The following is a 57,671-nucleotide window of genomic DNA, read 5'->3' on the forward strand; positions in this document are numbered from 1 at the left end:
TTACGCTGTCGCAGTGCCTTTCCAGGAGCAGCTTTTGCGACATTGGGCTGGATTATATCCTCCATGGGATTATCCTTATACGTAGAGAACATTGGTAACTATTCGCTAACATACGGTAGTATTGGAGCGATTATCGTGTTAATGATTTGGCTTTACATATCCGCCTTCATCATTATTTTGGGCGGAGAAATTAATGCCTTTTATAGTGAAAAAAATCGTTCGAACTGCTAATACTTTCCTTTATGAAAATGAGTTTTATGTCAAAACTATTAATGGGTATGACCCAACATAAACGGAGGTAAGATTCGATGACAAAGCATACTAAAAAAGATGGCAGTACGAAGCAAAAAGGCAAAGGCAGCAAAGGAAATAAAACTTCAGGATCCGCAAATGGATCTAATGGGTATCACTAATGATATAAAAAAGGCCGGGTGATTTTGATTTCACCCGGTCTTCTTTATGATTTTAAAAGGCGCAGACTATTCAAAATGACTAGTATGGTACTGCCCTCATGACCAATCACTCCATAAGGTAAATCAAGCACCTGAAAGAAATTAGATGAAATCAAAAGCATTATAACCGTAATGGAAAAAACAACATTTTGCTTAATGATTTTGTTCATACGCTTGGAAAGAAGAATGGCTTCAGAGATTCGAGGCAGATCATTTTTCATTAGGACAATATCTGCCGTTTCAAGGGCAACATCTGTTCCTTCCCCCATGGCGATACCGACATTGGCAATGGCAAGAGCGGGGGCATCATTAATGCCGTCACCCACCATTGCGACGGTCTTATATTTGGTTTTCAACTGCTTTAATTGCTCAACCTTTTCTTCTGGTAAGCATTCAGAATAAAATTCATCGACATGGCTTTCAGACGCAATCGCCCGTGCTGTTTTTTCACTATCGCCAGTAAGCATGACGGTGCGAATACCTTGTTTCTTTAAATGTTCTATAGCCAGCTTTGTTTCCTTACGGACAACATCTTTTAAAGCAATCATGGCACTTAGGTCGCCATTAATTTCGATGAACACCAGCGTATTACCAAGGCTAGCAAGCTCTTTTGCTTTTCCATCTGCAAAGTGATGTACCCGTTCTTTCCCAACGAATGCAGCTTTTCCAATTTTCCATTGTTCCCCGTTTATTTCTGCTTTGACACCCCATCCAGGCACATCCTCTAAACTGTTAGGATGGAAGAGATCTATGTTCAAGTTCTGTTTTGCATATTTGACAATGGCTTGAGCAAGCGGGTGGTTCGAATGATTTTCGATAGATGCGGCCTTTAATAGTACTATTTCTGTATCAAGCCCTTCCTTAACAATAACTTCGGTCACTTCAGGTTTTCCTTTAGTCAGTGTTCCGGTTTTATCAAAAGCGATGGCTTCTAAATGACTCAAATTTTCCAGGTGTACACCGCCTTTAACCAATATTCCATGCTTTGCACCATTTGAAATGGCAGAAAGCGTTGCGGGCATGATGGACGCGACTAGGGCACAAGGTGAGGCGACTACTAATAATATCATCGCTCGATAAAAGGATTCATGCCAGCTCCAGCCAAGGGCGAAGTGCGGCAAGAAAAACATCGCAAGTACAACGGCTAGAACGACTTTTACATACGTTCCTTCAAAACGTTCAATGAAAAGCTGTGAAGGCGACTTTTCGCTTTGGGCAGATTGAACGAGCTGAATGATTTTTTGAAAAAGGGTATCATGGCTCGCTTTTGTCACTTGAACCGTAATCGCCCCAGTCATATTAACTGTACCGGCAAATACTTCCTCCTGATTCCCTTTAGAGACAGGCATGGATTCTCCAGTGATTGCTGCTTCATCAATATTGGTTTGTCCGTTAATGATAATCCCGTCTGATGGTACACGTTCACCCGGTTTTATAAGAATGTGGTCACCAACTCGAAGCTGAGAAACGGGAACCCGCTCCTCATCACCGTCTGTAATTAAGAGCGCCTCTTCTGGTTGAAGCTCCATTAATGATGAAATTTCTTTATGGCTTTTATTCATGGTGTAGGTTTCAAGGGCTCCGCTGACGGCAAAGATGAAGATAAGAATAGCTCCTTCAGTCCAGTAGCCAATCATGGCTGAACCAATTGCCGCGAATATCATTAGCATTTCTACATTAAGTTCTTTATTTTCATAAGTAGCCTCTATGCCTTCCTTTGCCTTTGCAAAACCGCCGATTACAAAAGCCAGCAGATAGGCAATTATGGAATCTGATCCCTCTCCATATTTATCAAATAACCACCCTGTGGCTATCAGTAATCCGCTTAATATCGCTGCAATCAGTTCGGCATGTGGTTTAATTTTTTCAATTACTCCTACTTTTTGTATTCCTTTTGTTAGAGATTTTGCTTCAGAACTCATTGATTCTCCCCCCTCAGTCTTTCTAATTGATAAGATTTAATTCTAATTGAGAAAAATAATCAAAATCATTACCCTAAAAAAGCACGAAAGCTGTCATCTTGGTGATGACAGCACTTTCTAGAAAAATTCTTTATTTATATTAAATTTTATTTTATTTTACCATACATTTTATGCTTAAGATATGAAATTGCTCCGAATTAATTTTTTTGTTCAGTGAGAACGGGAGCTTTTTTTCCAAATGTATAAATAATAAAAGAAAGAGCCAGAAGCAGTACACTAATAATATAAAAAAAGCTTATATTTTGGAAAAACTTAATAAACAGACCTCCCAGAATGGGGCCGCTTAGGCTTCCTACACTATAGAAGATGCCGCATAACAAATTGCCTGTCGGTAAAAGATTTCTTGGTACTAGATCAGTCATATAACTAATACCAAGTGAAAAGGTTGAGCCTACTACCATTCCTGCAATGAGAATGGCTATGAAAAGACCAACAAAAGAGTGTTCAAGAAAACTGGCAGCTGTAAAGCTGATAAACCCGATAAATAAAACCGTCATTAAAATGTTTCTTCGACCATATTGATCGCTTAACATCCCTAATGGCAGCTGGGTAATAATACTGCCTATGGCAAAAGCTGATAACACAACCGAGACACTTGAAACATTAATACCCATTCTTAAAGCATAAACTGGGAATATCCCATTAAGAGAAGATTCTAAGAAGCCATAGCATAATGGCGGCAAAAAGGCTACCCAGCCAAATTTAATGGTCTTTCTAAACTGCTTGATGGTTGAAAAAAAGGTATTAATATACACTTCTTGTTCGGGAAGTTCATTTTTTAAACGAAAAACAAATACCCAGCCAATCAAACAAAGTATGGAAGAAACAATAAAGGGGAGAGCTTCATTAACATTCACCAATGGAGTCATTAACGGCCCAGTGGCGAATCCAATTCCAAAAAACAAACCATACAAGGAGATGTTTCGTCCTCTTTTTTCTGCGGGGGAAAAGGAAGTAATCCAGGTCTGGGTGGCGAAATGCAAAGAGTGGTCACCGATTCCAATTAACATGCGTAAAACAAACCAAAACCAAAAGGTTTGCCAGAGCGGGAATAAGGCAAGCGAAATCACAACCAGTCCACCGCCGAAAATAATTACCGGTTTATACCCATATTTTCTTAAAGGCATCTCCATAAACGGCGATACCAGCAATACCCCTATATAAAGAGCGGTGGCATTTAAACCATTTAAAGAAGAGGAAACACCATTTTTTTCAAAAATGACGGCTACGAGCGGAAGAAGCATCCCCTGAGAAAAACCGGAAATGGCAACAATACTCACAAGGATCCAAAAACGGAAATTAAGTTTATTCATCATACTTTCCTCATTTCATAGTCCTTAAATGATGGTACCCCAGAATATTTCACCCTTGCAAGAAAAATGTTGCATTTGTCTTTTGAAAAATGATACTCTTTTTTTGGCTAATTATGGAGAAAATGACAGCAAAAAATGTAGTAGAAAAATTAGTGAGTTAAAAACTAGAATATGGAGGGAATACGGTGACAAATAAAATTTTTATGATATTGACGTTTGCAGGAGTCCCGTTATCTATTATTGGAACTTTAATGCATTGGTCAAATGGTATCCTATTTGTTCTTTATTGCTTAACAATTATTGCTCTAGCCAGCTTTATGGGAAGGGCGACAGAAAGCCTGGCGATTGTTGCCGGCCCAAGGATTGGCGGACTATTAAACGCTACTTTTGGAAATGCAGTTGAATTGATTATTTCGATTTTTGCGTTAAAAGCTGGCCTTGTTGGGGTCGTTTTGGCATCTTTAACCGGTTCTGTATTAGGAAATCTGCTTCTCGTCGCTGGTCTTTCCTTCTTTGTCGGGGGAATAAAATATAAGCGGCAGGAGTTTAATGTGTATGATGCCCGCCATAATTCCGGACTTTTAATGTTTGCAGTCATCATTGCTTTTGTAATTCCAGCGGTTTTTTCCATAGATATGAGTGAGGGAAAAACGCTAACTCTAAGTCTCGGAATTTCCGTTACCCTGGTGATTCTTTATTTAGCAGCATTATTTTTCAAACTGGTGACTCATCGAGGGGTGTACCAGACGACTAATGATATCGATACAAATGATGAAGAGGAACCTGAGTGGGGGAAAGGGAAGGCAATTGCCGTTCTCGCCATTGCAACGATTGCCGTAGCTTATATTTCCGAGCATCTTGTTCACACGTTTGAGTTTGTCGCAGAATCCTTCGGCTGGACGGAGCTGTTCATCGGAGTCATCATTGTCGCCATCGTCGGAAACGCTGCCGAACACGCCTCTGCCGTTTTAATGGCTTATAAGAATAAGATGGATATCGCTGTAGAAATCGCAATCGGATCAACGCTTCAAGTAGCGATGTTCGTCGCACCCGTTCTTGTCATTGTTTCTCTTTTCTTTAATCAGTCCATGCCATTGATCTTCAGCTGGCAGGAACTTATCGCGATGGTTTCATCCGTGCTTTTAATGGTTGTTATCTCCAATGACGGCGAAACGAATTGGTTTGAAGGCTTAACTCTGCTGGCAGCATATGTCATTATAGGCATTGGTTTTTTCCTGCTCTAATGAATGGTAATGCTTTCAAAAATAAAGACTCTAGGCCAATGAGGCTTAGAGTCTCTTTTTTCTAACTACTTTATTAATGTACGGGGTAAAACAAACCGTTGTGCTATAATGTAACAGCACCTAATTTTATAAGGGTAAAAAATCAATCGCTTTTCTTGGGACCATCGATCACCAACCTTCATGTTTAGTTATAAATTGAAAAAACACGAGTGTTGAATGTCATATTATTAGTGAATCCCAACCTCCTTAATGAAAATCAAAAATTCGCCAGCAGATTGATTACAGCCCTCCTTTTTAAAAGGTTAACCCCATTATAATCGAAAATTTGAATTTTGTAAATGTTCAGATTATTACAATTCCATTACTTTTTTCAAGGAGCAAAAGATGAAATTATTAATACGATTTTTATTTTTTATCATCGGTTTGTTTATCATGACCTTCGGTGTATGTATGACCATTGAAGTCGCCGATATCGGCGTTGGCGCATGGGATGCCTTAAATGTTGCTTTAACCGAAAGAGTTGGGCTATCGGTAGGAAAATGGGTTATGATCGATGGGGCCGTTTTAATGATAGTAGTCTCTCTTTTATTAAAAAGAAGACCAGATGTTCTTTCTCTCCTAACGATTATTGTTATTGGTACTTTGGTTGACTTTTGGCTGAATACTTTATTTGATCTGTTTGCCGTGGATGTGCTTTTTGCTAAACTGGCAATGCTGCTGATTGGCATTCTAATTATTGGCTTTGGAGCTTCAATATACTTACAAGCCAAATTTCCGCAGAGTCCGATCGATAATTTCATGCTGGCTATTAAAGAACGCTTTCGTGTGAATTTAATGGTTGCCAAAACCATCGGTGAAATCACCGCCTTAATTCCGGCCTTCTTCCTGAATGGACCAATTTCCTACGGCACAATTATCATTACCTTTGCCGTTGGTCCTGCAATCCAATTGTTTTTTCCATCTTTTGAAAAATTAATGCAGAAGCTCCAAGCGAAAGATTTGAAATTTACTAAAGTGAATGGATAATATTTGGGGACTCCGAAAAAACTATGAGCAGACCTTATTAATGCTACTAGTGAAAGGAGTTCAACACAGTGAGGAAAAATGTTTCAATCCTTATGACACTGTTATTAATGTTAACTATTATTCCGTCTGCTTTTGCTGAAAAAGCCGGTGCGGTGAAAAAAAATCCTGTAAAATACCAGGTCCCAGCTTCAGTTCGAAATATTACGAAGGAAAATACTTATCCGAATTCAACACAGGATTTGCCATTCTTGCAGCCAAGCGATTTAACCAAAAAGTTAATCAAAACTTCTAGGGTTAAAATTGAAAATCCCGATTTAATTCGGATGCTCAATGAGTCTAGTATTAATAGTACTCCTTTTGCGATTGGTTACCGTGCGATTGTTTATTTAGGGCAGTGGCCTTTAAATTATGAGTCATCAGAGACCTCGCCTAACTGGGAGTATCAAAAAATAAATACCAACTATTTTGATAATCGTGGAGGCAAGGTTCCCTACCAGATTAAATATGTTCAAGAGGCACAGAAAATCGTCAGAGGCGGTCTAACTGCGAAAATCCCAAATGCAGAAGACGTTAAAAAGATGATGCTCTTAAAAGCGATGGAGAAGACAAATCTGCCTCTAGCATTTGAAACGATTATTGGTTCTGGAACAAAAAATGATCATATCTATAACATTCCGCCTAACCGCTTAGGTTACTTATATGCGTATGCGCCAGGCGTAAATGAAAAAGGGAAGGTCACTTACGGAGAAGTTTATTTAATGCTAAAAGGAAACCGGAAGTTTATTGTCATCAAAAACGTTACTTCACAAGGCATTGGAGCCTGGATACCTGTTCAGGATTACGTCTCCTTTGGATTTGCAGCGTCTGAACGGCCAAGATAAATTTGTTAGAAAGACTCCTACCTGGTGGGAGTTTTTTTATTGTAATTTAGGGCAATATATTGAAAAAGTATGAAATATTCGATAGGATGAGAACGGTAGTGAAAGGAGAGAAGTTTGTGGGTAGTCCAGTCCAAGATAAAAATTCTCAAGTTGATTTTTTAAAGCACCGCTTAAATATGTTTATTGATGTGCTTGATGCCATTGATCCGGAAGATGCGGATCTAGAGGATATTGACCGCTTAATTTCGATGCTAGATGAAATGGAAAATAAATGCAAAGAGTTCAATAACCGTGAAGCCAGCGAGTCTGTTAAATAGCAGACTCTTTTTTTGTTTGGATGTTAATGTTGATTTTGAAACTCTGTTGATTGGAGCGGAAGGCGCGAGACTCCTGCGGGAGGACGGGGCAGGGGAGACCCCGCAGGCGCTTAAGCGCCGAGGAGGCTCCCCGGACCGCCCGCGGAAAGCGAAGCGCCTGGAGCGCAAATCAACAGCCAAGTTAAAAACAGCCTTTTATTTTTGGAAAAGTTACCATGAATTCGTTTGCAACCTTATCCTTTAATTCTAATGGCTATAGGAGTATAATGAAAAAGTCAAAAAGTTGTAAAATTTATATAGTATATTTTGGGGAATTTCGGGAAAGGGGAAATCGAAGTGAATATCACAAAATTTCAAGAAAGCATGTACAAGCTGATCGTTGAAACATCTACCAAACTTCCAAAGGACGTGCGCCGTGCCGTTAAGTCCGCAAAGGAAAGAGAAAACGCAGGCACAAGTGCTGCAATGAGCCTTGCCACCATCACAAACAACATTAAAATGGCTGACGATCAAGTATCGCCAATCTGCCAAGATACAGGTCTGCCAACCTTTAAAATTAAAACTCCAGTTGGCGTGAATCAATTAGAAATTAAAGAAGCGATTAAGAACGCGATTGTTTTGGCGACAAAAGAAGGTAAATTACGCCCGAATTCCGTTGATTCCTTAACAGGTGAAAACAGCGGCGATAATCTTGGTGCAGGTGTGCCAGTTTTTAAATTTGATCAATGGGAAAAAGATTATATCGACGTCCGCTTGATTTTAAAAGGCGGCGGTTGTGAAAATAAAAACATTCAATACAGCCTTCCATGTGAATTGGACGGACTAGGCCGTGCCGGCCGTGATTTGGATGGTATCCGCAAATGTATCATGCATTCCGTTTATCAGGCACAAGGCCAAGGCTGCAGCGCCGGCTTTATCGGCGTCGGAATCGGCGGCGACCGTTCTTCAGGCTATGATTTAGCGAAAGAGCAATTATTCCGTTCGGTTGAAGACGTGAATCCAAATGAAGATCTTCGCAAGTTAGAAGAATATGTGATGGAAAATGCAAATAAATTAGGGATCGGAACAATGGGCTTTGGCGGCGAAGCAACCTTGCTTGGCTGTAAAATCGGCGTGATGCACCGCATTCCTGCCAGCTTCTATGTTTCTGTTGCCTACAACTGCTGGGCATTCCGCCGCATGGGTGTGAGCGTGGATCCTGTGAGCGGCGAAATTAATGAGTGGGCTTATCAAGAAGGCGAGTTCATTGATTTTGCTCAGGAAGAAGCGGCTGCTACTAATGAATCTGCTGTTTCTTCAGAGAGCGTGATTACGTTAGAAGCTCCTATTAGTGAGGAGCAAATTCGTTCGCTAAAAGTCGGCGATGTGGTTCAAATTAACGGTTTAATGTACACTGGCCGCGATGCGATTCATAAATATCTAAGCGATCACGATGCACCGGTCGATCTGAATGGCCAGGTCATTTACCACTGCGGTCCTGTTATGTTGAAGGACGAAGATGGTGCATGGCATGTCAAGGCTGCGGGACCGACTACAAGTATTCGTGAGGAGCCTTACCAAGGTGACATTATGAAGAAATTCGGTATCCGCGCTGTAATCGGTAAGGGCGGAATGGGCCCTAAGACGCTGGCAGCTCTTCATGAGCACGGCGGTGTGTATTTGAATGCAATCGGCGGTGCAGCACAGTATTACGCTGATTGTATTAAAGGCGTCGAAGGCGTTGATTTGATGCAGTTCGGTATTCCGGAAGCAATGTGGCACCTTCGCGTAGAAGGCTTCACAGCCGTGGTAACGATGGACTCTCACGGAAACAGCTTACATGCTGATGTTGATAAATCTTCATTAGAAAAATTAGCGCAGTTTAAGGAGCCAGTATTTAAATAGGATTGTGGGGATAGGATAGGCGCTGGATTGGCGCCTGTTCTTTTTTTTGTATAAAAAGAAATGTAATTTTAATGTTTTCCAATATATATCCAGTAAATGTCGTATGTTTCGGAAAACAGGTAATAAGTGTTCGAAAATATGTCGTTAGTGGGTAAAAATAGGTAATAAATTTCTGGAGAATGACTAAGTTTCCAAGAGATTTCCAGAAAATGTCGTAAGTCTCGGAAAACAAGTAATAAGTGCCCAAATATATGTCGTAAGAATAAATGGGATAAATGATTATTTTTTTCTGATAAAACCCTCATTACTAATTCCGAAATAAGGACATTTCTTCTCATGCCATCATCAAGAACAACCACTGCAAATCTTCCTAAACTAAACCTTCCCTATACAGGTATAAAAAGAGGACGTATCTACCACCAACCTCACACATTTCCTTAATCTGCTAATCATCTTTTCCCTCCAAAAACAAACAATATAAAAAACAGAATAGGGGGAGCATGGATGAAAAGATTTATTGGCAGCATGATGGTGCTGTTTTTGCTTGTGCCGGCTTCTGCCAGCGCAGCCGTTTCTAATAAGCCCATCCACTGGGGCTTTAAAAAAGCTGTGGATGAGCAACCGGCAGAGGCAGGCCCAGAATATGATGAACTGCTAGAGAAATACGGGGCTTTTTATAAGGGGAGCCCAAACAAAAAGACTTTGTACCTTACCTTTGACAGCGGCTATGAGAATGGATATATGCCAAAAATTCTTGATGTGTTAAAGAAGGAAAAAGTGCCGGCTACCTTTTTTGTGACGGGACATTTTTTAGAATCACAACCTGAGCTTTCAAAACGAATGGTAAAAGAAGGACATATCATCGGCAACCATTCCTACTATCATCCCGATTTTACTGCGGTAAGTGATGAAAGAATCCGCAGAGAGCTTCAAAAGGTTAAGGAAAAAACAAGTGAAATAACGGGGCAAAAAGAAATGAAATATTTACGCCCGCCGCGTGGGGTTTTTAGTGAAAGAACCATGCAGATTGCGAAAGAGGAAGGTTTCACCCATGTATTCTGGTCTTTAGCCTTTGTCGATTGGAATGTAAATAACCAAAGGGGCTGGCAATATGCATATGACAATATCATGAACCGAGTTCATCCCGGTTGCGTAATTCTATTACATTCGATTTCCCAAGACAATGCCGACGCGCTTGAAAAAGCCATTAAAGACCTGAAAAAGAAAGGCTATAAATTTAAAAGCCTCGATAAATTAAAATGACCGAATTTCTCCTGAAATTCGGTTTTTCCCTTTCATTGATTTTTCATGCTATAATACGGGGTAAAATAATAAAGGATGGATTCTCCCGTGTGGCAAGAAGCAATCCAAATTGATGGACCTTATAATTTTGACAGTGTATTACAAAGACATACGCCAGATCCATTAAAACTGCTAGACATAGAAAAACGAACGATTAGAGTTCCAATCGTTATAGCCAAAAAAGCACAGGTAGTGGATATAACGGCAACAGGGACAACGGATCAGCCAGCCTTCGTCCTGAACGGAAAAACTGACAAAGAAGCGGCAATCAAAAAGGTGTCTGAAATTTTTCAATGGAAAGTGCCTTTGGATAAAATTCATAACCATTTTCAACAAACGGACCTCAAGAAAATATTCAACCTGTTCATCGGAACGCCACTTATTCTTGATTTCGACCTGTTTGGGAGTCTCATCAAATGTATTATCCACCAGCAGATTAATATGACCTTTGCCTATACCCTTACTGAACGATTTGTCAAAACCTTCGGCTATGAAATCGATGGTGTATGGTTTTTTCCGGAGCCTGAAACCGTAGCTGGACTGCAAGTGGAACAATTGCGTGAACTGCAGTTTAGCGGAAGGAAGGCAGAATATATCATAGGAATCGCAAAAGAAATCACCGAAAACGGATTGCATCTAGATGTTTTGAAAAATCAACCCGATGAAGAGATTTTTGAACAACTAACAAAAATCCGTGGGGTTGGCAGATGGACAGTCGAAAATTTCCTCTTATTTGCACTTGGGAGGCCGAACCTTTTTCCGCTTGCGGACATTGGAATTCAAAATGGATTGAAAAAGCTCTACCAACTTGAGAAAAAACCAACCTTTGAGGAAATGGAACGTTATAAACAAGATTGGGAGCCCTATTTAAGCTACGCTTCCTTGTATTTATGGAGAAGCATCGAATAATTTGGAGTTGAATTTATGAAAACCGAACAAAGTATTAAAATTGAACCAAAACAGACTTTCCCGTTGACCATCAAAAGGCTTGGTATTAACGGTGAAGGTGTCGGATATTTTAAAAAGCAAGTGGTGTTTGTGCCTGGTGCACTCCCGGGGGAAGAAGTGGTCGTGGAAGCTACTAAGATTCACCCTAAATTTGCCGAGGCAAAGGTTAAAAAAATCCGCATTCAGTCGCCAAACCGGGTAAAACCGATCTGTCCGGTTTATGATCAGTGCGGGGGCTGCCAGCTTCAGCATTTGCACTATGATCAGCAGCTTAAGGAAAAACGCGATATCATTATCCAAGCGCTTGAACGCCATACAAAGCTCAAACCCGAAAGCCTCGATATCCGTGAAACAATTGGCATGGAAAACCCTTGGGGCTACCGTAATAAAAGCAGCTTTCAAGTCGGTGAAAAAGGAGGCAAGGTCCTTGCGGGATTATATGGACTCAATTCCCATCAATTAATCAATATCGAGCAATGTGCGGTCCAGCATTCGCATACAAACGAAGCGACAGCCAAGGTGAAACAAATTTTAGAGGAATTACGGATACCTATTTACAATGAAAAAACAAGAAAAGGAATCGTCCGAACCATTGTTACCCGCATTGGCGTTCAAACAGGTGAAGTTCAAGTTGTATTAATCACTTCGCAAAAAGAGCTGCCAAAAAAAGAACTTATCATTCAAGAAATCCAAAAACGGCTGCCAAACGTCAAATCGATCGTCCAAAATATAAATGGAGAAAAAACCTCACTCATTTTTGGAGAGGAAACTCATAACCTGGCCGGGGAGGAATTTATCCAAGAAACATTAGGCGATTTGCAATTCGAGCTTTCAGCGAGAACATTCTTCCAGCTTAATCCTGTTCAAACAGTAAACCTATATAATGAGGTGAAAAAAGCAGCTGCCTTGACAGGAAAAGAGAAAGTAGTCGATTCCTATTGCGGTGTCGGGACTATCGGATTGTGGCTTGCAGATCAGTCAGCAGAAGTCCGCGGGATGGATATCATTCCTGAATCTATCGAGGATGCTAAGAAAAACGCAAAACGTCATGGATTCACTAATACAAAATATGTCCCGGGGAAAGCGGAAGAGGTCTTGCCAAAATGGGTAAAGAAAGGCTGGAAACCGGATGTTATTGTCGTTGACCCGCCAAGAACAGGTCTGGACAAGCAACTTTTGCAAACCATTTTACAGGTGAAACCGGAAAAGCTAATTTATGTTTCTTGCAATCCGTCAACCTTAGCAAAGGACATTCAAACTTTAAGTTCAAAATATGAAGTGAAATATGTCCAACCGGTGGATATGTTTCCGCATACGGCGCATGTGGAAGCTGTCGTGAAAATAGTACTTAAAGAAGGAAACTGACCGTTTGGGCATTGCCTTTTCATATTTCCACCAGTCCAGTGTAGACACACAAGAAGCAGGGGCATCTTGCTTTTTAATTTTGGGAAAAGAAGTTGGCCTGGTATCCCATAATGAGAGGATTTGAATTTGAATATGACAGATAATTTTTGGCGTGATTTACCACGACCTTTTTTTGTACTCGCGCCAATGGAAGATGTGACGGATGTTGTTTTCCGCCATGTAGTAAGCGCGGCAGCTAGACCTGATGTGTTTTTTACAGAGTTTACAAACAGTGAGAGTTATTGTCACCCACAAGGGATTCAGAGTGTGCGTGGTCGTTTGACTTTTACAGAGGATGAACAGCCAATTGTAGCCCATATATGGGGAGATAAGCCTGAATACTTTCGGCAAATGAGTATTGGTATGGCGAAACTAGGATTTCGGGGTATAGATATCAATATGGGCTGTCCTGTACCTAATGTGGCACAGCATGGAAAGGGAAGCGGCCTTATCCGTCGTCCAGAAGTTGCAGCAGATTTAATACAAGCAGCAAAAGGAGGAGGATTGCCCGTAAGTGTAAAGACAAGGCTTGGTTTCACTGATATAGACGAATGGCACGACTGGCTGACACACATATTGAAACAAGACATTGTAAATCTTTCCATTCATCTGCGTACAAGAGAGGAAATGAGCAAAGTAGATGCTCATTGGGAACTAATCCCGGAGATTAAGAAACTTCGTGACAAGACGGCACCTGATACACTCTTAACGATCAATGGGGATATTCCTGACCGTCAAACTGGCTTGAAGCTCGCCCGTCAATATGGTGTGGATGGGGTTATGATTGGGCGTGGTATTTTCAATAATCCTTTTGCCTTTGAAAAAGAACCGAAAGATCATAGCAGTAAGGAATTGCTTGATCTCTTAAGATTGCATCTAGATCTCCATGATAAATACTCAAAATTAGAGCTGCGTTCGTTCAAGGCTCTTCATCGCTTTTTTAAGATTTATGTCAAAGGATTTCGAGGGGCGAGTGAATTAAGAAATCAATTAATGAGCACAGAGTCAACAGATGAAGTGCGTGCAATACTCGATGACTTTGTTGGGTCATTCAAGTAAAAAGTTTTACGATTTCACCATTTTAAGTAGGTAGTATAAGTAAAGGGTATCATTTTAAAGAAAGACAACTAACCCTTTTTGGGAGTTGTCTTTTTTTGTTTCTTATTACGGCAGAAAAAAATATAAAATTTAGCCCATTCATTAAGGAACGGGCTTTTTATGTTGATAGGATATTAGTCCTGTTTAGACGAAGGTTTAATCTCAATATTACTCGACATAATCCGTTAAACTTCGGGTTGTGACAGGAAACTTTTTCTACATAAAATTACAATTATATTACATTAGCGACAGATTCATTGTTTTTCGGCCCATTGAATTATAAACTAGGAATATATTAGTAATTTGATAAAATGATAGGTTATATAAGGAGATTTTGTGATGATTAAGAAACTATTAAAATATACATTATCGGCTGCCGTCCTTGCCTCTATGATTCAAGTAACACCTACTTTTGCTAGTCCAAATGATTCACCAGTGACACAAGGACAAATCGATGAGACAAAAGGACAAATCGATGATTTTGAAACAAAGATTCAACAATTAGATGATCGAATCAGCCTTTCAATGGAGAAAAGCCAAAAGCTAAACGATGATATTAAATCACAACAAGGAAAAATAGTAGAAACAGAGGCTGACATTGAAGAAGCCAAAAAGTCATTAGATAATCACAAAATGGTCTATTCTGAACGGCTGAAAAGCATACAATTAGAGGGTAAACAATCACTCGCTACATATGCGGAGCTTTTACTTTCGTCTCAAAACCTTTCTGAATTTTTAACCCGTTTCACTGCTATTTCGAAGATTATGGAAAGTGACACAGACCTGCTGAATGGGTTAAATCAAAAAGAACAGGAATTAAAGATTGCAGAGCAAAAATTGCATAACGAATTAGTCAAATTGAAAAATAGTCAAGCTGAATTAGCTTCTGCACAACAAAAGATTGAACAAGATAAACAAGAGATAGCAAAGGAATTGACAGCCGCCAAAAACAAATTGCAAAACCAACAGGATCAATTAGCTGAACAAAAGGCTCAGCAGGAAGCGGCGCGACAGGCGGCTCTATTAGCCCAGCAGCGAGCACAGCAAGCGCAACAAGCACAACAACAGGCTAAACAGCATACTTCGGTAAACAAAGGTTCAAAATCATCAACACCAGCTTCTGTAGCAGCTATCCCAGCTAGCTCAGGGGGTGCAAGTGCTGTTATTGCCTATGCTAAACAATTTTTAGGTGTCCCTTACGTTTGGGGCGGGTCAACACCAAGCGGCTTTGATTGCTCTGGATTCACTTCCTATGTGTTTAGAAATTCAGTCGGCATTAATCTTCCACGAGTATCGCGTGACCAACAGAATGTTGGTACGAGAATTTCCCCGAGTCAAGTACAACCGGGAGATTTAGTGTTCAGGGGTAACCCTGCCTATCATGTCGGCATTTATATTGGTAACGGACAATATATCCATGCCCCGCAAACAGGTGATGTTGTAAAAATTGCAAAATATGATGCATCAAAATTTTCAAGTGCTGCAAGAGTATTGCGATAATAGTATCCCAAAAAGCAAAGGAATCATAATCGATTTCTTTGCTTTTTGCGTTTAAATTTAAACTTTGAACAAATGGATATCCATGAATAAATTTGAAAAAAATAATAGGGAAAAGGAGGCTATTCCTATGGATTTAAATTTTTTTAATAAAAAAAATGAGGAACGAGAATCACTTGAACAAGTTCTAGAACATTCAATCGAAGTGGAAGAAGATCTGATGAGGACCTATTTGATTACGGCAGAGAGGGTTCACGATGATGATGAGTTAAAGGAGCGGTTAGAAAACTTTGCCGAAGGAAATGCGAAAAGGACAAAACAACTCCTTGATGAGTTGAACGATCGAAAAGAGTAATAAAATGAAAGTGGACCCTCCCATCTAAGGAAGGGTCCATTTTTTTTTAACAAAGCTATTTATTTTTGACTGATTAATTCCTTCTTGTCAACGGTTTGCTCTGCCGCAAGATAGTCATGGACAACTTTCGTACGAGGCAGAGAAAGGTCGGTGAGAATATGCGATGCCGACACAATTTCAAGCACTGGCAAATCAGCCATTGGTGCAAGCGCATGGGCAAATAGCTGCAAGCGGGCTGGGGAGGTCCAAGCGCCTTTAATCGTAATATCTGTAATTTCGCCGCGAACCAGCTCACAAATCCTCGGTTTCCCATCCTGGCCTCGAATTAGCTTTAGCATAAAATAGGGTTTGCAAATCTCTTCCCGAGCTTGCTCTAAATCAATTTGCTGGTGCTTATATCCCATAGTAGCGGTAGCCACTCTTAAAGTCCCATAATCCAGCGTTCCGACTAACGTATCTGAATCTATGTAAAGATTTGGTTTTCCAAGTTTTTTCGGGTAAGCTCCAACTTCTCTGCCTGCCGCAATCGCAGGGTGGTTATCCACGTACATCGAGTGAACATAATCCCCTTTTTCGCCGTTGAAACTTACAGGGATGACTTGACCAGACTCCGTATAAGAGCCTAAGCCGGTTACGTCCGGCATGCGGATCAACTCGAACTTAACAAGTGGTTCATCGATTTCTAATGGCTCTGGAACTATTTTTCTCAATGCTTCTTTATCAGTACGATAAAGAATGTTCAAATATTCCCGGTTATTAAACCGATATGGTCCACGGGGAAATGCAGGAGCATCTAATGGTGTTGAGATTTGCTTAGCAACTTGATCTAGTTTCATATTAATTCTCATCCTTCCTTTGATCCCGGGTCAAAACTCGGAGATAATATTATTTATTAATGGTCTAAATGAAAAATAAATTTAGGCTAAAAAAATGCCGAAATGAAGGGGAAACACAATAAGAACAAAGAAGAAATTTGTCGAAACTTTTTTCAAAAATTATTTATTTAATAACAATTGACAGAAAATTTATTATTTTGTTTAATAATAACATACCAACCGGTCAGTATCAATACAAAAAACAACAACAAAGGAGAATGGATGATGAGCGCTACAATTAATCAAATTGAAACACATGTCCAATTTTTATCATCTGAAGAAGCTGTTAAACAAATTCCTGAAGCAGCTAAAATTATGGTGGGTGGTTTTGGCTTTCCTGGGATGCCTAGATACCTATCAAAGGCTCTAATAAATAATACTAACCTACATAACCTTACCCTTATCATGAATAGCCTAGGCAGCGTGTCTGTCCTAAATGATTTATTCGTTCAGAACCGTATCAAAAAAGTGATTGGCAGCTTCTTTTCAACTAATAAGGATTTAGTAAAGGCTTATCGTGAGGGGAATGTAGAGATTGAGCTGTTGCCTCAAGGTACGTTTACTGAAGCCATTCGACTGGGAGGAGCGGGGATCCCGGCTTTTTATACTCCGACTGCCGCGGGTACGGATTTAGCAAAAGGAAAAGAAATTCGTGTCTTTAATGGCCGCGAACATGTTCTTGAACATTCTTTAACCGCTGATGTAGCAATTATCAGGGCACATAAAGCAGATAAGGCTGGTAATCTTGTCTACAAAAAAACGGCTCAGAATTTCAATCCAGTAATGGCGACTGCCGCGAAGCTGACAATTGTAGAAGTAGATGAAATTGTTGAAATTGGAGAACTTGATCCAGATTCAATCGTTACACCATTTATCTTTGTGGATATCGTTGTGAAGAGGGAGGAAATTTAAAATGAGTGATTCAATTAAGCATTACATTGCATGGCGATGCGCACAAGAATTAAAATCAGGTGTTGTGAATCTTGGAATTGGTATCCCTACCTTGGTTGCCGATTATTTACCGAAGGGACGGATCACCCTCCATTCTGAAAATGGCATTCTTGGGGTTGGACCTGAGCCGGGGCCAGATGAAATCGTGCAGAATGTCGATCAAATGGATTTGGTAAATGCTTCAGGTGTACAACCGATTACAGCTTTGCCTCATGCTTCCTACTTTGATAGTTCCCTCTCTTTTGCGATCATGCGAGGAGGACATCTGGATGCTACTGTAATTGGTGCCTTGCAGGTATCTGAAGGTGGGGATATTGCAAGCTGGGCTGTACCAGGGAAGGATGTTCTTGGGGTAGGTGGAGCAATGGATCTGGTTATTGGAGCTAAACGAGTAATCGCGGCCCTGACCCATCTTTCACCTAAAGGAGAACCGAAGATTCTTCAAGAGTGTACCTATCCTCTTACTGCTAAAAAAAGAGTGGATACTATTGTCACCGAATATGCAGTATTTAAATTCCGTGAGGGGCGTTTATGGTTAGTAGAATTGGTAGATGAACTTACCTTAGAACAATTGAAGGAAATGACACCTGCTTCATATGAAATTGCAGACGATTTTCAATGGGTTCAAAGAAAAGAATTAATAGAAAAAGAGCTAGTCCTAAAATAAACAAAAGGCTGTTGATTCGCTCAACAGCCTTTTAACTTTAATTAACGTACACCTTTCATGAAGCTTTGAATCTTTGGTGAAAGAATAAATAGGATAATACCAAGGACGATCGAAGCTCCACCGATTACACCGAAGTATGTCATTTCGGTTTCTGGTGTATAGAATTTAACAATTTGTGCATTAAGAGCTTGTGCAGCCGCACTTGCTAAGAACCATAAACTCATCGTTTGTGCTGAGAAGGCAGCTGGTGCTAATTTTGTAGTTGCTGATAATCCAACAGGTGATAAGAGTAATTCGCCAAATACGCAAATTAAGTAACTTAAAACAAGCCATAATGGATTAACTAATGAATCTGAACCACCAAGGTAAGCAGGTAAAAGGATAACAAGGAAAGATACGCCTGCGAACAATAATGATAACGAGAATTTCTGCGGAATCGTCGGCTGGCGTTTTCCTAATTTTACCCAAATTGCTGCAAAGATAGGTGCAAAAATGATAATAAATAATGGGTTTAAAGATTGGAACCATGCAGGAGAAATGTGGATTCCCGCAAAGTCTAACTGTGTGCGTGTATCTGCATAACTAGCAAGGATGGTTGAGCCTTGCTCTTGAATTGACCAGAACATTACAGCTGCAATAAATAACGGAATATAGGCAATGACCCGTGAACGTTCTACTGCTGTTGTTTTAGGGCTGCGGTACATGACAATGAAATACATGGTAGGAATCAAAATACCAAGGATAGTTACTAGATTGATAAAGCTCTCAAATGTTAACATTCCCATTGAAACTAAAACAATACATAAAACCGCAATAATGACTGCACCTAATCCAATAATTGTGAAAACTTTTTTCTTTTCAGCAGGGGACAATGGATTATGAACCACTGTACCAGCAAGGCCGAGATTCTTTTTCTTTGTTAAAATAAATACGATTAATCCTAAGAACATCCCGACAGCAGCAATACCAAATCCTAAATGGAAGCTGTAATCCATAACAGATCCAACGATTAACGGTGATAAAAATGCCCCTGCGTTAATCCCCATATAGAAAATAGTAAAACCTGCATCACGGCGATTGTCTTCTTCACTGTACATTTCTCCTACAACAGTCGAAACGTTTGGCTTCAGAAGTCCTGTACCAAGGACGATTAATACCATCGATAAGAAGAACATTGAAACGCTTCCTGGTATGGCAAGAACGATATGACCAAACATGATCAAAATTCCACCGTAAAAAACGGCTTTTGACGTACCAAAAATTCTGTCAGCTAACCAACCGCCGATAATTCCGGACATATAAACGAGTGATCCGTAAATGGACATAATGGAGAGAGCGAGGGTTTTATCAATGCCCAATCCACCTTTGGAAACTTCGTAGTACATATAGAATACAAGGATAGCTCTCATTCCATAATACGAAAAACGCTCCCAAAATTCCGTAAAGAACAGTGTAAATAATCCTTTAGGATGTCCAAAAAATCCCTTTTGAGGTACACTGTCCACAATTTTCTGTCTATTCAAGTCTGACATCTTACTACCTCCCTTTTTTACTATTTTATAATACTTTTTTTGTTTAGAATCGTCAAAAACTTTTTTTGGAAATCAAGAATGTAAGCGATTTAAATCCTTGATAATAGTGGGTTTTCAAGAATAATGAGGTTAAAAGAAAGTTTTTTTAAAATAATAATTTTATTCGGAAAAATAGAATTTTCACTTAAAACAACTCTTAGGAAAATTGATTATGTTTCGAGGATTCTGAAATAATAAAAGCCCTTGGTTTTTTAATTGCTAAACCAAGGGCTCATTTATAATGAAAAATTAGTTCATAAAGGGCTTCATCTATTAAGGCTGTTTTTTTAGATTCAATCCCATTCTCAGGGATAATTTTAAAGCTGCAGTTTTCGCTCTTTATATAACTATAGATGATTTGCGCTTCATCAAGATCCTCTTTGCTTACCTTCGTGGTGGAAGAGGTCGTATTAAAATAGGTTAATATTTTTTCTTTAATGCTCGAAAGAAGTTCAAGCTCATTTGTACTTCCCAAATGATACTTTCCACTAAATAAAACTTTATTACCCTTAATAAAAAACAGTTTAAAAGTGGATTCAGTTAAGGATTCCCTGACAACTAAATTTTTATCTTCTTCAGTAAACTCAATGACTTGCTCCTTATAGATAATAGCGTTTATTGCATCTAGCATGTTTCGATATTTTGACGCAGCCTCAAAATCATATTGTTCGGAAGCATTAATCATGCTTTGATTTAGTTCCTCAAGTATGCTAAAGTCGGTGCCGCTAAGTAAATCAATTATTTTGTTTATAATGTTATCGTAATGATCAAGTGCTTGTCCTCCAAGACACATGCCAATACACAATCCTAAGGAATAGTTTAAGCATGGCCCATTTTTCATAAAAGGATTACTGCAGCTTATTTTAAAAGCTTCTTTTAATCCTTGAATGGCTCTTTCTGCCGTGTATTTGTTAATAAAGGGCCCAAAATATTGATTAGTGTCATTTTCGATAAATTTATCTGTTACTTCTAATATTTGATGGCCTTTTTCCATTTTAATAACGATATAGGTATATGATTTTGGACTTTTCATCTTTCTATTAAAAATAGGCTTGATTTCTTTTATTAATTTACATTCCAGCATAAATGCTTCAAATTCTGTATCTGTAAGGATATAGTCAAAATCATTTAGGTTTGCCACGAGCTTTTTTATTTTTTGTGGATGAGCTTTTAAGTTTTGAAAATAAGATTGCACTCTTTTCTTAAGACTTTTTGCTTTTCCAACATAAATGATGTGGCCTTGGGAATCTTTCATCAGATAAACCCCAGGTGATAGAGGCAGGTTCTTTACCTTTTCTTTAATATTCAAATGCATTCCCTCTCTAAACGATAACTTGATAAATGTTATTTTAACACACTAAAAAACCAAATTGGTTTTAACAATCTGGTTCTACTTGGATTGAATGTTCAATTGCGATACCTCTTATATAGATAGAAGAGTAATAATATCATCACAATATCTAGTCTTGCATTGAAAGCAAATTGAAGCAGACCGGTATTTAATGTTGGCAATTTGGTTAAAAAAAGAGTTGCAATCATAATTCCAATTAAAGGGATCACCGCATTTTTAACCGCTTTATTAACCAATATTAAAAGGCCGCAAACAATTTCTAGTAAAATAACAACCTTTAATATTATATGAGGATAGGGTAGTCCTAAACGGAGAAAACTGCTTGCCAGTTCAGCACTCATTAATTTCATAAGTCCAGATGTAATAAATACATAGGCCACTGCAAGTCGAATTAGATTGCTTGTTGAAAACGAAGTATAAATGAGAATCCCCCCTTATCCATAAATGTATGCAAAAATTGGGACAATCCATTACAAAAAAATAAAAAGACCCTATTTTTATAGGATCTTACCTTCGTTTCTAATCTACTATCGCAATTACAGGCGGCTTATTCAAGAATTGCATAAGATTTAATACATCTCCTTGCACTTCACGACCCTCAGGAGATGCCAATGCCTGCCCTAATGTCTGGGGATCATCAAAATGAAGCTCTGCAATGAGAAATAAATCTTCATTCGTATTTTGAACTTGTAAAACGTGATGAATTTCAGCCCCTTTAAGATTAGGGATTCTTTGCACTAGAGGTATATGTACATTGTAATAATACTTTTCAAATCCCTCTTTATCTTTTGGTTGATTATACATAACAATAACCTTTGCCATAACCCTGCCCCTTTCAAAATTTCGTGGTATTTTTTACCTAATAACATTATAAAGGGGGAAAATTCCTTGTATTATCAAAACTGTTCGACAAATATTTCCTTTAGTGCGCCTTTTGATGCCTCTTTTGGTGCCTGACACCACTCGTGGACATTTGTCCACCGGTGGTGTCAGGCACCATTTTATTAAAACGAAAATTAGGCAAAATACTAATTGACATTGACGCTGCGTTAAGGTGTATCGTTAGCTATGAGGAGATGATCGAATGGAATATACAGTGCAAAAGCTAGCAAGTCTCGCGGGTGTCAGTACCAGAACGCTCAGGTATTATGATGAAATTGGAATTCTTAAGCCGGCAAGAATCAATTCGTCAGGATACAGGATTTATGGGCAAGCAGAAGTGGATAGACTCCAGCAAATTCTATTCTACCGAGAATTAGGAGTAGGCTTGGACAGCATTAAAGAAATCGTTACGGCTCCTTCCTTTAACGGTGCAAAGGCCCTCAGGGAACATCGCGAGAAGCTCCTCGAAAAGCGGATTCAATTAGATTTATTAATTGCTAATGTTGAAAAAACAATAGCACAATCAGAAGGGAGAATGAACATGTCAAATAAAGAAAAGTTTGAAGGCTTTAAGAAAAAAATGATAGATGATAATGAGATAAAGTATGGAAAAGAAATTCGCCAAAAGTACGGAAATGATACGGTCGATAAATCAAATGCGAAACTGCAAAATATGACAGAGGAACAGTATACGGAAGTGTCAAAGCTAGCAGAACAAGTCCAGGAAACCTTGGCGGAAGCTTTTAAAACAGGTGATCCAGCAGGGGAGCTGGCGCAAAAAGCAGCCGATCTTCATAAGCAATGGCTCACTTATTATTGGCACGAATACAGCAAAGAAGCCCACGCAGGACTTGCACAAATGTATGTCGATGATGAAAGATTTACCGCCTATTATGATAAAGAACAGCCAGGGACAGCAGAATTTTTAAGGGATGCCATCCAAATTTATACTGGAATGAAAAAATAGACAATAAAAAGACCCTGTTAATGTCCAATCCCAAGCATTACAGGGTCTTTTGCTTTTTGATTTATCGTAACTTTGCCTTTATAATAAATACTGAAAATTATGAAATTTTAACCAAAAGGGAGTGAGCCATTCCATGAATCTAGCTTCCCAAGAGACTGAAACAAGAGGAAAAAATACGTATGCTTTTGATGAATTCGTAGAAAAACGTGAAAATCTTGACTGGTACCGTGAAGAACCGTTTTTGCAAAAAGCAGTGAGAAAATTTACCGGGTCCCAATTTGAGAAACTCCATGAAAACATTCTTTCTTTCTCACCTACTGTTTCTACAAAATGGAACCAATTAGCTGAACGAATTGCCAGACCAGAGGTTAGGCCATATATGCTTCATTATGATGCATTTAATCATCGAATTGATCGCATTGTCCGGCCTATGGAAGTCCATCAATTAGAACGCGGGGTATTTGGGGAAGGTCTTTTTTCTAGCAAAATGACTCATTGGGAAAGCTTTGTGAAGCGAATGCTGATTCACCAAATTGGCGAAGGCGGAGTTACTTGCCCTCTAACATGTACCCATGGATTAGTAGCTCTGTTAGAGCAATTTCCGAATGAAGAATACCCAGAGCTTCAAGAAATTTTGCAGCATACAAAAGAAGGGATAGACGGCGAATTTGCAATTGGCGCCCAGTTTATGTCAGAAATCCAAGGCGGTTCGGACCTGCCAGCCAATGTTCTTGAGGCCGTCCAGGATGGAAAGAATTATCGCCTATATGGTAATAAGTTCTTTTGTTCTGCGGCCCATGCGGATTATTCTGTAGTTACTGCCAAAATCTCAGGGACAGATAAAGTCTCTACATTCATTGTTCCTGCTTGGCTCCCTGGCGATAAGGAAAAAGAAAAACGCAATGGATACGAGATTAACCGGATAAAATGGAAGCTTGGTACCGCCGAATTACCGACTGCCGAAATTCAATACAATGGGGCATTGGCCTATCCGATCGGTCATAAAGATAAAGGGATTGCTGTCGCGGTCGGCATTGTTTTGACCTTGTCCCGGCTAGAAATCGGTATTGCCTGTGCAGGATTTATGCTGCGGGCATCAAGAGAAGCTAGTCTTTACAGCGATTTCCGAACCGTTTTTGGTAAAAAAGTAAATGAATACCCGCTTGCTGCGAGCAAGCTGAGACGAATCGAAAAAGCTGCAAAGCGTACAACTGCAGGTGCTTTTAAAATCTACGATTTGTTTTTGCGTTTAGAAAAACCTCTTAATCCGGGCATAAAATCAGATCATCCGATCGAAACCCGGAAACAACTATTTAACTTACGCGAACTTATTTTATTGCAGAAAATTTGTGCCACCAATGAAGGTGCTGAAATATTAAGGGATACCATCTCAATGTTTGCCGGGCATGGGGTAATGGAAGAGTTTTCTTCCCTGCCGCGAATTTTTCGTGATGTAGTTGTTAATGAACAATGGGAAGGCCCGCGCAATCTACTATTAACGCAAATTTATCGTGATCTCCAAAGAGTGGCAGACTGGTATTCTCCTAGAGAATTTGTGAGCAGTGTATTAAAGGGGGCACATCAAGATTCAATAAAGAAATTCTCTGAACAGCTGGAGCATTTACTGCAAAGTCCTGTTTTAGGAGAAGTAAGCGAGGCTTCAATCGAAGCAGCGGCTGAATGGGATACATTCTGTGATTCCTTCTTCAAAGCGTATCAGGAAGTGGCACTAACAGAAATCGAACAATAGAATTTTAAAAAAATAAATGAAGCCTGACACCTCTCGAAATGCGATGATGTCAGGCTTTTTTTAAAGCGCTTACAAATATGGAAGAACTGGATAAAAATTTAATCATTGACAAGTTTCAATAAAAAAGCAAAAATAATCATATATTGAATTATTGTAAAATTTATTATTTTAAAATACTTCCGTATAGTCAGAAAATACTATTAGGTAGGTGTCAGTGTGATAAAAGAACCTATTCTTCAAATAAAAGACTTAAAGGTATCATTTCAGTCTGGGAAAAAACTTTTACCAGCAGTGGATGGTATCAGTTTTGAATTAAAAGAAGGAGAAATCCTTGGAATTGTAGGAGAATCAGGGAGCGGTAAGAGTGTTACATCCTTGGCTACGATGGGGCTAATTCCTTCCCCGCCAGGTAAAATCGAAAATGGTGAAATTATATTCGAAGGTAATGACCTAAAAAACATATCCGAAAAAGAGTGGCGAAAAATCCGCGGAAATCAGATTTCGATGATTTTCCAGGAGCCGATGACTTCCTTGAATCCGTTATTTACGGTTGGAAATCAACTGATGGAAGCAATTCGATTACATACAGATCTTTCAAAAAGAGAAGCGATTGTTCGAAGCATCGAACTATTAAAGCTGGTCGGGATTCCAAGGGCAGAAGGAATACTAAAGGAGCACCCGCATCAGCTGTCAGGCGGAATGAGACAAAGGGTCATGATAGCCATGGCGATGGCCTGTAATCCAAGGGTATTGATTGCGGACGAGCCAACAACGGCGCTCGATGTTACGATTCAAGCGCAAATCCTCGCGTTAATGAAGGATTTAAATAAAAAAACAAATACTTCCATTATTCTAATTACCCACGATTTGGGCGTAGTAGCGGAAATTTGTGAACGTGTCATTGTTATGTATGCGGGTCAAATTGTGGAACAGGGTGATGTCAGAAGAATTTTAAAGGATCCACAGCACCCTTACACAAAAGGTTTATTAAAATCAGTTCCTGACTTAAGAGGGAAAAAAGACCGTCTTTACAGTATTCCGGGAACCGTTCCGACACCGGGGACTGTCCATAAAGGCTGCCGATTTGCCGCAAGATGTGCCGAACAATTCGGGAGATGCCATGTGGAATCACCAGATTTATTTCATTTGGAAAAAGGCGGACATGAAGTGCGCTGTTTCCTACATACATTGAAGGAGGGGAGTGACCAGCATGTCAGAGTTACTTCTTGAGGTAAATGGACTTAAAAAATACTTCCCAATCACTGGCGGCGTTTTTGGAAAGAAACAAGGGGAAGTTAAAGCAGTTGATGATGTTTCCTTCTATGTTAAAAAAGGGGAAACGTTGGGCATCGTTGGTGAAAGCGGCTGCGGAAAATCGACAACCGGCCGATTGCTCATGCGCTTGATTGAAGCGAGTGATGGGCGAATTGTTTTTGAAGATAAAGAGATTACAAGAATGTCGAAAACAGATTTAAGGAAAATCCGCAGGGATATTCAAATGGTATTCCAGGATCCCTATGCTTCGTTAAACCCAAGGCATTCGATTGAGCAGATTTTAGAAGAGCCGTTGATTGTCCATTGCATCGGTACAAAGGAAGAACGCAAAAAACAGGTAAAAGAAATGCTCGAGGTAGTAGGTTTAAGCAGTTACCATGCCAAGCGATATCCGCACCAATTCAGCGGCGGGCAGCGTCAGCGGATCGGAATTGCCAAAGCATTAATGACAAAACCAAAGTTGATTATTGCTGATGAGCCTGTATCTGCACTGGATGTTTCCATCCAGGCACAGGTTCTTAACCTAATGAAGGACATACAAGAGGAGTTCCAACTTACATACATATTTATCGCCCATGATTTAGGTGTAGTGCGTCATATTAGTGATCGGGTAGGTGTAATGTATTTAGGCAGATTAATAGAATTAGCTGAAAGTGAAGAGCTTTATGAAAATCCAAGACATCCATACACGAAGGCCCTCCTTTCGGCTGTACCAATACCAGATCCAGATTTGAAGAAAAGAACAATTTTAATTGAAGGTGAACTGCCAAGCCCGGCAAATCCTCCTTCAGGCTGCGCTTTCCATACTCGATGCTCTCAAGTGATGGATATTTGTAAAACGGCAAGACCTGCAGAACAAAATCTCAACGGTCATTATGTTGCCTGTCACTTATATAACAAGTGATAGTCAGCATTCATGATATAAAAAAGAATTAGGGGGTAAGAAATGCTTATGAAGAAAAAGTCTTTTAAACTGCTGTTGATTTCACTTTTAGCCATCAGTATGTTTTTAGTTGGCTGCAGCAGCAAAACGAATAATGAATCAGGCGGCAAGAAGGAGCCTGCTTCTGGCAACAGCTCGAAGAAGGATACACTTGTATACGGTCGCGGTGGAGATTCCACTTCTCTTGACCCTATTACAACTACTGAGGGTGAAGCCTTCAAAGTAACCGAAAATATTTATGAAACATTGTTGCAGTATGGTGATCAAGATACGACTGTTAATCCTGGACTTGCTGAAAAGTGGGAAGTTTCTCCTGATGGATTAACTTACACCTTCCATCTTCGTCAAGGAGTAAAGTTCCATGACGGAACTGATTTTAATGCAGATGCAGTAGTATTTAACTTTGACCGCTGGATGAACGGCGATTCTGACAAATTCCCTTATTACACAATGTTTGGCGGATATAAAAAAGATGAGGGCCACGTTATTAAAGAAGTAAAAGCAGTCGATGCAAATACTGTTCAATTTGTATTAAAGCGTCCACAAGCTCCGTTCTTAAAGAACCTAGCGATGTCTCCATTCGGAATTGCCAGCCCAACAGCTGTGAAAAAATGGGGCGACGATTTCAGAAGCCATCCGGTTGGAACAGGACCATTCAAATTTGTTGAGTGGAAACAAAATGATACCATTACTCTCGAAAAGAACCCTGACTACTGGCAAAAAGGTCTTCCTAAGTTAAACAAAGTCATTTTCCGTGTAATTCCTGAAAACACTGCACGTCTAAATGCTCTTGCCAACGGTGAGATTGACGTAATGGATGGATTAAACAATTCAGATGAAGCAACTGTTAAGGGCAACGACAAGCTTCAAGTAATCGAACGTCCTTCAATGAACGTTGGGTATATTGGTTTAACAACGACTCGCAAACCATTCGATAACAAGCTTGTTCGCCAAGCGATCAACTATGCTATCGATAAGAAAGCGATCATTGATGCATTCTATGGCGGTAAAGCACTTCCAGCCGTTAACCCAATGCCTCCTTCTATTGAAGGATATGACCAAGACATTCAGCCATACCCATATGATTTAGAAAAAGCAAAATCATTATTGAAAGAAGCTGGCTACGAAAAAGGTTTCTCAATTGATTTATGGGCAATGCCTGTAGCACGTCCATATATGCCAGAAGCTCAAAAAGTTGCTGAGGTTATTCAAGAAAGCTTGAGCAAGATTGGTGTTAAAGCAAAAATCCAATCTGTTGAATGGGCAACATACCTAGACAAAGCGGCAAAAGGCGAGTTTGATATGTTCATGCTCGGATGGACAGGCGACAATGGAGATCCTGATAACTTCCTTTATACTTTACTAGATAAAGATAGCATTGGAAGCAATAACTACTCCTATTACAGCAATGATGCCCTTCATGATGTATTGATTAAAGCTCAAACTGAAACTGATCAAGCAAAACGTAACGATCTATACAAGCAAGCTCAAGAAATCATCCATGATGATGCTCCATGGGTACCACTTGTTCACTCAACACCATTGTTAGCCGCCTCTAAGGATGTAGTAAATTATTTACCACACCCAACAGGCTCTGAAGCTCTGACAAAAGTAGATTTTAAATAATAATTAACAAAAGGGGAGGGAGCATTGCCTCCCCTTTTGTTAACGAATCAGTTTTAACAAAGAGGTGATAAAATTGTTTACATACACGGTTCGACGTTTATTTTCATTAATACCGGTTTTGTTCGGGATGACTTTAGTTGTTTTTGGCATTATTCATGCCATCCCGGGAAATCCTGCGCAGGTTATCCTTGGTCAAAGGGCAACAAAAGAAGCCATTGCCGTATTATCGAAACAACTGGGGTTGGACAGGCCTTGGTACATACAATACGTGGACTATATTAATAAACTATTACATGGGGATTTAGGGACTTCACTCCGTACAAGGGGGCCGATAAACCATGAAGTATGGCCATTTTTAGCGGCCACAATCGAACTCACAGTCGTTGCAATGGTAATTGCTATCATCATTGGTGTAAATGCAGGGATTATTAGTGCTTGGTTTTCGAAATCCTGGTTCGATTATGTCGCAATGGTCCTTGCACTAATTGGGGTTTCACTACCGATTTTCTGGCTTGGTTTAATGATGCAATGGGGCTTTGCAAATGAATTAGGCTGGCTCCCGACAACTGGAAGAGAAAATGTCAGGGATCCCGTCTCGGCCATTACCAATCTCTATTTAATAGATACGCTCATACAGGGAAGATTTGACCAATTTGGTACTGTTATCAAGCATTTGATCCTGCCAAGCTTTGCTCTTGCGACCATTCCAATGGCAATTATTGCAAGAATGACACGTGCAACGATGCTTGAGGTTATGAGATCTGATTATGTCCGAACTGCTAGAGCAAAAGGTCTTAGAATGTTTTGGGTTGTTTACAAACACTCTTTAAAAAATGCTGTAATCCCAGTACTTACCGTCATTGGTTTGCAAACAGGACTTCTATTAGGCGGTGCGATTCTGACGGAAACAATCTTTGGCTGGCCGGGAATTGGGCGATATTTATACGATGCAATTGGTTATCGCGATTATCCAGTTATTCAATCCGGGATATTAATTATTGCAGCAATCTTTGTCCTAATAAATTTAATCGTGGATCTATTATATGTTTTTGTTGATCCAAGAATTAAATATACGAAATAGGGGGGATTACTAGTGGCTGAACTTGTAAAAAACACAGCAGATATCACAATAAGAGCTGCCGAAGAAAAGCTGACACCTCCATGGAAGGAGGCTTGGCAATCCTTCTATAAAAATAAATTAGCCGTAATTGGCTTAGGAATTGTCATCTTTTTTATCATATTAGCCATCGCCGCGCCATGGATCGCGCCGTATAGCTTTAAAGGTCAAGTATTGTCCGAGCGGATGCAGGCTCCATCATCCAAGCATTGGTTCGGCACAGATGACTTTGGCCGGGATATTTTTTCGCGGGTTGTATATGGTGCGAGAATTTCTTTATGGGTCGGGTTTTTCTCAGTATTAGGATCTGTAGTAGTCGGAACCTTTCTTGGAATTGTGGCTGGATATTATGGACGCTGGATTGATAATATCATATCTCGTATCTTTGATATTATGCTGGCTTTTCCGAGTATTCTTTTGGCGATTGCGGTTGTGTCTATCCTTGGACCATCCTTGCAAAATGCCCTTATTGCCATTGCGGTTATCAATATTCCTAACTTTGGCCGGCTTGTTAGGTCTAAGGTGTTAAGTGTAAAGCAAGAAGAGTATATAATGTCAGCCCGTGCAGTTGGTATGAAAGATGCACGGATCCTTTTCCGTCATATTTTACCAAATAGTATTTCCCCAGTAATTGTTCAGGCGACCCTGGCTATTGCGACTGCTATTATTGAGGCAGCTGCCCTGGGCTTTCTAGGATTAGGTGCACAGCCTCCTACACCAGAGTGGGGGAAAATGCTGGCGGATTCAAAAAACTACATTACACAAGCACCGTGGACATTGATTTTTCCAGGTCTAGCCATTATGCTGACCGTCCTTGGATTCAACTTAATGGGCGATGGCCTGCGTGATGTGCTAGATCCGAAAATGAAGCAATAAACTTTGAGACTCCGTGTGGGGTCTCTTCTTTTTTGGGATATCGAATCGTTTATAGAATGGGGTATTAAATTTGTAGAATGTATCTTATTAAATTGTAGAATGTACCCGTAAATTTGTAGAATGCATTGGCAATTGTAGAATGCGCCTTCAATATTGTAGAATGTGGGCTTAAATTTGTAGAATGTACCTTAATAATTTGTAGAAAGTATCCAGAAATTTGTAGAATTGTTCAGCTTTAAGGCTTATAATTGAAAAAAATTCAGAAAAATCACTTCAACTTATTGCATAGTCGTAGGGGGATCGAAAAAATTGGATATTGATCGTGAAAAAAGCATTGTGTTTATCGGATTCATGGGTGCTGGGAAAACAACGATAGGTAAACTAGTAGCACAAAAACTGAATCGAGAATTTATCGATATTGATGAAGAGATTGAAAAGGAATTTAATATACCTGTATCGCAGATATTTAAGGAATTTGGAGAAAAGGTATTTAGGGACAAGGAAAAAAGTTTAATTACGAGTTTGAGCCAGCAAAAGAATGTAATAATATCTGTTGGTGGGGGAGCATTCTTACAGGAAGAGATTAAAAAGGTTTGTTTATCTTCCTCCATAGTAATTTTTCTAGATATAGCTTTTGAGAGCTGGAAGGAACGATTAAACTTAATTATTGATAGCCGGCCAGTTTTGCAAGGGAAATCAATTGAGGAAATGCAAGAGCTTTTTTACAATAGGCAAAAAGTTTATGCAGATCATCATTTGAAAATTCAAACCGATAATAAAAATCCAGAGGAAATTGCAAACCAACTCTTAGAGAAAATGAAAAAAACAATAACTATTAAAGGTCTTACAATTGGGGAAGGGACACCAAAAATCTGTACGCCGATGGTGGGGAGGTCAGTATCAGAATTAATAGATGAAGCATTACATATTAAAACAATTGATGCAGATATTGTTGAGTGGCGGGTCGACTTTTTTGAAGAGGTAGAAGATTTTTTGAAGGTAAAAGAAGCTCTTAAGGAAATCCGAGGTATCCTGCCAAAGGTTCCGCTAATCTTTACATTTAGAAGTGAAAGAGAAGGTGGAGAAAAGGAATTAAGTAATCAAACCTACTTAGAATTAAACAAAGCGGCTGCGCAAACCAGATTAGTTGATATCATTGATGTTGAGCTGTTCAATGATGAAGGTATTATAAAATCCTTAATTGAAACAGCACACTCAAATGATGTGTTCGTCATCATTTCTAATCATGATTTTGAAAAAACACCTCCCAAGGATGAAATCGTGTCACGATTACGTAAAGCACAGGAGCTAGGCGGAGATATCCCGAAAATAGCGGTAATGCCAAGAAACACAGGAGACGTGTTAACCCTATTAGATGCAACCAACTCAATGAAAGAACTTTATGCCAATACGCCGATTATTACCATGTCGATGGCTGGTCAGGGTGTTATCAGCCGAATAGCAGGTGAGGTGTTTGGATCTGCAATTACATTTGGAGCTGCTAAAAAGGCATCCGCACCTGGGCAGGTACCGGTGAATGACTTACGCAAGGTCTTGGAAATCCTGCATTCAAATTTATAAATATTAGGATGAAAGAAAGTGCCCTGTCTGGTACTTTCTTTTTTTGTTGGCAATTGCATAAAAGTTGTATAATCTTACAAGAAAAAATGAAAGCGTTTTCAAAATTTTTCTTAATAATTTTCAATAAAAACGGAAAATTGAGCAATTTTTCCGTTGAATAATTATATATATGTATGTATAATAATTCATTATTAGAGGAACTTAGGAGATGAAAAAATTGAAGGTTGGCATAATCGGTGGTACAGGATATGGATCAATTGAACTTATTCGCTTGATACAAAAACATCCCTATTTAGAAATTGGTTCTGTTGTTTCTAACTCGCAGGCGGGCACACCTTTTAGTGAGGTATACCCCCACTTATCTGGTATCGTTGAGCAGCCACTTGATAAATTCGATCCAGATCATTTATGTGAAAATGAATTTGTTTTTTTAGCTACTCCCTCGGGTGTAAGCAGCAGGCAAGTGCCTGCCTTACTTGATAGGGGTATTAAATGTATAGATTTATCAGGAGATTTTCGATTGAGGTCTTCTGAAGAATATGAAACATGGTATAAACATTCACCAGCAGATCCGAACTATTTACAAAAAGCAACTTATGGGTTAAGCGAAATTTATCCGAAAAAAATAAAACATTCCAGCCTCATCGCAAACCCTGGATGCTATCCAACGGCAGCCACCTTAGGACTATTGCCAATAGTAAAAACAAATTTAGCAGATTACGAGTCAATTGTAATTGATGCAAAATCTGGTGTTTCAGGCGCTGGAAGAGGACTTTCGTTAACCTCTCATTTTGCTGAAATCAATGAGAATATAAAAGCTTATAAGCTCGGGGCACATCAACATATTCCTGAAATTGAACAGGTTTTAGAAGATGAATCGGGCAGCCCTATTACCATTACTTTTACAACCCACCTCGTGCCAATGAATCGGGGAATTATGTGTACGATATATGTGAAATTAAAAGAAGACGTATCTATTGAAGATATTCAGCAAATATACGATGAATTTTATAAAAATAAACCTTTTGTAAGAGTAAGGCCACAAGGAAATATTCCTTCGACAAAAGAAGTCCAAGGATCCAATTACTGCGATATTGGTTTACATGTTGATAAAAGAACAAACCGCCTAACCATCATCTCCGTTATTGACAATTTGGTCAAAGGAGCAGCGGGCCAGGCGATTCAGAACGTAAATATAATGAACGGATGGGATGAGCGGACGGGGCTTACTGACATTCCACTATATCCATAATAAGAATGATAAATTGATAGTGATCTAGTTTTGAAGATGGACAAAAGGAAAACTAAGGGGGTAGTTCAATTGACTCAGGCATTAACAAGCAAGAAAATCGTTATTCTTGAAGAAGAAAGTGTTACATTTCCACAGGGGTTTAAAGCAGGCGGCATACATTGCGGGATTAAACGTAAGAGACTCGACCTCGGTTACATAGTTTCCGAAAAACCAGCTGTAGCTGCCGGTGTATATACAACGAACATTTTTCAAGCTGCACCACTTTTAGTAACACAGGAAAGTATCGCAAAAGAAAATAAAATTCAGGCAATCATAGTGAATTCCGGAAATGCCAATGCTTGTACGGGTGAGCAAGGTTTAAAGGACGCATATGAGATGCAAAAAGGATTTGCAGCTGAACTTGGGGTTCAGGAGCACTTAGTTGCAGTAACCTCAACGGGTGTAATTGGTGAACTATTACCGATGGATAAAGTGAATTCGGGAATTAAGCAAATTCTCGATAAAGAAAATGAAAATGAATTATTTTTTAAGCAAGCGATCCTTACAACCGATACTTGCATAAAGCAGATTGCGGTACAACTTCAAATCGATGGAAAAACAATTAGCATTGGAGGAGCCGCCAAAGGGTCAGGGATGATCCACCCGAATATGGCAACCATGCTCGGCTTTGTTACTACAGATGCAAACATTGCCCATGAAGACCTGCTATTTGCATTAAAAGATGTAACGAACCAAACCTTTAATATGATTACCGTAGACGGTGATACCAGCACGAATGATATGGTTTTAGTAATGGCCAATGGCCTAGCGGAAAACAAGCAGCTTACAAAGGACCATCCGGATTGGGAAGTCTTCAAAGAAGGATTAAAAATAGTTTGTGAGTCCCTTGCAAAGAAAATTGCCAGAGACGGTGAAGGCGCAACAAAGCTGGTTGAAGTTCAAGTTAACGGAGCATTCAACGTAGCTGAAGCTTCAGCAGTAGGTAAATCAATTATCTCTTCCAATCTTGTAAAAACCGCAATTTATGGAACGGATCCTAACTGGGGCAGAATCGTAACGGCAGCAGGCTATAGTGGAGTTCCTCTTGAGCCGAATAAACTAAAGGTTTCCATAGGAACCTATACAGTTTTTGAAAATGGATTACCAAGTTCCTTTGTAGAAGAAGATGTGAAGCAATATCTAGAACAAGAAAATGTCAAAATCTATATTGATTTAAATCAAGGTGATTCCAGTGCTACCGCTTGGGGATGCGATTTAACATATGATTATGTGAAAATCAATGCATCCTATCGCACTTAAGGGAGGCAGGCAAAATGAAATACTTAGTCATTAAGTGCGGCGGAAGTGTGTTAGATAATCTGCCAAGATCATTTTATGAAGACGTAGTTAAAATGCATGAAGCTGGTGAGTGGACGCCGATTATTGTACATGGCGGCGGCCCTCTTATTACATCCTTATTGAAATCCCTGAATGTCCAAACCACATTTATTAATGGTTTAAGAGTAACTAATCATGAGGTCCTTGATGTGGTCGAAATGGTTTTAAGCGGATCCGTTAATAAACAGGTCGTCAGAAATTTAATTGAAGTTGGCGGAAATGCTATTGGCGTCAGCGGAGTTGATGGAAGCTTGCTGCAAGCAGTTCCTACCCAAAACGCTGAAACGCTGGGTTTTGTAGGCGAAGTAACGGGGGTTAACAAAAAGGTTCTCGAAGGAATTATTTCTCAGGGAAATATTCCGGTAATATCTCCAATTGGAATAGATGCCAGCGGTCAACGCTATAACATTAACGGTGACATTGCAGCCTCAGCAATTGCTAAGGCACTAGGAGCAAATCTTTGTTTTATCAGTGATATTCCTGGGATATTAGTCGAAAAAGATGGCGCTAAAACAAAACTTGATAAAGTGTCTAAGGCAGTTATAGAAGAAATGATTGATAATCAAACTATTTATGGTGGAATGATTCCAAAGGTAAAAGCTGCGATTGACGGACTTGTTCACAACATTCCCGAAGTTGGAATCATCAACGGATTCGATAAAAATAGTCTTATAGATTATACCGACGGTAAAAAGGTCGGAACAAAAATTGTGTTAGATGAGGAGATTGCGTAATGTCGAATACTACTTCCGTTTCCCAAATCTCGCCTGTGATGGCAACCTACGGACGCTTTCCTGTCACACTTGTAAAAGGGAAGGGAAGCTACGTATGGGATGATCAAGCTAAACAATTCTTAGATTTCACTTCTGGAATTGCTACCTGTAACTTAGGGCATGTTCCCAATGTTGTAAAAGAAAAACTGGAAGAACAGCTGCAAAATCTTTGGCACTGTTCGAATCTATACAACATTCCAAATCAAGAGCAACTGGCAGCACTTCTTACAGCAAACAGCTGTGGCGACCAAGTCTTCTTTTGCAATAGCGGTGCAGAAGCGAACGAAGCAGCGATAAAGCTGGCCAGAAGATACTCCAACAAAGTGAAAGGGAATGAGTCACCTACTATTGTGACTTTCAAGCAATCCTTTCATGGCAGAACGTTAGGAACATTAACAGCTACCGGTCAGGAAAAAATTCAGCACGGCTTCGCACCATTAATCCCTGGATTTAGCTACCTGCCGTTTAATGATATTGATGCACTTGATGAGCTTTACAGCATTAAACCAGGTGCAGTACTTTTAGAACTTGTCCAAGGAGAAGGCGGCGTAATTCCAGCAACCCAAGAATGGGTTGAAAAAATCGCACAGATTTGCAAAGAGAATGATATCCTTCTTATGGTCGACGAAATCCAAACAGGCATCGGCAGAACAGGAACTCTTTTTGCCTATGAGCAATACTCTATTGAGCCAGATGTAATCAGTATTGCCAAAGGTCTTGGCTCTGGATTTCCTATCGGGGCCATTATCGCTAAAGAAGAGGCGGCCAAAGGCTTTGAACCAGGCAGCCATGGCAGCACCTTTGGGGGAAATCCTTTAGCAACGGCAGCCGGTCTGGCAACTCTTACTCATATAATTGAAACGAACCTATTAAATCAAGTTAAAGTAATTTCAGAGTACTTAGATTCACAGCTTCAGAATCTGAAAGAAAAGTACTCTTTTATAAAGGATATTCGCGGAAAAGGCCTCCTAAAAGGCTTGGTGGTCGAAATTAACGCCCTAGAAGTTGTCCAAAAGGCGATCACCAATGATCTGTTGATATTAACAGCAGGCCCAAATGTAGTACGGATTTTACCACCATTAACTGCTTCAATAGAGGAAATAAATGAATTTATTATCAAGTTGGAAAAAACATTCCAAAGTATGGAGAAAGGCGAGTGAGTGTTTTGAAACAAGGATATCTTACTTTGGAAACGGGAGAAGTATTTGAAGGAATATTGATTGGTGCCCAAAAGGATTCTCTCGGAGAAGTCGTTTTTAATACGAGTATGACCGGCTATCAAGAAATCATTACCGATCCTTCCTATGCCGGACAAATCATTACTTTTTGTTACCCGATAATTGGAAATTACGGTGTTAATGCGCTCGATGATGAAAGTATCTCCCCAGCTTTGGCTGGAGTAGTAATTGGGGATTTATGTGAAATGCCGAGCCATTATCAATCGATTAATAAATTTTCAGAAAAACTAAAGCAGGCAGGTGTCCCAGGGATTGCCGGAGTGGATACTCGACTTCTTGTCAAAACCATTCGAAGCCGCGGAACCGTTAAAGGATATTTAAGTACAGCGAAGGAAGCACAATTTTTAGATACTGAAAAAGCACCACTATGGGTGGAAAAAGTATCGACGGAAAAGATTCAATTTTTCAAAAACAATGGACCGCATGTTGTATTAATCGATTTTGGTTATAAAAAATCGATTCTGAATGCTCTTTTAGAGGAAGGCTGTTCCGTTACAATCGTGCCTTATAATACTTCGTATGAAAAAATTAAAGCATTGAATCCGGATGGAGTCTTACTCTCAAATGGTCCTGGAGATCCGATGGCACTACAGAAGTACTTTTCGGAAATAAAAAAGATTAGTCAGTACTTCCCAACGCTCGGAATTTGCTTGGGGCATCAGTTAATCGCCTTGGCATACGGTGCGAAAACAACAAAACTTGCCTACGGCCACCGCGGCGGCAATCACCCTGTCAAAGAATTGCGAACAGGAAAAGTAAAAATGACTGCCCAAAATCATGGTTTTGTGGTCGTGGATGAAAGCATCGATTGTCAGGTATTTGATATTACTTACCGTAATGTGAATGACCAATCAATTGAAGGATTAAAGCATCAAAGCTATCCAATCCAAACCGTTCAATTCCATCCTGAAGCCCATCCGGGGCCAAGTGATACAGAATATATTTTAAAAGATTTCGTAAGCCAGATAGCTTCACTAGGAGAGACTCGCTATGCCTTTAAATAAAAACTTAAAAAAAGTACTAGTAATCGGATCAGGCCCGATTGTTATCGGTCAGGCAGCAGAATTTGACTATGCAGGAACACAAGCTTGTATTGCTCTTAAGGAAGAGGGCTTAGAAGTCGTTTTAATTAACAATAATCCTGCTACAATCATGACGGATGAAGCCGTAGCCGATAAGGTCTATATTGAACCATTGAATGTTGAAACGATTGAAAAAATCATCCAGAAGGAAAAACCGGATGGAATCATCGGTACCCTTGGCGGGCAAACTGGATTAAATTTAACAGTACAATTATATGAACAGAATATATTAGAAAAATACAATGTAGAATTGCTTGGAACTTCAGTAGAGTCAATCAAAAAAGGGGAAGATCGTGAAAAGTTCCGTAATTTGATGCTTCAGATCAGCGAACCAATTCCAGAATCAGCAATCATTCACAGCTACGATGAAGGCGTAGCATTTGTTAACGAAATTGGTTTTCCTGTCATTATCCGCCCAGCTTATACACTTGGAGGGGATGGAGGCGGTTTTGCCCACAATGCTGAGGAACTTGAAATAGTTCTGAAAAAAGGTTTAGCTGCAAGTCCGATCCAACAGGTGTTAGTAGAACGCAGTATCAAAGGCTGGAAGGAAATCGAATACGAAGTTATGAGAGATGCCAATGATACCTGCATCATTGTTTGTAATATGGAAAACATGGACCCAGTTGGTGTCCATACGGGTGACTCCATTGTAGTTGCGCCATCACAAACCCTAACAGATGTTCAGTATCAGATGCTCCGTGATTGTTCCCTAAAGGTCATTCGTGAATTAGGAATTATCGGAGGCTGTAATATTCAGTTTGCGCTTCATCCTGAATCTAACCAGTATTACATCATTGAAGTAAATCCAAGGGTTAGCCGCTCATCTGCTTTGGCATCTAAAGCTACCGGCTATCCAATAGCAAGAATGGCGGCAAAATGCGCGATCGGCTATCACTTGGATGAGATTGTGAATCCGATAACAGGCAACACCTTTGCTTCGTTTGAGCCAGCGATTGATTATATTGTGGTAAAACTGCCGCGCTTTCCGTTTGACAAATTCCCTGAAGCCGATCGGACATTAGGGACGCAAATGAAAGCAACTGGGGAAGTCATGGCCATTGATCGGACCTTTGAAGGTGCTTTAAATAAAGCAATCAGATCGATGGAAATGAATGTATTTGGTCTTTGCTTAGAGACAAATAAGTCATTAACAGAATCATCTATCATCGACCTTCTTAAAACAGCGAATGACCGACGTCTCTTTATTATTGCTGAAGCATTCAAAAGAGGGATTTCTTTTGAAAAAATTCAACAGCTGACCCAGATAGATCCATGGTTTTTGCACAAAATTAATTCAATCGTTGCTTTAGAAAAGGAATTAGCTTCATATCATTGGAGCGAGGTTCCCGTTACCCTGCTGAAGCAGGCAAAGCGAAATAATATTGCTGATAAGCTTTTATCGCAAATTTACAATATTCCTGAAAAACAAGTGAGAAGCAAATGGAAAGAACTAAGTTGGAAACCAGGCTATAAGATGGTTGATACATGCTCGGCTGAATTTGATGCCGTTACTCCATACTATTACTCTACCTGGCATGGGTTTGATGAAGTGGAAATCACCAACAAGAAGAAGATTCTTGTCATCGGTTCAGGACCGATAAGAATTGGCCAAGGAATTGAATTCGATTACTGCTCAGTACATGCAGCAAAAGCAATAAAGAAAAAAGGCTATGAAGCTGTTGTGATTAATAATAATCCAGAAACTGTAAGCACCGATTATTCAGTTGCGGATCGACTATATTTTGAACCCCTTGCAGCAGAAGATGTTTTGCATGTCATAGAAAAAGAAAAGGTCGAAGGGGTATTAATTCAGTTCGGCGGGCAGACGGCTATTAATCTGGCACATGATCTAGAAGAAGAAGGGGTAAAAATCCTAGGCACATCAGTTCAGAATGTAGATCGATTAGAAGACCGGAAAGAATTTTATCAGCTTCTAGAGGATTTACAAATTCCTCATATTGAAGGAAAAACCGCCGATACCACAGAAAAACTGGTTGAAGCAGCGGGAGAATTAGGCTACCCAGTTCTCGTAAGACCATCTTACGTGATTGGCGGACAATCGATGTTTACCATTTTTTCAGAAGAGGAACTAAGAGATTACACGAAGCAGCTTGAAACTAACTCAAGCGAAAAAATGTGGCCGTTATTAGTAGATAAGTTTATGCCCGGACTAGAATGCGAGATTGATGTGATTAGTGATGGGGAAACGATTGTGGTACCGGGAATCTTTGAACATATCGAAAAAGCCGGTGTTCACTCAGGCGACAGTATATCAGTCTTTCCACCAATTTCATTATCACAAAAATTAAAAGAAATATTAGTAGATTATGCGAGCAGGATTGCAAAGACTACGCCGATTGTTGGAATGATGAATATTCAGTTTGTTATTTATGAAAATCAAGTCTATGTATTAGAGGTAAACCCGAGGTCATCAAGAACGGTGCCTATTATCAGCAAAGTAACTGGAGCTCCGATGATTGAGTGGGCAACGAGTGTACAATTAGGCGAATCCTTAAGTGATTTGTGTCTGAACCAAGGATTAATGCCAGAGCCAAATTATTTTTCTGTGAAAGCACCTATTTTTTCATCCAGTAAATTAAAGGGTGTGGACCATGTACTTGGACCTGAGATGAAGTCAACAGGTGAAGCGCTTGGAATGGGTCTGACATATCAAGAAGCCCTTAATAAGGCAATACCAGCTTTAGAGGGGAAAATAGAAGATAACTATATTTTATGTTCCATTTCTGATCGAGAAAAGCCGGCTAGTCTTCCAATAGTTGAAGAGCTTTTAGAAAAAAAGTTTAAATTAGCGGCAACAGAAGGAACAGCATTATTTTTTGAAATAAATGGCATCCCTGTTGATAAAGTAGTAAGGGATGATCAGGATATAAACCACCTATTCCGTAATCAGAAAATGAGGGCAGTCATTAATCTGCCAAACCAAGGCCGAAATAAACTGAAATTTGGTTTTCAAATTCGGGAGCAGGCGATACGGTATAAGGTGCCGGTTTACACACATTTAGATACGGTGGAAGCGACCATCGGTTTACAAAAAGGTCCGATTACTAATCTTGATGTTCGCTCAGTAAGCGAATTTTACAATTTGAATGAAAGAGGTGCCGTTCATGCTAGAAGCCATTAAGTTGAACGAGAATAAATTACAATTTAAAGGAAAAGACTTTTTACAGCTTTCTGATTTCAGTCCAGAGGAAATCCTATATCTTCTGGACGAGGCTCAGCAACTGAAGGCTATGCAAAAACAGGGTAAACCACATCCATACTTAAACGGGAAAGTATTGGGAATGATATTTGAAAAATCTTCGACACGTACAAGGGTATCTTTTGAGGTTGGCATGCTTCAGCTCGGGGGCCATGCGATATTCTTGAGTTCACGTGATATTCAGCTTGGAAGAGGCGAAAGTATTTCCGATACGGCAAAAGTATTATCGCGCTATGTTGATGGTTTAATGATCCGTACTTTTGGCCATGAATCTGTTGAAGAATTAGCAGAGCATGCTTCTATCCCGGTTATTAATGGTTTAACGGATTTGCAGCATCCAACCCAAGTAATGGCAGACCTTTTAACCATACTTGAACATAAAGGAAAATTGGCCGGATTAAAGCTTTGCTATATTGGGGACGGAAACAATAATATGGCACATTCCTTAATGGAAGGCGCGGTGAAGGTGGGAATGGATATTAGCATTTCCAGTCCGCCGGGATATTTGCCTAATGGAAAAATTACTGAAAAGGCAATTAAAGCAGGAAAACAATATGGCAGCACAGTTATGATTACCAATGATCCAGTTGAAGCTGTGAAGGGTGCCGATGTCATTGTGACAGATGTATGGACCAGCATGGGTCAGGAAGAAGAAACAGAAAAGAGACTTAAGGATTTCGCATCCTATCAGGTTAATAAGGAGCTTTGTCAGTATGCCAAAGATGATTTCATCTTCTTGCACTGTTTACCGGCACATCGCGGTGAAGAGGTAACGGCCGAAATCATTGACGGGCCACATTCCGTTGTCTTTGATGAAGCAGAAAACCGTTTACACGCACAAAAAGCAATTTTAAAATTATTACTAGCATAATAGTATTTATTTTTTTGAGATTTAGTGTATAATAATTCTAGTGAATGAATAATAATACACACAAACGTAAGGAGATATTAAAAATGGCGAAAGAGAAAATTGTTTTAGCCTATTCAGGCGGTTTAGATACTTCGGTTTCGGTTAAATGGATTCAGGAAAAATACGGGTATGATGTTATTGCATTAGGTCTGGATGTTGGTGAAGGAAAAGATCTTGAAGCAATTAAAAATAAAGCCCTAAACGTTGGCGCTATAAAAGCCATCATGATCGATGCTAAAGAATTATTAGCAAAGGAGTATATTCTTCCAGCTTTAAAGGCGAATTGCTTATATGAAGGGAAATACCCACTTTCATCTGCCCTTTCACGACCATTAATTTCAAAATTACTAGTCGAGGTTGCAGAACAAGAGGGTGCTACAGCAGTAGCCCACGGCTGTACAGGTAAAGGAAATGACCAGGTTCGCTTCGAGGTTTCTGTTCAAGCATTGAATCCAAGTTTAAAAGTGGTCGCTCCGGTTCGTGAATGGGGCATGACACGTGATGAGGAAATCAAGTATGCGCAGGAAAACGGTATTCCAATCCCTGTTGATTTGGATAATCCATTCTCAATTGATGCCAACATATGGGGACGTGCCTGTGAGGCGGGAGTTCTTGAAGATCCATGGGCAGAAGCACCTGAAGAAGCATACGACTGGACGAATCCAATTGAACTAACTCCAGACCAGGCGGAGTATGTTGAAATTGAATTTGAACAAGGTGTTCCTGTTGCTCTTAATGGCGAAAAACTTCCTTTAGTCCAATTAATCGAAGATTTGAACACTCTTGGCGGCAAACATGGAGTTGGCCGAATTGACCACATTGAAAATAGATTAGTAGGAATCAAATCGCGTGAAGTCTATGAAAATCCTGCTGCGTTAATTTTAATTAATGCTCATAAGGAATTAGAGTTTTTAACCTTGACTCGTGAGGTAACACAATTTAAGACACAGGTTGAGCAGCAGATGGCAAAGATTATATATGAAGGCCTTTGGTATTCACCAATTAAACCAGCTCTTGATGCGTTTATTAATGAAACACAAAAAACCGTTACTGGAACAATTCGCGTGAAGCTTCATAAAGGCAGTCATACTGTTGTTGGACGTAAATCTCCATACAGCCTTTATAACGAAGAACTAGCAACCTATACAAAAGGTGACGCATTCGACCACAATGCAGCAGTTGGTTTTATTAAACTATGGGGACTGCCAACAAAGGTTTATTCAGAGGTAACCAAAAAAGAATCAGTTTTAAAATAATTCTAAAGCGCCCTCGAAGCCAAAATTTCGGGGGCAAACTTCTTAGAGGAAGTAAGGGGGAGCACTGATGTCCAAGCTATGGGGCGGACGTTTTACAAAAGAAACGAATAAATTAGTCGAAGAATTTACTGCTTCAATCTCTTTTGATCAAAAACTAGCAAAAGAAGATATCGCCGGAAGCCTTGCCCATGTCACAATGCTTGGGGAATGCGGTATCATCCCAATGGAGGATGCCGACAAAATAAAAAATGGTCTTCTTAAGATTAAAGAGAAAGTGGATCGTAACGAAGTAGAATTTTTAATAGAAGATGAAGATATTCATATGAATATTGAAAAGCTTTTAATTGAAGAAATTGGGCCTGTCGGCGGCAAGCTCCATACCGGACGCAGCCGTAACGATCAAGTCGCAACGGACATGCATTTATATCTTCGTACAAAAACAACTGAGTTGATTAAATTAGTCGAAGATGTCCAGCAGGCGATCATCAAACAGGCCAAGGAGAACGTAGAAACACTAATTCCAGGTTATACACATTTACAGCGTGCTCAGCCGGTGTCATTTGCCCATCATTTAATGGCATATTTTTGGATGTTTGAACGCGATAAAGAGAGATTGTTAGATTCTTTGAAACGTGTAAACTGGCTTCCACTCGGTTCTGGAGCATTAGCAGGGACGACCTTTCCGATAAACCGCGAACTTGTTGCCGACCTGCTTGGATTCGGAACCATCTATCCAAATAGCATGGATGCCGTCAGTGACCGTGATTTTATCCTTGAATTTCTATCAATCGGGTCAATCATCATGACGCATATCTCCAGATTTTCTGAAGAATTAGTGATTTGGTCCAGCCAGGAATTCCAATTTGTCGAGCTTGATGATTCTTTTTGTACAGGATCAAGCATTATGCCGCAAAAGAAAAATCCTGACGTACCAGAATTGCTTAGAGGAAAAACAGGGCGCACCTATGGCAATTTAATAGGTTTATTAACAGTCCTCAAAGGATTGCCACTGGCGTATAATAAAGATTTACAAGAAGATAAAGAAGGTATGTTTGATACTGTTGAAACACTGGAAGGCTCATTAATGCTCCTCGCACCGATGATTGAAACTATGACCGTGAATAAAGAGATCATGCGAAAAGCAATTAACAATGATTTTTCTAATGCTACAGATATTGCCGATTATCTAGTTAGAAAAGGATTGCCGTTCCGTGATGCCCATGAAGTTATCGGGAAAATTGTTTTATATGCGATCCAATCCAACAAATTTTTACTGGATTTAAGCTTCGATGAATATCAGCAGTTCAGTCCATTGTTTGAAGAGGATATTTATGAAGTTTTAGCCCCTGAACATGTAGTGGCTGTCCGCAATAGCTTCGGAGGAACGTCACCTGAGCAGGTGAAAGCGCAAATTAAACTTGCTGAAGGAAAACTGCAGCAATAATATAAAGCTCGCCAATTGGCGGGCTTTTCATTTGGCAAATTATTTGTATGAAAATCTAAAATAGGAGATAATTTCCTTAGGGAAAATTTCCAAATTAATGTTGTGGAGGTTAGATATGAAATATAGAGTATCAGTAGTACAGTATCATTTACATACAATTAATTCGTTTGAGGAATTCGCTTCCCAATGTGAGCATTATATAAAAACAGCTGAAGAATTCGGGGCTGAATTTGTTTTGTTTCCTGAGTTTTTTACCACACAGCTTCTTTCCATTGGCAACGGAAAGGGTGAAAGTCTAACCATTGACGATTTGCCAGGCTTTACGGAACAATACCGAGAGCTGTTTTCTAACTTTGCCAGACAGACCAACATGCATATTATTGCCGGTACGCATGTTATTAAAAAAGACAATAAGCTCTACAATACCGCCCATTTATTTTACCCTGATGGAAGAATTGGCGAGCAGGCAAAGCTTCATATTACTCCGACAGAGGTAAAGGAGTGGAGTATGGCACCAGGTGATTCGTTTCAAATTTTTGAAACAGACAAAGGAAAAATAGCCCTTCTTACCTGCTATGATATTGAATTTCCGGAAATTGTCCGTATGGCCAAAGCAAAAGGCGCTGATGTTATTTTCTGTCCATCCTGTACGGATGATCGTCATGGCTTTCATCGGGTGCGGTACACCAGTCATGCTCGGGCAATCGAAAATCAAGTATATGTGGTTTTAACCGGAACAGTTGGCTCACTGCCAACAGTTGACTTTATGAGGGCTAATTTTGGTCAGGCAGTTATTATTACTCCTAATGATATTCCTTTCCCGCCGCGCGGCATTTTAGTGGAAGGGGAAATCAATGATGATATGGTTGTGACAGCTGATCTTGATTTAGATCTATTGTATGAAGTCCGCGAACGCGGTTCTGTTACAACCTGGCGCGACCGCAGAACTGATTTATACCCTGATTGGGAAAAGTAGGATGTGATCGGATGTACAGAAGTGAATTTTTTGTTTTTGATATGGAAAAACCAATGCCGGTTATAATTCGCAATTATACAAAAGAGGATTTTGACCAGCTCATTGAAATCCAAGCGGAATGCTTTCCTCCTCCTTTTCCATCAGAATTATGGTGGAATAAAGGGCAATTAAATAACCATGTTACTCTTTTTCAAGAAGGAGCTATATGTGTGGAGGTGGATGGAGTGCTAGCGGGCTCTCTCACCGGCCTATGTGTGGATTTTGATCCAAAAGAAATCAATCATTCATGGGATGAAATCACTGATCACGGGTATATCCGTAACCATAAACCGAATGGAAATTCCTTGTATATTGTAGATATCAGCGTTCGCCCAAAGTACCGAAAACTGGGGCTTGGTAAGTTAATGATGCAGGCTATGTATCATGTTGTGATTGAAAAGGGGTTTGACCGGCTGCTTGGTGGGGGCAGAATGCCTGGCTATCATAAAGTGGCGCATCAAATGACGCCCGAAGAATACTTGGCTGCCATCATTAAGGGGGAGGTAAGGGACCCTGTCATTACCTTTCTCCTAGGCTGCGGCCGTGTGCCCTTAGGTATTTCAACAAATTATTTAGATGATGAAGAATCTTGCAATCATGCAGCGATTATGGAATGGAGGAATCCATTCAAATAAAGAATGGGGGCCAATTTACTAATGGAGTATAAACGAATAACAAATATTGAGGACTCAAATTTTAAAAAGCTTCATGATTTAATGGGAAAGATATTCCCGCCTGAGGAAGTGTTGGATTATGGGCTATGGAAAGAACCGCTAGAAGATCCAAGTATCCGCGTATTTGTTGCTATTGATGATGATCAGGTAGTGGGAGCTACAGAATACCGCTATTACCCGGATTGGAATATCGCAATGACAGACTTCACCATTATCAGTAAGCCAGGGTTAAGCCTTGGCCGATTTTTAGCACAGAATCGTTTGAAGGATTTACAAATGCTTGCAAAAGAGAACGAAAAAGAACTTTTTGGTATGTTCGCTGAAATTTATGATCCATATAGAGTAGAACATCATGAATTCGGCGGTGTGAAAGTGATGGATCCATATGTGCGCAGGGAGGTACTATCCCATCTAGGCTATAACCGTCTAGATCTCGCTTACGTCCATCCATCATGGGAAAATAACGGTGAGGCTGTCTCTGGCCTCGATTTATGCTTTATGCCGACAAGTGATGAGGTCCATAGTTTACCAGCATCTCTTGTAAAAGATTTTCTAACTGCGTATTATTCAGTGCTTTCAAATAAACCGCAGGAATGGCTTACTATGATTGATAAAATCGGTAACAAGGAGACAATTGAATTATTGCCGCTTTAAAAAACTATTGACATTGACTGAAGATTCAGCTAATATTCATTTTATATTCTTGGAAAATTTAATGAAAAATTATATATCTCTTATCCAGAGCGGCGGAGGGACATGGCCCGATGAAGCCCGGCAACCTTCAAGGTAATCCTTGAAAAGGTGCTAATTCCTGCAGGTTTTGATAAAACCTGATAGATAAGAGGAGGAATCCGTGCCCTCTTCTTATGAAGAGGGCTTTTCGTATTTTCTAACTATTTATTGAAGGGGTGCAAAAAAATGACTGTAATAAAAGTGGCAATCTTAGGTTTTGGTACGGTTGGAGAAGGTGTCTACCGGACGATTGAATCCCATGCTGACGAACTCGAAGCCGTTTTAGGCAAAAAAGTGGAAGTGGCGGCGATTCTAATCAAAAATATGCAAAGGGAAAGAAATATTCGTAAAAATGTTTTAGTAACTACAGACTTTGAAGATATACTTAACTTGCCAAAGCTTGATATTGTAATTGAAGCCATTGTAAACAAGGAGCCAACCTTTACATTTTTGCAAAAGGCAATTGAGCGGGGCTGCCACATTATTACAGCTAATAAGGAAATGTTTGCACACCACGGGAAACAGCTGATCGCACTGGCAAATGAAAAAAATGTCTCGGTTGGGTTTGAAGCTACGGTAGCCGGAGGAATTCCCGTCATACAGACATTAAGGCAATTATTAAAAATTAACCGGGTTCAACAAATTCAAGGAATACTTAATGGAACCTCAAATTTCATCCTAACCGAAATGAGAGAAAAGAAGTGGTCCTTTGCCGAAGCCTTGCTTCAGGCTCAAAAAAATGGCTATGCAGAAGCAGACCCAACCAATGATGTCGAAGGCTTCGATGCCTTTTACAAAGCTATGATTCTCAGCCGAATTGCATTTGGAGAAGAACCGAATTGGCAGGACGTTGAACGTCAAGGAATTACTTCTATCACAAGTGAATTAATTGACGCTGCCGAAAAATTAGAATTGAGATTTAAACATATTGCCAGTATATCTAAGGAAGGCAGTCAAATACAGGTATCTGTTAAGCCGGCCCTTGTCGGGAAGGAGAATCCTTTTTATCATGTAGAAGGCGTCGAGAATGCTGTAAGTGTTCATTCAGATATTGTTGGCAGAATCACGCTGCAGGGTCCTGGAGCAGGGATGTTTCCTACAGCTAGTGCTGTTATCGAGGATTTGGCTTACGTGTGTCAAAACAATCATATAAAACGAAATTTTAACCAAACTGTTTCCGAAGAACTAGAACAGAAAAAAGGGCAGACGAAAGAATTTTGGTTAATAACTGGCCTTTCCAAAAACCTTTTAAAACCATCAATCACCTGGATTGATGAAATTTCTAATGGAATATTCGTCATTAAGGCTGAAAAAAAGGATTTAGATAAACTTGCAAAGCTGGATGAAACAATTAGTTATTTTCCAATCCTTGGGGAAATTGAAAGTGAAATTGTTTCATTCGAGGAAAAGGTATCGGCATTATAGGTAATAAAAAGAGCATCTGTATATATTGGATGCTCTTTTAATCCACAAATTTATCCACGTTAAAAAGCTTTTAATATAGGTATTCCACATTGTTATGCACACTATCCACAATAAAATTGGTACGTTCACATTCTCTTCAAATTTCTAATATTAATATGTTAAGAAACTGTGAAAGTCGTTGCGGTTTTATGTATAGGAGAGTATATTAAAAGTGTAGAGAAGTTAGTGAAACGATTCACAAACTTCCACTACAATAACAGCTAGCTGATCCATCCCTAATAAAAAGGGAAGTTAAAATCATTAATAAACTTGTGAAATGCTTCACAAGAAATAAATAGGAGATGATTGTGATGAGATGGTACAAAACACCACTTGCTGCAGTTGTATGGACAGTATTACGAGTTTGGCTTGGCTTACAATGGATTGAGGCAGGTTATCATAAATTAACAGGCGGTTTTGATGCAGGCGGTTTCCTTAAAGGGGCTCTGGCAAATGCAACAGGGGAACATCCAGCAGTGCAAGCTTGGTACGCTGACTTTTTACAACAATTCGCGATCCCAAATGTTCATATCTTTAATGTCTTGATTCCTTGGGGAGAAATGCTAGTTGGTTTAGGGTTAATCGTGGGATTAGCAACAATTCCCGCATTAATCGCCGGTGCATTCATGAACTTAAACTTTATGCTCGCGGGAACAACAAGCACTAATCCAATACTTTATACAGCAGCGATGATTCTATTATTCGCAGGTACTGGAGCTTACTACTTCGGACTTGACCGATTTACAGTACCATTTGTCAAAGGCTATTTCCTAAAAGCCCATGCAAAAAAATGTGAACATGAATTAGTGTTTAAACAATGAGAATTTATATTAAAGAAGCAGGGCAAACCTGCTTCTTTTTTTAGGATTATTTTCTATTTCGATTTTGGACGCGCTGGTTTGCTGCATTAGCGCGTGCCAGTGCCTCAAGATCGGCTCCATCAGCCATTTCCTTTGAAAACTCAACATCCTGTCCATCTGATTTCATGTTTTTTGGCACTTGTGGTAGCGAAGCTTTATTTTTATCTCGTGAACCATGTCCGCGTGAACGGCCCATTGCAAAAACCCCTTTCAAATGTTAACTGTTGAGAGGAAAAATGCTCTCCACTCTAGTTTTAACAAAATAAAAGGGGTCCATTAATGGAAAATTCTTTAAAAATTTGGTGTTCTATAGCTTCGTTTTTCTGTCGGAATAACCGCCTGCACGGTCTGCCATTTTAAATTCACGCTGATAGGATACCTCTTGCATGCTTGTAAGACTGTATTTCCCTCTATCTTTATCCTTTTTCTTCTTTTCAGCCATTTTGCTCATTCCTTTCAACATTTTTTTGTCAATCGTCATCAAGCTATGTGGTAAAAATAAAGCACTTTATGTACTTATTTCCATTTTTACCTTTTAGGAAAGGAATGATACAGATTTAAGTAAATATATTTTGTAAGGCTTTTTGAAGATCAGAGTATTTATATTTAAAACCTGAATTCAATAATTTATTTGGTAATACCTTTTGACCATCGACAACTAATGTACTCATTTCTCCCAAAAGTAATCGGAGGACAAAGCTTGGAACCGGCAGCCAATGAGGACGATGTAATACCAGAGCAAGTGTTTTTCCAAACTCGCTCATCATAACCGGATTAGGCGCTGTAAAATTAACTGGTCCTTGAATGTTCTCGTTTTTAAGAATAAAAGTAATCCCTTTGACGATATCTTCAATATGGATCCACGACATCCACTGCCGGCCATGGCCGATATTCCCGCCAATAAAAGCCTTATATGGAAATGTAATTTTTGGCAATGCTCCCCCGTTACGATCAAGGATAATTCCGAATCTGCAAAAAACAGTCCGTATTCCCAATTTTGCTGCAAAACCTGCTTCGTATTCCCATTGCTTGACGGTTTCAGCTAAGAAATCATTTCCGAGTATTTGCTCTTCTTCTGTAAATACCTTGTCTAATGAAGTTCCATAAATGCCGACTGCACTGGCATTAATAAATGCCTTTGGTTTTCGTTCCAATTTCTTCATTATTTCTAATAGCTCATTAACAGCCTCAAGCCGGCTGATTAATATTTTGTTTTTTCTTTTTTCTGTCCATCGGCCGCTATTAATCGACTCTCCAGCAAGGTTAATAAAAATATCAGTATTCTGAAGTTCGGATATGGGGTTTGAATTTTCACTCAGCCATTGTACATATTTAATTCGATCATTTTTATTTACGGCAGGTAACCTTCTAGTTAAAATAACGACTTTATGATTGTTTTTTAGGAATTCTTCTACCAGTGCCTTCCCAACAAAGCCAGTTCCGCCTGCGATTGCAATTTTCATGAAAAACACCCCCTTTTGCTTTTATTTTACTATATTAAATGAAAAATATGGTAAAGTATTCTTGAGGTGAAGGAAATGGCTATTATTACGAAAATCACCACACAGCAGAAGAATCAAGACCGATTTAATGTGTTTATGGATTACGGAAAAGGCGAGGAATTTGCCTTTAGTGTTGATAGTGATGTCCTAATAAAATTTCAGTTAAAAAAAGGCATGGAAATTGATGATTTTTCCTGCATGGAAATCCAATTTCAGGATGATATTCGTAAGGCATATAATCTAGCTGTAAATTATTTAGCTAGGAGAATGAGGTCGGCGAAAGAAATTAGGGATTATCTTATTCAAAAAGAAGTAGATGAACCTGTTATCGAGGAAGTTGTTCATAAATTAACAAATCAGAAATACATCAATGATGAGGATTATGCTTTTGCTTATGTACGAACACTTGCCAATACGACTGATAAAGGTCCTGATTTAATCAAACTGGAATTAAAGGAAAAAGGGATTGAGGAGGGAATTCGTCTTCGTGCACTTGAGGAATTTCCGCTCGAACAGCAGATAGAAAAAGCAACGAAAATGAGCGATAAGTTCTTCCAAAAGAATTCGAAGGACTCTTTTAAAATTCAAAAGAAAAAGCTGGAGCAATTGCTGCTTAGAAAAGGATATCCTTTTGAGGTTATTCAAATTGCTGTAAATGAAACTGAAGTGAATAAAGAAGTTGATGAGGAAATGGAGGCCATAAAATTTCAGGGGGAAAAAGCCCATCGGAAATATTCTCAATTCAGCGGTTTCGAATATGAGCAAAAGATGAAGCAAGCTTTATATCGGAAAGGCTTTCCATTCGATTTAATTGAGAGGTACTTAGCTGAAAGTAAAAAATCATGACAAGCCCGTCATGATTTTTTATTTTCAATAATAATCTCATTTTGATCAATTTGCTCAAAAATCATTTCAGCCACCTGTTTAGGTGAGCTTAGCCTTGAGGGATCTTTAATATGATCACTGCCCGACCAAAATGGTGTAGCCATGCCTCCCATGTAAACAGCATTAATTTTAATTCCACTGTCCTCATATTCCTTTTGCAGGCTTTCGGTGAAGCCTCTGACAGCAAATTTGCTCGCTGCATAAACTGCTTCATTGACCTTTCCGCGTAAACCAGCAGTTGAAATAATATTCATAATCCTTCCTTCGCCCTTAACATGTAGAAGCGGTAATACTGCTTTCGTCATAAAAATTGTACATAACACATTAGTATCTAACATTTCAAGGATTTGCTTTTCATCTATCTCCTCAAACGGCCCAAAATGTCCTACACCGGCATTATTCACCAATCCAGCTATATGGAAGGTACTGCCAATATCTTTTATTTTCTCAGAAACTTCTTCATTATTCCGAATGTCTAGTACAAGGATATCAGCAGTACCGCCACTGGATTCAATTTCATCTTTGGCAGCATGTAATTTAGCAGAATTTCTACCAGCAAGCAAAAGATGATACCCCTTTTTTGAAAAAAGAAATGCTAACTCTTTTCCCAAGCCTGTCCCAGCTCCAGTTACGATGATTGTTTTCATTAAGTTATCTCCTTCAAAATGGTTTTTACCTTTATTAATTTTACAAAAAAAACTATACTAAAATAAAGAGAAATGGGAGGGAAAAGGATGCAACAGGAGAAGCGGTATAGTGAAATGACAGAACATGAATTAAGGCAGGAAATTGCAGCGCTGCAAGAAAAAGCAAGAAAAGCCGAGCAAATGGGGATGGTAAATGAATTTGCTGTCCTTGAAAGAAAAGTTTTAATGGCAAAGGCATATTTATTAAAACCTGAATCCTTTAAATCTGGGGAAATTTACGAAATTGAAGGAGACCCTGGCCAACATTTTAAAATAGACTATATGAATGGGGTATTTGCTTGGGGGTATCGACTAAACGGTGATGGTAAAGAAGAAGCACTGCCGATATCCCTGTTAAAGCAATTGAAGTGACAAACCAGAGAACCTAGTCTCTGGTTTGTCTTAGTGCTACAAATTAAAATTGCGGTGATTCGTCATCGCGTTCACCGGAAGCACGCATGCGCTCTTGAGGATGCGTATTGATAGTGCCGTTTGCTCTTTTTGAAGCATATTCTGCTTTTGCTCTCGGTTCTCCCTCAAACTTATTATTATTTTGATTTGGAAATCCAGTTTGTTTATTTCTCATGCTGTACCTCCATAAAGGGAATGAGAAAAACGTGAAAAGCATTGTTTGTCTTTCGATGCTTACCACGTAACGTTAGTATTTGCTTAAATTTTTACGGTTATGTTATAAGAAAATGGCAAATGGGGTGCGTGTATGAATGATTATCATGAAAAATTAGCGAACCTGCTTTTAGACAAAAATGCCCAGCTTTCCTATCAGCAAGCCCGAACTTGGGTTGAGCTGCTTTGGGAGGATTTTGAAACCACATACGCAAAAGCGGGAAGGGAATATATGGGCAGTGAAATGACAGAAAGAATTGTTAAACAATGGATTGAACATTACGGAGATAAACTGCATGAATTTGCAGCAACCAATCCGAAATATAAACATTTTCTAGAGCAAGCAAAAAATACTCTCCATTAAAAAAGCAAGTGATTATTGGCCACTTGCTTTTTAACTTGGGATAATCCCTAATTTTTTTCGCAATTTCTTTTCGCTGAACACCCAGCCGGTATAAGAGGTAATTCGGTTTAGATTACAATCTAATTGCACCACAGCTACAAAGGGATAATGACCATTACTTCGATAGCGCAAATCAATAAAACGGACCTCATAATAATCAGTGAATTCATCTATTTCCCAGCGATAGACCGGAGAAAATGAAAGAAAAGCGGAAATATTGTCATCCTGTTTCGCTGCTTCAATTAAGGGTGTTTGTGGAACTGGAACACGATTAAAACGGTCCAAAATTTCTACTTTTTTATCTTCGGACCTGCCAACAAAAAACATGCTTTTATTCATGGCAGCAATTCGCCACTGATGAAATTTCATGGTTGGAGCAATTATAATTTCCGTTGCATCAGGAATCAGAGTTCTTACCTCAACTAATACTCTCCTTTTAGCCTGATACCTCCTTAAATAGTAAACGATGATAACTGCATACATAATCAGAAAGGTATAGCCTGGATTTGCCCCTAATATCCAAATGAAGATCCCAACAACATGAATTCCAAATATGATCGGATCAAAAGTATTAATCACACCGAGCGCCACCCATTTTGAGGAGAAGGGCCTTAAGGCCTGAGTTCCGTATGCATTAAATATATCAACGAATACATGGATAAATACGGCAGCAAAGGTCCATGCCCAGAGATGAAGGAGATTGGCCCCTTGAAAAAAAGGATAAATGACTGCCACAATTAAGAGCGGCCACAGGATGACCGCAGGAATAGAATGGGTTACTCCGCGATGATTTCGAATATAAATGGCATTATTTCTTAGTTTTAAAACAGTGTCAATATCTGGTATTTGAGAACCTGCTATTGTTGCAATTAAAACACTGGTTGTAGCAGCATGGCTGGCGGCTACCGCTGGATCGAGGGTTGCAAGACCACCCAGTGCAATGCCCATGACAACATGAGTTCCAGTATCCAAAAGGAATATCCTCCTTTAAAATGTTCTTGTCAAAATAGAAAAATTAACTTATTGTAAAACGAAAATGCTTTTCTTTTTGCTAGTTTTTTACGGAGGGCTTAAAGTTATGTTAATTGAACTAAAAAATATTACAGAAATCAATATAAATGCTTTTCAAAATGATTTAATTTCTTGGTTTAAGGCGGAACAGCGGGACCTTCCCTGGAGAAAAGATCAGGATCCATATAAGGTCTGGGTATCAGAAATAATGCTGCAGCAAACAAGAGTAGATACTGTCATTCCCTATTTTAATCGCTTTATCGAATGGTTTCCTACCATCGAAGACTTAGCCAAAGCGGAAGAAGATAAGGTTCTAAAAGCATGGGAAGGACTTGGGTATTACTCAAGAGTTCGGAATTTGCAGTCTGCAGTTAAGGAAGTAAAAGAGAATTATAATAGTAAGGTACCTTGCACCCCTGAAGAAATTGCGAAACTTAAGGGGGTCGGACCTTATACCGCAGGTGCTATTTTAAGCATTGCCTATGGAGTTCCGGAACCTGCTGTTGATGGCAATGTTATGCGCGTTTTATCAAGAATACTTTCTATTTGGAAAGATATTGCTAAACCATCGACACGAAAAATTTTTGAAAATGCGGTTCGGGAATTGATTTCACATGATGATCCGTCTGCCTTTAACCAAGCTTTAATGGAATTAGGGGCATTGATTTGTACCCCAACCTCTCCATCATGCTTATTATGCCCAGTTCGTGAACATTGCCACGGGTTTCATGAAGGTGTACAAAATGAGCTGCCAGTGAAAACGAAAAAAACAAAAACACGTCATGTACAATTAGCTTCCGCTATTCTTTTAGCTGAAAATGGGAAGATTGTCATTCATAAGCGGCCCTCGTCAGGATTACTTGCAAATCTATGGGAATTTCCAAACGTTGAGATTGTTCATCCATTGCAGGCTGATCGCGAGGAAGTTGCAGTTCAATTTAATCAATCTCTGAATTTATCCGTCAAGCTTGATCATATTATCGGCCAAATTGAGCATGTTTTTTCACATTTAGTTTGGAATATTAAAGTGTATACAGGTAAAATATGTTCCGAGTTTGTAGAAAGTGATGAATGGCGGCTTGTTTCGTTAGCGGAAATGGAAGAATACGCTTTTCCTGTTTCCTATCAAAAAATGTTAAAGCTTTATCAGGAACAAAAATAGGAAGAACGCCGTGACCTTATTACGGCGTTCTTTTTTTCTAATGTTTGATGCCTCCGCGATTTTCAATTTCTTCGATAATTTCTCTGTGTATGGTTTGCCCCTCGCTATTTAAATAGGGGGCAATTTGCTGCAGAGAGTGATGAAAAAAGGCAAGCTCGCTATCCTTCCAGTCAGATTTAGCCATCATTGAAAGCTCCGTCATATCCCGTCCTGCATACATAAAACTTTCATCCCTTCGTTATGGTATTTTCCCTTAGTGTTTGGTCTATTAATTGTCTTCTATTCATGGAAAAGCTAAAATAGAAGCTATACTTGATTGAGGAAAGGAAAAGGATAATGACACAAAAAGTAGCATTAATTACTGGAAGCAGCAGGGGAATCGGAAAGGCAACTGCACTTCGGCTTGCTGAAGCGGGATATGATATTGTCATTAATTATGCGAGAAGTAAGAAGGGTGCCTTAGAAACAGCGGAACAGGTTGAGGCATTAGGCAGAAAAGCCTTAATAATCAAAGCCAATGTTGGAGATGTAGACAAAATTAAAGATATGTTCGCCCAAATTGAACAGGAATTTGGCCGCTTAGATGTATTTGTCAATAACGCGGCTTCAGGTGTGCAGCGCCCGATTATGGAGCTGGAAGAATCACATTGGGATTGGACTTTAAACATCAATAGCAAAGCTCTTTTATTTTGCGGCCAGGAAGCGGCAAAGTTGATGGAAAAAAATGGTGGAGGGAAGATTGTCAGCATAAGTTCTCTAGGGTCGATACGTTATCTAAAGAATTATACTGTGGTAGGCGTATCAAAAGCAGCCCTCGAAGCATTGACAAGGTATTTAGCGATTGAACTGGCACCAAAAAATATTGTGGTAAATGCCGTTTCCGGCGGTGCGGTAGATACAGAAGCATTAAAGCATTTCCCTAATCGGGAGGAGTTGCTTCAAGAAGCAAAAGAAAAAACTCCTGCTGGGAGAATGGTTGAAATTGAGGATATGGTAAACACCGTAATGTTCTTATTATCTGATGATTCAAGTATGATTCGTGGACAAACTATCATCGTTGATGGAGGAATCTCTTTACTCGTTTAATTATTTTTAAATAATTTTTTTGGATAATCTTCACGAAGCCGGGATACATTAATATTCGTGGAGGTGATTACAATGGCAAACTTCAATCAACAGCCAAACAAAACTTCAGCTGGAACAAACATCCAGGAAGTAAGACAACAAAATTCTCAATCTCAAGCTGGTGCAGGTGCAGCTGGTGCAGCTGGCCAATTTGGTACTGAATTTGCGAGTGAAACAAATGCTGCTGAAGTAAAAGCACAAAACCAACAATCTCAAGCTCGTAAAGGTCAAGGCAACGCTGGTCAATTCGGCCAAAGCTAATAACATTTTATTTGAAGGCACTCTTCCAATCGAAAGAGTGTCTTCTTCTTGTTGTCGAGCTGCAGCGCCTAGGGGCTCGGGGTCATAAGCCAATCCGTCAAGAAGGTTAAAGAACAACCTTCTCGCCGGCTCGTCTTATGCCTGTCGCCCCTGGGCAAGGCGCTTCCGCTTTTCTGGTTTCGACAAAACTTCCTTTTTGTCTACATAAGTAGTCAAAGGAGATTAACGTTTGTTCAAGAATACATATTAGGTACAAATAATAAGGCGGTGAGGGAAATGAATCATTTTAACCGATTAGTTTCCGAGCAAATGGCAACGATGGAAAAATTATTATACCTTCAGGCTGAACTTGAACGTTGTCAGCAAATTGAAGAAGAACTGCAGTCATTACAGAACGAAACCGATCTTGAAAGTATTCAAATTGATATTCAACTTATGAAAAAAGAGTTGAAAGAAATTCAGTCTATGTTTGAAAAACAGACGGAAGAGGTTATTAATTCATATCGGGAATCGAGTTTAACTCCTTCCTTGTAATGAAAATGAAGAAAAAAATTCGCAAATTTTTACAAAGAGCCAC

58 protein-coding genes, 1 pseudogene and 1 riboswitch (1 of these 60 only partly in view) are annotated in these 57,671 nt (G+C 39.4%); of the genes and pseudogenes, 45 read left to right on the plus strand and 14 right to left on the minus strand.

Annotation, left to right across the window (positions count from 1 at the left end; translation table 11 throughout):
• Window positions 1-231: the final stretch of a YihY/virulence factor BrkB family protein gene (locus LC455_RS08105; protein WP_223589701.1), read on the plus strand. Its footprint begins 606 nt before the window's first position; the window shows 231 of its 837 coding nt (coding positions 607-837); its start codon lies beyond the left edge, outside the window; it ends in the stop codon at window positions 229-231.
• A 226-nt stretch (window positions 232-457) separates the two neighbouring features.
• Here the strand turns inward: LC455_RS08105 and LC455_RS08110 are convergent, their stop codons facing one another.
• Window positions 458-2,374, minus strand: a complete 1,917-nt coding sequence (locus LC455_RS08110; RefSeq protein WP_223589702.1) for a heavy metal translocating P-type ATPase — start codon at window positions 2,372-2,374, stop codon at window positions 458-460.
• A gap of 197 nt (window positions 2,375-2,571) precedes the next feature.
• Window positions 2,572-3,747 carry an MFS transporter gene (locus tag LC455_RS08115; protein WP_223589864.1) on the minus strand — a complete coding sequence of 392 codons (1,176 nt, stop codon included), beginning with the start codon at window positions 3,745-3,747 and terminating at the stop codon, window positions 2,572-2,574.
• 185 nt (window positions 3,748-3,932) lie between these two features.
• Between LC455_RS08115 and cax the strand changes: the two genes are divergently transcribed.
• From cax to LC455_RS08175, 12 genes are all read left to right on the plus strand, one after another.
• The gene (gene cax, locus LC455_RS08120; protein ID WP_223589704.1) at window positions 3,933-4,991 is read left to right on the plus strand and encodes a calcium/proton exchanger; all 1,059 of its coding nucleotides are present in this window, start codon (window positions 3,933-3,935) and stop codon (window positions 4,989-4,991) included.
• A gap of 384 nt (window positions 4,992-5,375) precedes the next feature.
• Window positions 5,376-6,017 carry a YczE/YyaS/YitT family protein gene (locus tag LC455_RS08125; RefSeq protein ID WP_223589705.1) on the plus strand — a complete coding sequence of 214 codons (642 nt, stop codon included), beginning with the start codon at window positions 5,376-5,378 and terminating at the stop codon, window positions 6,015-6,017.
• 92 nt (window positions 6,018-6,109) lie between these two features.
• Window positions 6,110-6,898 (plus strand): YfkD family protein, encoded by a 789-nt coding sequence (locus tag LC455_RS08130; protein ID WP_440446386.1) that lies wholly within the window; start codon window positions 6,110-6,112, stop codon window positions 6,896-6,898.
• Window positions 6,899-7,014: 116 nt separating this feature from the next.
• Window positions 7,015-7,215 carry an SE1561 family protein gene (locus tag LC455_RS08135; protein ID WP_223589708.1) on the plus strand — a complete coding sequence of 67 codons (201 nt, stop codon included), beginning with the start codon at window positions 7,015-7,017 and terminating at the stop codon, window positions 7,213-7,215.
• Window positions 7,190-7,459: a hypothetical protein gene (locus LC455_RS08140; protein ID WP_223589709.1), complete on the plus strand. Its 270-nt coding sequence runs from the start codon at window positions 7,190-7,192 to the stop codon at window positions 7,457-7,459. The genes LC455_RS08135 and LC455_RS08140 overlap by 26 nt, the downstream gene beginning before the upstream one ends.
• A gap of 92 nt (window positions 7,460-7,551) precedes the next feature.
• The gene (locus LC455_RS08145; protein WP_317851417.1) at window positions 7,552-9,099 is read left to right on the plus strand and encodes a fumarate hydratase; all 1,548 of its coding nucleotides are present in this window, start codon (window positions 7,552-7,554) and stop codon (window positions 9,097-9,099) included.
• A 504-nt stretch (window positions 9,100-9,603) separates the two neighbouring features.
• Entirely contained in the window at window positions 9,604-10,362 is a 759-nt protein-coding gene (gene pdaA / locus LC455_RS08150) for a delta-lactam-biosynthetic de-N-acetylase (RefSeq protein WP_223589711.1), read from the plus strand.
• An 87-nt stretch (window positions 10,363-10,449) separates the two neighbouring features.
• Window positions 10,450-11,310, plus strand: coding sequence for a DNA-3-methyladenine glycosylase family protein (locus LC455_RS08155; protein ID WP_223589712.1), 861 nt, complete (start codon window positions 10,450-10,452; stop codon window positions 11,308-11,310).
• 15 nt (window positions 11,311-11,325) lie between these two features.
• Window positions 11,326-12,714 (plus strand): 23S rRNA (uracil(1939)-C(5))-methyltransferase RlmD, encoded by a 1,389-nt coding sequence (rlmD, locus tag LC455_RS08160; protein ID WP_223589713.1) that lies wholly within the window; start codon window positions 11,326-11,328, stop codon window positions 12,712-12,714.
• Window positions 12,715-12,846: 132 nt separating this feature from the next.
• Window positions 12,847-13,812, plus strand: a complete 966-nt coding sequence (locus tag LC455_RS08165) for a tRNA dihydrouridine synthase (RefSeq protein WP_223589715.1) — start codon at window positions 12,847-12,849, stop codon at window positions 13,810-13,812.
• Between the two features lie 378 nt (window positions 13,813-14,190).
• Entirely contained in the window at window positions 14,191-15,351 is a 1,161-nt protein-coding gene (locus tag LC455_RS08170) for a C40 family peptidase (protein WP_223589717.1), read from the plus strand.
• Window positions 15,352-15,478: 127 nt separating this feature from the next.
• Window positions 15,479-15,703, plus strand: a complete 225-nt coding sequence (locus LC455_RS08175) for a hypothetical protein (protein WP_223589719.1) — start codon at window positions 15,479-15,481, stop codon at window positions 15,701-15,703.
• A gap of 59 nt (window positions 15,704-15,762) precedes the next feature.
• On the opposite strand, the gene LC455_RS08180 is transcribed toward LC455_RS08175, so the two are convergent.
• Window positions 15,763-16,539, minus strand: a complete 777-nt coding sequence (locus LC455_RS08180) for an acetoacetate decarboxylase (RefSeq protein ID WP_223589721.1) — start codon at window positions 16,537-16,539, stop codon at window positions 15,763-15,765.
• 261 nt (window positions 16,540-16,800) lie between these two features.
• Between LC455_RS08180 and LC455_RS08185 the strand changes: the two genes are divergently transcribed.
• Both LC455_RS08185 and LC455_RS08190 read left to right on the plus strand, forming a co-directional pair.
• On the plus strand, window positions 16,801-17,490 hold the full coding sequence (locus tag LC455_RS08185; protein WP_223589723.1) for a CoA transferase subunit A: 690 nt from the start codon (window positions 16,801-16,803) through the stop codon (window positions 17,488-17,490).
• A 1-nt stretch (window position 17,491) separates the two neighbouring features.
• On the plus strand, window positions 17,492-18,196 hold the full coding sequence (locus tag LC455_RS08190; RefSeq protein WP_223589724.1) for a 3-oxoacid CoA-transferase subunit B: 705 nt from the start codon (window positions 17,492-17,494) through the stop codon (window positions 18,194-18,196).
• 41 nt (window positions 18,197-18,237) lie between these two features.
• On the opposite strand, the gene LC455_RS08195 is transcribed toward LC455_RS08190, so the two are convergent.
• From LC455_RS08195 to LC455_RS08210, 4 genes are all read right to left on the minus strand, one after another.
• Window positions 18,238-19,728 carry a peptide MFS transporter gene (locus tag LC455_RS08195; RefSeq protein WP_223589726.1) on the minus strand — a complete coding sequence of 497 codons (1,491 nt, stop codon included), beginning with the start codon at window positions 19,726-19,728 and terminating at the stop codon, window positions 18,238-18,240.
• Between the two features lie 271 nt (window positions 19,729-19,999).
• Complete coding sequence (locus LC455_RS08200) at window positions 20,000-21,076, minus strand: GIY-YIG nuclease family protein (protein WP_223589727.1); 1,077 nt, start codon at window positions 21,074-21,076, stop codon at window positions 20,000-20,002.
• Between the two features lie 98 nt (window positions 21,077-21,174).
• On the minus strand, window positions 21,175-21,546 hold the full coding sequence (locus tag LC455_RS08205) for a DoxX family protein (RefSeq protein WP_317851423.1): 372 nt from the start codon (window positions 21,544-21,546) through the stop codon (window positions 21,175-21,177).
• Window positions 21,547-21,637: 91 nt separating this feature from the next.
• Window positions 21,638-21,940 (minus strand): EthD family reductase, encoded by a 303-nt coding sequence (locus tag LC455_RS08210; RefSeq protein ID WP_223589729.1) that lies wholly within the window; start codon window positions 21,938-21,940, stop codon window positions 21,638-21,640.
• Between the two features lie 262 nt (window positions 21,941-22,202).
• Here LC455_RS08210 and LC455_RS08215 point away from each other — a divergent pair, with 262 nt between their 5' ends.
• The 23 genes and pseudogenes from LC455_RS08215 to LC455_RS08320 all read left to right on the plus strand — a co-directional run bounded on the left by LC455_RS08215 (window position 22,203) and on the right by LC455_RS08320 (window position 49,396).
• Complete coding sequence (locus tag LC455_RS08215; RefSeq protein WP_223589730.1) at window positions 22,203-22,967, plus strand: MerR family transcriptional regulator; 765 nt, start codon at window positions 22,203-22,205, stop codon at window positions 22,965-22,967.
• Window positions 22,968-23,100: 133 nt separating this feature from the next.
• Window positions 23,101-24,717 (plus strand): acyl-CoA dehydrogenase family protein, encoded by a 1,617-nt coding sequence (locus LC455_RS08220; protein WP_223589732.1) that lies wholly within the window; start codon window positions 23,101-23,103, stop codon window positions 24,715-24,717.
• Between the two features lie 216 nt (window positions 24,718-24,933).
• Window positions 24,934-25,947, plus strand: coding sequence for an ABC transporter ATP-binding protein (locus LC455_RS08225; RefSeq protein WP_223589734.1), 1,014 nt, complete (start codon window positions 24,934-24,936; stop codon window positions 25,945-25,947).
• Window positions 25,928-26,896, plus strand: coding sequence for an ABC transporter ATP-binding protein (locus LC455_RS08230; RefSeq protein WP_223589736.1), 969 nt, complete (start codon window positions 25,928-25,930; stop codon window positions 26,894-26,896). The genes LC455_RS08225 and LC455_RS08230 overlap by 20 nt, the downstream gene beginning before the upstream one ends.
• A 48-nt stretch (window positions 26,897-26,944) precedes the next feature.
• On the plus strand, window positions 26,945-28,561 hold the full coding sequence (locus LC455_RS08235; RefSeq protein WP_223589869.1) for an ABC transporter substrate-binding protein: 1,617 nt from the start codon (window positions 26,945-26,947) through the stop codon (window positions 28,559-28,561).
• Window positions 28,562-28,634: 73 nt separating this feature from the next.
• Complete coding sequence (locus tag LC455_RS08240; protein WP_223589738.1) at window positions 28,635-29,642, plus strand: ABC transporter permease; 1,008 nt, start codon at window positions 28,635-28,637, stop codon at window positions 29,640-29,642.
• Window positions 29,643-29,654: 12 nt separating this feature from the next.
• On the plus strand, window positions 29,655-30,554 hold the full coding sequence (gene nikC, locus LC455_RS08245; RefSeq protein WP_223589740.1) for a nickel transporter permease: 900 nt from the start codon (window positions 29,655-29,657) through the stop codon (window positions 30,552-30,554).
• A gap of 351 nt (window positions 30,555-30,905) precedes the next feature.
• Window positions 30,906-31,361 (plus strand): annotated as a pseudogene (locus LC455_RS31350) (shikimate kinase); the annotation flags it as partial.
• Window positions 31,362-31,370: 9 nt separating this feature from the next.
• Window positions 31,371-32,135: a type I 3-dehydroquinate dehydratase gene (gene aroD, locus LC455_RS31355; RefSeq protein WP_263297731.1), complete on the plus strand. Its 765-nt coding sequence runs from the start codon at window positions 31,371-31,373 to the stop codon at window positions 32,133-32,135.
• 208 nt (window positions 32,136-32,343) lie between these two features.
• Complete coding sequence (gene argC / locus LC455_RS08255) at window positions 32,344-33,387, plus strand: N-acetyl-gamma-glutamyl-phosphate reductase (protein WP_223589741.1); 1,044 nt, start codon at window positions 32,344-32,346, stop codon at window positions 33,385-33,387.
• 36 nt (window positions 33,388-33,423) lie between these two features.
• The gene (gene argJ, locus LC455_RS08260; protein WP_223589872.1) at window positions 33,424-34,686 is read left to right on the plus strand and encodes a bifunctional ornithine acetyltransferase/N-acetylglutamate synthase; all 1,263 of its coding nucleotides are present in this window, start codon (window positions 33,424-33,426) and stop codon (window positions 34,684-34,686) included.
• 14 nt (window positions 34,687-34,700) lie between these two features.
• Window positions 34,701-35,498, plus strand: a complete 798-nt coding sequence (argB, locus tag LC455_RS08265; protein ID WP_223589743.1) for an acetylglutamate kinase — start codon at window positions 34,701-34,703, stop codon at window positions 35,496-35,498.
• Window positions 35,498-36,697: an acetylornithine transaminase gene (locus LC455_RS08270; protein WP_223589745.1), complete on the plus strand. Its 1,200-nt coding sequence runs from the start codon at window positions 35,498-35,500 to the stop codon at window positions 36,695-36,697. Before argB ends, LC455_RS08270 begins: the two co-directional genes overlap by 1 nt.
• Before the next feature lie 5 nt (window positions 36,698-36,702).
• Window positions 36,703-37,779 (plus strand): carbamoyl phosphate synthase small subunit, encoded by a 1,077-nt coding sequence (locus LC455_RS08275; protein WP_223589873.1) that lies wholly within the window; start codon window positions 36,703-36,705, stop codon window positions 37,777-37,779.
• The gene (gene carB / locus LC455_RS08280) at window positions 37,766-41,002 is read left to right on the plus strand and encodes a carbamoyl-phosphate synthase (glutamine-hydrolyzing) large subunit (protein ID WP_223589747.1); all 3,237 of its coding nucleotides are present in this window, start codon (window positions 37,766-37,768) and stop codon (window positions 41,000-41,002) included. The genes LC455_RS08275 and carB overlap by 14 nt, the downstream gene beginning before the upstream one ends.
• The gene (gene argF / locus LC455_RS08285) at window positions 40,986-41,951 is read left to right on the plus strand and encodes an ornithine carbamoyltransferase (protein ID WP_223589748.1); all 966 of its coding nucleotides are present in this window, start codon (window positions 40,986-40,988) and stop codon (window positions 41,949-41,951) included. Before carB ends, argF begins: the two co-directional genes overlap by 17 nt.
• Before the next feature lie 83 nt (window positions 41,952-42,034).
• Entirely contained in the window at window positions 42,035-43,246 is a 1,212-nt protein-coding gene (locus LC455_RS08290; protein WP_223589750.1) for an argininosuccinate synthase, read from the plus strand.
• A 67-nt stretch (window positions 43,247-43,313) separates the two neighbouring features.
• A complete protein-coding gene (argH, locus tag LC455_RS08295; RefSeq protein WP_223589752.1) occupies window positions 43,314-44,690 on the plus strand; it encodes an argininosuccinate lyase in 1,377 nt (458 codons plus the stop codon).
• A gap of 115 nt (window positions 44,691-44,805) precedes the next feature.
• Window positions 44,806-45,666, plus strand: coding sequence for a carbon-nitrogen hydrolase family protein (locus LC455_RS08300; RefSeq protein ID WP_223589754.1), 861 nt, complete (start codon window positions 44,806-44,808; stop codon window positions 45,664-45,666).
• 11 nt (window positions 45,667-45,677) lie between these two features.
• On the plus strand, window positions 45,678-46,340 hold the full coding sequence (locus tag LC455_RS08305) for a GNAT family N-acetyltransferase (protein ID WP_223589755.1): 663 nt from the start codon (window positions 45,678-45,680) through the stop codon (window positions 46,338-46,340).
• A gap of 21 nt (window positions 46,341-46,361) precedes the next feature.
• Window positions 46,362-47,033 carry a GNAT family N-acetyltransferase gene (locus LC455_RS08310; RefSeq protein WP_223589757.1) on the plus strand — a complete coding sequence of 224 codons (672 nt, stop codon included), beginning with the start codon at window positions 46,362-46,364 and terminating at the stop codon, window positions 47,031-47,033.
• 77 nt (window positions 47,034-47,110) lie between these two features.
• Window positions 47,111-47,223: riboswitch (SAM riboswitch) on the plus strand.
• Window positions 47,224-47,297: 74 nt separating this feature from the next.
• Window positions 47,298-48,536: a homoserine dehydrogenase gene (locus tag LC455_RS08315; RefSeq protein WP_223589758.1), complete on the plus strand. Its 1,239-nt coding sequence runs from the start codon at window positions 47,298-47,300 to the stop codon at window positions 48,534-48,536.
• 350 nt (window positions 48,537-48,886) lie between these two features.
• Complete coding sequence (locus LC455_RS08320; protein ID WP_223589760.1) at window positions 48,887-49,396, plus strand: DoxX family protein; 510 nt, start codon at window positions 48,887-48,889, stop codon at window positions 49,394-49,396.
• A gap of 46 nt (window positions 49,397-49,442) precedes the next feature.
• On the opposite strand, the gene LC455_RS08325 is transcribed toward LC455_RS08320, so the two are convergent.
• From LC455_RS08325 to LC455_RS08335, 3 genes are all read right to left on the minus strand, one after another.
• On the minus strand, window positions 49,443-49,631 hold the full coding sequence (locus tag LC455_RS08325) for a YfhD family protein (RefSeq protein WP_223589761.1): 189 nt from the start codon (window positions 49,629-49,631) through the stop codon (window positions 49,443-49,445).
• Window positions 49,632-49,742: 111 nt separating this feature from the next.
• Window positions 49,743-49,877: a YfhE family protein gene (locus tag LC455_RS08330; protein ID WP_223589763.1), complete on the minus strand. Its 135-nt coding sequence runs from the start codon at window positions 49,875-49,877 to the stop codon at window positions 49,743-49,745.
• A gap of 115 nt (window positions 49,878-49,992) precedes the next feature.
• Window positions 49,993-50,898, minus strand: coding sequence for a TIGR01777 family oxidoreductase (locus tag LC455_RS08335; RefSeq protein ID WP_223589765.1), 906 nt, complete (start codon window positions 50,896-50,898; stop codon window positions 49,993-49,995).
• A gap of 75 nt (window positions 50,899-50,973) precedes the next feature.
• On the opposite strand from LC455_RS08335, the gene recX reads away from it, so the two are divergent.
• Window positions 50,974-51,783, plus strand: a complete 810-nt coding sequence (gene recX, locus LC455_RS08340) for a recombination regulator RecX (RefSeq protein WP_223589766.1) — start codon at window positions 50,974-50,976, stop codon at window positions 51,781-51,783.
• An 8-nt stretch (window positions 51,784-51,791) separates the two neighbouring features.
• Here recX and LC455_RS08345 read toward each other — a convergent pair whose 3' ends face one another.
• A complete protein-coding gene (locus LC455_RS08345) occupies window positions 51,792-52,469 on the minus strand; it encodes an SDR family NAD(P)-dependent oxidoreductase (protein WP_223589768.1) in 678 nt (225 codons plus the stop codon).
• Window positions 52,470-52,556: 87 nt separating this feature from the next.
• Between LC455_RS08345 and LC455_RS08350 the strand changes: the two genes are divergently transcribed.
• On the plus strand, window positions 52,557-52,880 hold the full coding sequence (locus LC455_RS08350) for a YfhH family protein (RefSeq protein WP_223589770.1): 324 nt from the start codon (window positions 52,557-52,559) through the stop codon (window positions 52,878-52,880).
• 43 nt (window positions 52,881-52,923) lie between these two features.
• Here LC455_RS08350 and LC455_RS08355 read toward each other — a convergent pair whose 3' ends face one another.
• On the minus strand, window positions 52,924-53,094 hold the full coding sequence (locus LC455_RS08355) for a small, acid-soluble spore protein K (RefSeq protein WP_223589771.1): 171 nt from the start codon (window positions 53,092-53,094) through the stop codon (window positions 52,924-52,926).
• Between the two features lie 132 nt (window positions 53,095-53,226).
• Here LC455_RS08355 and LC455_RS08360 point away from each other — a divergent pair, with 132 nt between their 5' ends.
• Entirely contained in the window at window positions 53,227-53,496 is a 270-nt protein-coding gene (locus tag LC455_RS08360; RefSeq protein ID WP_223589773.1) for a YfhJ family protein, read from the plus strand.
• 30 nt (window positions 53,497-53,526) lie between these two features.
• Here the strand turns inward: LC455_RS08360 and LC455_RS08365 are convergent, their stop codons facing one another.
• Entirely contained in the window at window positions 53,527-54,507 is a 981-nt protein-coding gene (locus LC455_RS08365; protein ID WP_223589775.1) for a metal-dependent hydrolase, read from the minus strand.
• 106 nt (window positions 54,508-54,613) lie between these two features.
• Here LC455_RS08365 and mutY point away from each other — a divergent pair, with 106 nt between their 5' ends.
• Window positions 54,614-55,708 (plus strand): A/G-specific adenine glycosylase, encoded by a 1,095-nt coding sequence (gene mutY, locus LC455_RS08370; RefSeq protein ID WP_223589777.1) that lies wholly within the window; start codon window positions 54,614-54,616, stop codon window positions 55,706-55,708.
• A gap of 37 nt (window positions 55,709-55,745) precedes the next feature.
• On the opposite strand, the gene LC455_RS08375 is transcribed toward mutY, so the two are convergent.
• Window positions 55,746-55,928 (minus strand): hypothetical protein, encoded by a 183-nt coding sequence (locus LC455_RS08375; RefSeq protein ID WP_223589778.1) that lies wholly within the window; start codon window positions 55,926-55,928, stop codon window positions 55,746-55,748.
• A gap of 116 nt (window positions 55,929-56,044) precedes the next feature.
• Here LC455_RS08375 and fabL point away from each other — a divergent pair, with 116 nt between their 5' ends.
• The 3 genes from fabL to LC455_RS08390 all read left to right on the plus strand — a co-directional run bounded on the left by fabL (window position 56,045) and on the right by LC455_RS08390 (window position 57,628).
• On the plus strand, window positions 56,045-56,794 hold the full coding sequence (fabL, locus tag LC455_RS08380; RefSeq protein WP_223589780.1) for an enoyl-[acyl-carrier-protein] reductase FabL: 750 nt from the start codon (window positions 56,045-56,047) through the stop codon (window positions 56,792-56,794).
• 72 nt (window positions 56,795-56,866) lie between these two features.
• Window positions 56,867-57,094, plus strand: coding sequence for a gamma-type small acid-soluble spore protein (locus tag LC455_RS08385; protein ID WP_223589782.1), 228 nt, complete (start codon window positions 56,867-56,869; stop codon window positions 57,092-57,094).
• Window positions 57,095-57,370: 276 nt separating this feature from the next.
• Complete coding sequence (locus LC455_RS08390; protein ID WP_223589783.1) at window positions 57,371-57,628, plus strand: YgaB family protein; 258 nt, start codon at window positions 57,371-57,373, stop codon at window positions 57,626-57,628.
• Window positions 57,629-57,671 lie beyond the last annotated feature (43 nt).

It is taken from the genome of Neobacillus bataviensis, from assembly GCF_019969725.1.

Excerpts from the sequence above, each read along its gene's own strand:
- argF (WP_223589748.1), top strand. The coding sequence starts at position 40,986 with ATGCTAGAAGCCATTAAGTTGAACGAGAATAAATTACAATTTAAAGGA.
- LC455_RS08115 (WP_223589864.1), bottom strand. The coding sequence starts at position 3,747 with ATGAATAAACTTAATTTCCGTTTTTGGATCCTTGTGAGTATTGTTGCC.
- LC455_RS08305 (WP_223589755.1), top strand. The coding sequence starts at position 45,678 with ATGTACAGAAGTGAATTTTTTGTTTTTGATATGGAAAAACCAATGCCG.
- LC455_RS08290 (WP_223589750.1), top strand. The coding sequence starts at position 42,035 with ATGGCGAAAGAGAAAATTGTTTTAGCCTATTCAGGCGGTTTAGATACT.
- LC455_RS08170 (WP_223589717.1), top strand. The coding sequence starts at position 14,191 with ATGATTAAGAAACTATTAAAATATACATTATCGGCTGCCGTCCTTGCC.
- LC455_RS08125 (WP_223589705.1), top strand. The coding sequence starts at position 5,376 with ATGAAATTATTAATACGATTTTTATTTTTTATCATCGGTTTGTTTATC.
- LC455_RS08325 (WP_223589761.1), bottom strand. The coding sequence starts at position 49,631 with ATGGGCCGTTCACGCGGACATGGTTCACGAGATAAAAATAAAGCTTCG.
- LC455_RS08220 (WP_223589732.1), top strand. The coding sequence starts at position 23,101 with ATGAATCTAGCTTCCCAAGAGACTGAAACAAGAGGAAAAAATACGTAT.
- LC455_RS08190 (WP_223589724.1), top strand. The coding sequence starts at position 17,492 with ATGAGTGATTCAATTAAGCATTACATTGCATGGCGATGCGCACAAGAA.
- LC455_RS08195 (WP_223589726.1), bottom strand. The coding sequence starts at position 19,728 with ATGTCAGACTTGAATAGACAGAAAATTGTGGACAGTGTACCTCAAAAG.
- LC455_RS08385 (WP_223589782.1), top strand. The coding sequence starts at position 56,867 with ATGGCAAACTTCAATCAACAGCCAAACAAAACTTCAGCTGGAACAAAC.
- LC455_RS08300 (WP_223589754.1), top strand. The coding sequence starts at position 44,806 with ATGAAATATAGAGTATCAGTAGTACAGTATCATTTACATACAATTAAT.
- LC455_RS08185 (WP_223589723.1), top strand. The coding sequence starts at position 16,801 with ATGATGAGCGCTACAATTAATCAAATTGAAACACATGTCCAATTTTTA.
- LC455_RS08110 (WP_223589702.1), bottom strand. The coding sequence starts at position 2,374 with ATGAGTTCTGAAGCAAAATCTCTAACAAAAGGAATACAAAAAGTAGGA.
- argB (WP_223589743.1), top strand. The coding sequence starts at position 34,701 with ATGAAATACTTAGTCATTAAGTGCGGCGGAAGTGTGTTAGATAATCTG.
- LC455_RS08335 (WP_223589765.1), bottom strand. The coding sequence starts at position 50,898 with ATGAAAATTGCAATCGCAGGCGGAACTGGCTTTGTTGGGAAGGCACTG.
- pdaA (WP_223589711.1), top strand. The coding sequence starts at position 9,604 with ATGAAAAGATTTATTGGCAGCATGATGGTGCTGTTTTTGCTTGTGCCG.
- argC (WP_223589741.1), top strand. The coding sequence starts at position 32,344 with ATGAAAAAATTGAAGGTTGGCATAATCGGTGGTACAGGATATGGATCA.
- LC455_RS08215 (WP_223589730.1), top strand. The coding sequence starts at position 22,203 with ATGGAATATACAGTGCAAAAGCTAGCAAGTCTCGCGGGTGTCAGTACC.
- LC455_RS08210 (WP_223589729.1), bottom strand. The coding sequence starts at position 21,940 with ATGGCAAAGGTTATTGTTATGTATAATCAACCAAAAGATAAAGAGGGA.
- LC455_RS08180 (WP_223589721.1), bottom strand. The coding sequence starts at position 16,539 with ATGAAACTAGATCAAGTTGCTAAGCAAATCTCAACACCATTAGATGCT.
- LC455_RS08165 (WP_223589715.1), top strand. The coding sequence starts at position 12,847 with ATGACAGATAATTTTTGGCGTGATTTACCACGACCTTTTTTTGTACTC.
- LC455_RS08130 (WP_440446386.1), top strand. The coding sequence starts at position 6,110 with ATGACACTGTTATTAATGTTAACTATTATTCCGTCTGCTTTTGCTGAA.
- aroD (WP_263297731.1), top strand. The coding sequence starts at position 31,371 with ATGAAAAAAACAATAACTATTAAAGGTCTTACAATTGGGGAAGGGACA.
- LC455_RS08230 (WP_223589736.1), top strand. The coding sequence starts at position 25,928 with ATGTCAGAGTTACTTCTTGAGGTAAATGGACTTAAAAAATACTTCCCA.
- mutY (WP_223589777.1), top strand. The coding sequence starts at position 54,614 with ATGTTAATTGAACTAAAAAATATTACAGAAATCAATATAAATGCTTTT.
- argJ (WP_223589872.1), top strand. The coding sequence starts at position 33,424 with ATGGACAAAAGGAAAACTAAGGGGGTAGTTCAATTGACTCAGGCATTA.
- LC455_RS08320 (WP_223589760.1), top strand. The coding sequence starts at position 48,887 with ATGAGATGGTACAAAACACCACTTGCTGCAGTTGTATGGACAGTATTA.
- recX (WP_223589766.1), top strand. The coding sequence starts at position 50,974 with ATGGCTATTATTACGAAAATCACCACACAGCAGAAGAATCAAGACCGA.
- LC455_RS08360 (WP_223589773.1), top strand. The coding sequence starts at position 53,227 with ATGAATGATTATCATGAAAAATTAGCGAACCTGCTTTTAGACAAAAAT.
- fabL (WP_223589780.1), top strand. The coding sequence starts at position 56,045 with ATGACACAAAAAGTAGCATTAATTACTGGAAGCAGCAGGGGAATCGGA.
- LC455_RS08390 (WP_223589783.1), top strand. The coding sequence starts at position 57,371 with ATGAATCATTTTAACCGATTAGTTTCCGAGCAAATGGCAACGATGGAA.
- LC455_RS08270 (WP_223589745.1), top strand. The coding sequence starts at position 35,498 with ATGTCGAATACTACTTCCGTTTCCCAAATCTCGCCTGTGATGGCAACC.
- carB (WP_223589747.1), top strand. The coding sequence starts at position 37,766 with ATGCCTTTAAATAAAAACTTAAAAAAAGTACTAGTAATCGGATCAGGC.
- LC455_RS08175 (WP_223589719.1), top strand. The coding sequence starts at position 15,479 with ATGGATTTAAATTTTTTTAATAAAAAAAATGAGGAACGAGAATCACTT.
- rlmD (WP_223589713.1), top strand. The coding sequence starts at position 11,326 with ATGAAAACCGAACAAAGTATTAAAATTGAACCAAAACAGACTTTCCCG.
- LC455_RS08350 (WP_223589770.1), top strand. The coding sequence starts at position 52,557 with ATGCAACAGGAGAAGCGGTATAGTGAAATGACAGAACATGAATTAAGG.
- LC455_RS08310 (WP_223589757.1), top strand. The coding sequence starts at position 46,362 with ATGGAGTATAAACGAATAACAAATATTGAGGACTCAAATTTTAAAAAG.
- LC455_RS08345 (WP_223589768.1), bottom strand. The coding sequence starts at position 52,469 with ATGAAAACAATCATCGTAACTGGAGCTGGGACAGGCTTGGGAAAAGAG.
- LC455_RS08330 (WP_223589763.1), bottom strand. The coding sequence starts at position 49,877 with ATGGCTGAAAAGAAGAAAAAGGATAAAGATAGAGGGAAATACAGTCTT.
- LC455_RS08355 (WP_223589771.1), bottom strand. The coding sequence starts at position 53,094 with ATGAGAAATAAACAAACTGGATTTCCAAATCAAAATAATAATAAGTTT.
- LC455_RS08315 (WP_223589758.1), top strand. The coding sequence starts at position 47,298 with ATGACTGTAATAAAAGTGGCAATCTTAGGTTTTGGTACGGTTGGAGAA.
- LC455_RS08375 (WP_223589778.1), bottom strand. The coding sequence starts at position 55,928 with ATGTATGCAGGACGGGATATGACGGAGCTTTCAATGATGGCTAAATCT.
- LC455_RS08235 (WP_223589869.1), top strand. The coding sequence starts at position 26,945 with ATGAAGAAAAAGTCTTTTAAACTGCTGTTGATTTCACTTTTAGCCATC.
- argH (WP_223589752.1), top strand. The coding sequence starts at position 43,314 with ATGTCCAAGCTATGGGGCGGACGTTTTACAAAAGAAACGAATAAATTA.